Raw genomic sequence first — 57,671 nt, 5'->3', positions numbered from 1 at the left:
ATGGTAGAGCACACCCTGGACAATATGCGCAGTGGAGGAATCTATGACCACCTGGGATCGGGTTTTCATCGCTATTCCACAGACGGCATGTGGCTTCTGCCCCACTTTGAGAAAATGTTATACGACCAGGCTCTTACCGCAATCGCATACACTGAAGCCTATCAGGTCACCGGAAAAGACCTGTATAAAGAAACAGCAGAGGGGGTCCTTGACTACGTTTTAAGGGACCTGACATCCCCGGAAGGCGGTTTTTACTGCGGAGAGGATGCCGACGTTGAAGGGGAAGAAGGAAAGTACTACCTGTGGACCATAGAAGAGGTAAGGAGTATTCTTGGTCCTGAGGATTCCGAGCTGATTATTAAAATGTTCAATTTGAAAGCGGGGGGCAATTTTGAAGAAGAGATCAGGGGCAAGAAAACCGGAACAAATCTCTTCTATATGGTCTACTCTCCAGATTCCCTTGCAGCCGAGCTTAAGATCCCCATAGAAGAAGTTGAAGGCCGGATAAAACGTTCCCGGGAGAAACTCCTTGCGGCAAGGTACGAGCGCAAAAGGCCTTCAATGGATGACAAGATCCTGACCGACTGGAACGGGCTTATGATCGCAGCCTTTGCAAAAGGCTTCCAGGTTTTCAGGGAAGAAAAGTATCTGAAAGCCGCAGAAAAAACCGCGGATTTTCTCCTGGAAACCCTTTACAGCCCCGACAACAGGCTGCTTCACCGCTACAGGGACGGAGTTTCAGGAATTTCCGGAACTTCCGATGACTATGCTTTCCTGATACACGGGCTTCTGGAACTTTATGAGGCAAGTTTTGAGCTGCGCTACCTCAAAGCAGCCGTTTCCCTGAACAGGGAGCTGATTGAACACTTCTGGGATCCGGATAACGGAGGCCTCTATTTCACAGCCAACGATAGTGAGGCTCTGATCTTCAGAAAAAAGGAGTTTACGGATGCAGCAATCCCATCCGGGAACTCGTTTGAAATGTTGAATCTCCTGCGCCTCTCCAGGATAATTGCCGACCCTGGAATGGAGGAAACTGCGGACAGGCTCGAACGTGCATTCTCAAAGCTGATCAAAAAAGCACCTTCAGGATACACCCAGTTTCTGTCTGCCCTTGATTTCAGGCTGGGCCCTTCATACGAAGTAATTATTTCAGGAAAACGCGAGTCTCCGGATACGGTAAATATGCTCGAAGAGCTCTGGAGCTACTTCGTACCCAATAAGGTGCTGGTCTTCAGGCCCGAAGAAGAAAATCCAGAAATTGCAGACCTTGCAGAATATACAAAAGAACAGCTCCCTATTGAAGGAAAGACAACCGCATACGTTTGCCAGAACTATGAATGTCAGCTTCCTACTACCGAGACCGGTGAGATGTTAAAGCTGCTTAATGTCTGATACGGACCTCAGGATGAGATTGAAACTCGGACTGATAAGATTAAAACTCAAATCAGTATTGCAAAGTCAAAGAAAGGAGGAAATCGGAAATGAAAGAGTACACACTTGAAGAACTTTCAGAGTACAACGGGAAGAACGGCAAGATTTACATTGCCTATGACGGGCAGGTATACGACGTATCGGACAGTTACATGTGGGAAGACGGAACTCACCAGGGGCTCCATGATTCAGGGCAGGATCTCTCGGAAGCAATGGACAACGAAGCGCCCCACGGCCCTGAGGTTTTTAAGGATTACCCGGTTATCGGAACTTTGAAAAAATAAAAGGCGTTGTGACGAATGGTTAAAAGGTTTCAGGAAAATGCAGGATAACAGATAAGAGGGAGTTGTAAGTATGAAAGATGAGATTGCATCCGCTATTCCTCAGGATCTTGAGGAAAAGGAAGGGGAAACCCCTGTAGAGAAGACAGGGCTCGAAAAAAAAGAACTGCTTGAACAACTGAAAGAATTTTTTGAATCCCAGCCCCTTGCCGTCTTGGCAACTCAAAACGAAACAGCGCCTTACGTGAGTCTTATTGCGTTTGCCTCGGATGAAAAGCTCAGGTATATTCTTTTTTCTACCACGAAAGCAACCAGAAAATACTCAAATTTGTCAGCAAATCCTTCAATTTCCCTGTTGATTGACAATAGAAAGAACACAATAGAAGATTTCCGGGACGCTATGGCTGTAACAGTGCTCGGGAAGGTCGAACCCATCGAGGACTTCGAACGCAGCATAATGGAAAAAATCTATCTGATGAAGCATCCGCACCTAGTGGATTTTTTGCATTCGCCTACAACGGCTTTCCTGAAAATCCGGGTGGAAAAATACATTGTTGTGACCCGTTTCCAGCACGTTGTTGAAGTTTCGGTTTGAGTTTCGGTTTAGTTTCGGTTTAGTTTCGGTTTAATATACCAATCCGGCTTGAGATATTTACTCGGTTTGATATCTTTATAATCAGACATTTTTCGATTTAATCAAGCCTTATTTCTATTTGATCCGCCTGCTTCTATTCAGGCATGAAATATTTGATAGAGGGGGTTGATTACGGGAAAGTGGCTCATACATATCGAAGAGACCCGGGAAAATACCGGAAAAGTCTGCGGAGGAAAAGCTTCTGCCCTTGGTATCCTGCACAGGGAAGGCCTGACTGTCCCGGCAGGAGTCTGCATCTGCACCGGAGCTTACGAGGCATATGTTGACAGGACAGGGCTCAGGGGCAGAATTCTCCTTGAACTCAGCCGAAAACCATTTGAAGAAATGCGCTGGGAAGAACTCTGGGACATTTCGGAAAAAATCAAGCACATGTTCATCCGGACCCCCCTTCCGGAGGAAATGGAAAAGGAACTGGAAGAAAGGCTTATCGGTTACTTTGGAGAAAAAGCAGTTGCTGTCAGGTCTTCTGCCCCGGGAGAAGACAGTGCAAAGACTTCTTTTGCAGGGGTGCATGCCTCATATGTTAATATCCACGGAGTCCGGGATATCCTGCGGCATCTAAGCCTTGTCTGGGCTTCCCTCTGGTCGGATGCGGCGCTCCTTTATCGGAAAGAAATGGGGCTCGACATTCTCAGCAGTGCGATGGCTGTGCTTGTCCAGGAAATGATAGATGGCCGGGTATCGGGGGTTGCTTTCGGGAAAAATCCTGATTACGAGTCCGAAGCCGTTGTCGAAGCCGTATACGGACTTAACCGGGGGCTTGTTGACGGCACTGTGGAACCTGACCGCTGGACCCTTTCCAGGCAGACAGGGAAGATAAAAACTCATCTGCCGGCTGAGAGGGAAAAAGCGGTGTTTGCGGGAGAAGAAGGTTCTGAACTTAAAGCCCTGCCCGAAGCATTTCAAAAAAACCCGCCTCTTACCCCTGCCGAGGTTCTGGAAGTCTTTGAACTGGCCCGAAGAGCGGAAAACTTTTTCGGAACCCCCCAGGATATAGAATGGACTTTCAGAGACTCAACCCTTTATGTTCTCCAGGCAAGGCCGATAACCACTCTCCTGCAGGAAGACAGGGACGAAAAGAGGCGCTGGTACCTGAGCCTCAGGAGAAATTTCGAAAACCTCAAAGAACTCAGGAGAGCCATAGAGGACAAATATCTCCCGGCCATGCAGGCAGAAGCCCAAGAGCTGGAAAAAGAAAAAATTGGAAAATTGCCGGATTCTGCCCTCGCAGAGGAAATAGAAAGAAGGGCCGAAATCTACAGAAAGTGGTATGACATTTACTGGGAGGAGTTCATACCCTTTGCCCACGGAGCCCGCCTTTTTGGAAAAGTCTATAATGAAACCGTAAACCCCGAAGACCCCTATGAATTTACAGACCTCCTTTCCGGGACTGAAATGTTAAGCCTCGAAAGGAACCGGAAACTGGAGGAAATCTCCGAAAAACTCCGGAAAAGTCCGGAGCTTATGCAGGCAATAAAGGAACAAAACGAAGCTGAGGAAACTGCCCCGAAAAAAGCCATAACCGAGTTTAAAGAAGATCTTAACTCTTTCATCTCCGGATACGGAGGGAGCTATTCTGAAAGTCCCGGGGCAAAAAAAGGTCTTCGCCGGCTGCTCCTTGAGATGGCTTCCCATCCCCCGACTCCCATGACTGCGGAAGAAAAAGATAGTAACCGCATACAATACCTGAAAGAAAAATATCTCTCCGGTTTCGAAGACAAAAACAAGCAATGTGCAGCCGAGCTGCTTGACCTTGCCCGCGCGAGCTACCGCCTCAGGGATGACGACAATATATATCTCGGGAAAATAGAAGCCGAACTCACGAGGGCGTTGTTTGAAGGCAGAAAAAGGCTAATTGAAAGAGGTTTAGAGAAAGAAAGGCTTCCGGGAGATCAGGCTTTTTTCACCCCGAAATTTGAAGCAGAGCTGATAAAAACCCTTCGAGATCCTGATTACAGCCCTAAATGGAAAATACTGCCGCAAAAACAGAAAATCCCCCGGGAAAAGGTAAATCCAAGGCAGCTCCTTGGAAGCCCTTCCGGAAGAGGAGTCGCTGAGGGATTTGCAAGGGTTATCCTGAAAGAAGCAGACATTTTCAACCTGAAAGCAGGAGAAGTCCTTGTCTGTGATGCCGTAGATCCAAATATGACTTTTATCGTACCCCTGTGTTCCGCAATTGTGGAGCGCAGAGGAGGGATGCTGATTCATGGGGCCATCATTGCCCGAGAATATGGAATTCCCTGCATTACAGGAGTCACGGACGCAACAGAACTCATAAAAAGCGGAGATTACCTATCAGTGGACGGATACCTGGGGATCGTTACGGTGCTGAAGAGGCGGGAATGAAAAAATTCCGAATCCCTTGATCCTCCTTTCCACAGCTGAAAACCCGGCCTGGCTAAACCGGGATTAAGTATAACTGCGATAAAACCTTATCTCCCTCTCCATGCTCATAGGACTCACAGGTACGCCGGGTACGGGAAAGACCTCGGTAAGCAAGCTTCTCGAAAAAAGAAGGCAGTGGAAGGCAATTCATCTTAATGACCTGATCAAAGAAGAACACCTCTACACCGAGGTTGATGAAAAAAGGGATTCGGTAGTAGCGGATATGGAGCTTGTCCGAAGCCGCCTTCCTGAGCTCATTGATGAAATTGAAAAAGAATCGGCAAACAAAGTGGTAATTCTCGAAAGCCACCTTGCCCACTACATAACAGACATTGTAATCGTGCTCAGGGCTTACCCGCCCGAACTAAAAACAAGACTCGAAAAGCGCGGGTATTCCGAAGAAAAGGTTAACGAAAACGCAGAAGCCGAATCAATCGATTTGATCCTGACAGAAGCTTTTGAATGGTGCGACAAAGTTTACGAAGTAAATACGACCGGCAGGACTGAGGAAGAGACCGCAGAAGATGTGGAAAAAATCATAGATTCCCTCCTGAGCGGAAAAGAAGAGGAACTGCAGGAATACAGCCCGGGCTCCCTTGACTGGATAGATTCGGTACCCTGAAAGGAATTAATGAGAAGAAAAGTATTGCCCAGACCGAATCATAAAGAAAAGTTGCTATCGCTTGCAGCAACATTCCTGAGACGGGTTATTCCGTCAATATCTTTGATTGTTTCCACAACGGGCTTTGGAACAAGGTGCTCCCATTTTTCTCCGGCAATCATCCTTCTCCTGATTTCAGTCCCGGAGTACCTTTCCCTGACATAGAGCGGGGATTCTTTAACACAGAACCCGGCTTCCCGGAAAAGCTGGATGACGAGAGGATTGTTCGAGTACACCACGTCAAAGCGAGGGGTCCTGGATGCGACGTGGTGGACCCAGATAGAGTTGTACCTGACATCTTCGATGGGGAGGACGTAATGACGGATGGGGAGGTTCTCAAGCGCATTATAGAGCATCAGTACCCTTTCCCCTGCCGTGAACGGATCGGTGGCTTCATGGCTTTTCTGGGCACTTCCTATGCCTATGACCAGTTCATCCACTTCTTCGGCAATCCGTGTAATTACGGCATGGTGCCCGAAATGATACGGCTGAAAACGTCCGATATAAAAAGCTCGTATCATCCCGGATTCCACCTCGAATTTGTACTGGTTATCTTTTTGGATATATCTGGATATATCTTCTGATTTCAGATCGTTTCATTGCGGATTCCGGTCTCAAAGCTGAACTTTTCGCAGACTTCAAGGAAATGATCAACGTTGCCTTTGCGCTTCATATCGATAAGCTTTCCGACAAGTTCGAGGCCCGGCTTGGGATCTTCCATGATTTCCATATCGTCACGGACCATATCGAAGTACTTCTCTCCGATTTCGGTTCTTATGAAGACCGAGTTCCACCCGTCAGGCGCCCCGACCGAACCAACCGAGATATCGGCAAAGACCGAGGTATAATCACAGCAGTGGTGGCAGGGGTTTCTTGCAAACTTGGCCACATCCTTGATTGGCACGGAGTGAACCTCTCCGTCATCGGTGTAGACCCAGAACTTACCCTTGGTGAACTCCATCTTCCGGATATCCTCGATCTTTACCTTAAGGATTTCAGGAATGATCTTTTCAAGCATGACATCATGATGGAAACTTTCCATACAGAGCAGTCCGATAATGAGCACGATCTTTTCGTTTACATTTTCCCGGATCAAACGTGCAGCATGAGCCTGACAGGGAACTCCGACAACTGCAATCCGGTCGTACTTTTCGAAGGCTTCCCTGAGCGCTGCGAGCACGGGGTCTGAGGTATACTTTGTCCCTCTTGTCCGTTCCACGTCTTCCGCGCTTGTCAGCAGGACAACTTCAGGCTCCCATTTCTCATTTCTGGTAATCCCGACTGCACAGTCGATTTTGCCCTGTTTGAAGAGAGACTTGAGGATGCCGCTGGTTACTCCACCATCCTGGCTACCGACATTGTCCTTTGACTTTGCACCAAAGAACTTGCGCACATTTGCAAGCTCGTCCTGGATGAAACCGTCAACTACCGGACAGACTCGGCTACAGGTTAAGCAACCTTCACAAACCTGGTATCCGCCTCCTTTTTCATACAGGCCCAGATCGTTAGGATCTCGAATTCCTGCCGCCTTCTTTACGTTAACAGCCCCGATGGGACATACTGCCTCGCATGCCCCGCAGGCTGCGCATACGTCATAATCAATGACTTCTGCAATTTTTGGTGGCAATTATTTACCTCCAATGCCTTGATATGCTTGCCTTAATGGCAAGATGTTTTTAGAAATATAACGAAATAAATTAAAAATGATTATGCAAGATGTAATAAAAATTACATCTTTGCAATGATCTCTTTGCCTATAAGCTTTATTGCTTTTTCTTTGTCAGGACCGATCGGGGACCCGGCAACAATCTGAGTAACTCCGATTGCCTCAAGATCCTTAATCCTCTTCATGCAGTCCTCCGGGGTTCCGCAGATTGCAAAGGCTTCGATCATCTGGGGGGTAACAAGTCCACCCATGAGGGCTCCGAAGTCTCCCTTGGCAATAGCATCACCGATCTGCTTCTTGGCATCGACCGGAATGCCGTGCCTTTCAAGGACAAGGTCAGGGGAACCTGCAACGATGAAAGCGACCACTACTTTTGCAGCGTTGACCGCTTTTGCAGGGTCTTTGTCAATGGAGAAGCAGGCGTATGCAGTAACATCGACTTCGCTGGGGTCGCGACCGGCTTTTTCGGCACCCTTGCGGATCTGTTCCACAGCGACTTCAAAGTCTTTCGGGTGGGACGCGTTGATCAGAACACCGTCTGCAACTTCACCGGCAAGTTCGAGCATCTTGGGACCCTGGGCACCCATGTAAATTGGAACATTTCCAGCTTTAAAAGCAAGCTTTGCACCTGCGAACTTGACCATTTCGCCGTCCATGGAGACTTTCTTGCCTTCAATGAAGCTTCTGATTGCCTGAATTGCTTCTTTGGTGGTTGCAAGAGGCTTTTCCCAGGCAATGCCCATGGCATCGAAAGTTGCTTTGTCTCCGGGTCCGAGCCCTAGGACTGCCCTGCCGCCGGAAATTTCGGCAATGGAGGCAATACTGGATGCTGTAATTGCAGGGTTCCTGGTATAGGAGTTCGTAACACCGGAACCGATCTTGATGCTGTTGGTATTCAGAGCGAGAACGGTAAGAGTGGAATATACGTCACGGTTGTTATAGTGGTCAGTGATCCAGACGTAGTCGAATCCCTGCTGTTCTGAGAGCTTTGCGTAATATGCGATCTTTAAGGCAGGATCGCTCGGCACAAATTCGATTCCGAACTTCATCTTTGATTACTCCTTTAACTACTGCTTAGTGGCTAGATGGGTCTCTTTTTCGTCCCATATAAAAATATCCTTTAAATTATAATTAACATCCGTTACAATCGATGTTAATTACAACCCTAACTAGAATTCACATAACAGTATTTAAGAATCTATATATAATTAACTGTATTAAATGAATTGTATATAAAAAGACTGATAAAACGAATCCTCAAGTAGTCCTTTCGAGTGAAGACCTGTTAAATACCTGACCCATTCAAAAGAAATAATCAAACCTTATAAACCTTTTCCAGAATAGGGCAGTTCCATGTCGGATTTCAAGCGGTGAGGATAAGCTGCAGGAAAAAAACTGATTAGCCTATTTTAGAGGAAGTTTATTGCCAGGGAGCAGGAAAAGATTTATATTGTAAAAATGTGGGGTCTCGAAATTTGAGGACCTTTCCACGGTTAGAAAGGGAAAAAATTGAGGTTATTCGCAGTGAAAAGAGGAGAAGAAAGGCCCTGAAACTCCGGACGAAAATGTATGAAAAAAATAAGACAGATCAGGATAGAAGGGGAAAATTCATGTTACTTTTTAAAAAATCCTTACAATTATATACAAAGAATGGTTAACATGTATGAGTGTTGGTGAAACCCGGAGTAATTTCGTGGCTTAAGGGAAGGGGAAAGCCCGTTTAAAAGTTTTGAGGTATTAAAAGTAAGAAGCAAGGAGGTGAAGTAGCCATGGCTGTATCCAGAAAAGGAGAAAAGTATCGCTGCGAGATCTGCGGCAACGAGGTCGTTGTAACGGAAGTAGGAGGTGGAACACTTGTCTGCTGCGGGGAAGATATGACCCTTATAGAAGAATAATAACGAAATATTCAGAAATTCTCTCATGGATAGGTTTATGATATTTCAGACCTGAAAATGTTCGGATAAAATTCGGATAAAAACAGGATTTCCTGATTGGAGGGAAAAGTAATGAAATGTTACGAATGTGCCAGAGAAGGCAAAGATACGGATGCTGTGGGAATTTGTATCGTATGTGGAAGAGGGGTTTGCAAAGAACACCTTATCCACGAGGAAACGCCTGCGTGGGAAGGTGACTATCCTATCGAACTTAAGCCTGACAAGGAACACATCAAAAGAATTGTCTGTGTCCCCTGCCATGAGGCTCTGAAGGAGAACTGTCTGTTTAATGAAGTTTGCTGAGGTGGTCAAGTATGCTAAAATGTTACGATTGCCTTGAAGAGAGTAAGGACAGTGAAGCAGTGGGTGTTTGCATCGTCTGTGGAAAAGGGCTCTGCCTGGAACATATCCAGCAGGTAGAATTCCCCATGAAGGGGGGAGGGTATCCGCTGCCCCACAAAACGCTAAAGAAGGGGCTTCCAAGGATGATGTGCAAGGAATGCATCAGTTCTATTCTCGGAGACGGGTTCTGCGTTTGAAAAGATTGTTGCGTAGCCTGTACAAAGGATACGGACTTTAATAAAGGGCTTCAGGAAAGGTAGTAACAGGCCTGAACACAGATTTGAGAAATATTAATGAATAATCGATATAAATAATCAACGTAAATATCAATCAAGAACAACTGGTAGTTATCGGAGTAAGGAGACTGGTAAAATGACAGAGCACAAAGAAATACTGGAGAGTATGGGAGAAAAAATGGGGTTCACTCCTCAAATTCTGGAGACTCTGGGAGATCTTGATCCGGAATTCCTGCACAAATACAGAAGATGCGATCACAAAATACTGACAGACGGAGCCCTCCCAGCCAAGACAAAAATTCTTATGGCTCTTGCGGTTGTAGCATCAAAGCAGTGCGAGTCCTGTACCGTAGCCCAGATGAAAAGTGCGCTCAAAAACGGAGCTACCAAAGAAGAGATCATGGAGACGATGGAAGTCATCTTCATCACCTCAGGTGCTCCTGCCGTGGCTGCATGCAGGAATGCTCTTAAAATGCTGAAAGAAATGTGAAGCCAAATTTGAGAACGAATAAAAACTACATTTTTAAAATTACATTTTTAAAACAAAACAACGAAGGGAGAGAATGGCGGAAGAAAAAATAAACAAGCCTGCGGACCCTAACAACCTTACCGAAGGCGAAAAAAAGCACATTCCTAAAATCAACGTACCGGAAGCTATTGCTGCAGGAGAGCCTTTTGATGTGATCGTGGAAGTGGGGCTAATTCCTCATGTAATGGAGGAAAAGCATCACATCGAATGGATCGAACTCTACCTCAATGAGAAAAAAATAGGGAGGGCAAACCTCTCTTTAGAAAACAAAAAAGCTGAAGCCACATTCACGGTTGAGGCAGACAAATCCCTGGCAGGAAAAGAGAGTAAACTCCGGGCTCTTGAAAGCTGCAACATCCATGGGCTCTGGGAAGAGTTCACGACCATTAAGATGAGCTGAAAAACTGACAGGGAGAAGGGGATAGCTGGACTCTATCGCCCGAGGGGAAGTGGAACTATAACGTTTGAAGACTGAACTTGCAGGAGGTTACGGAGAAAAAAAATCCGTAACCATAAACCTGCGCCCCCGGGAGAACATCAACGTTCACGGTCTCTGGAAAACATTTCCGGTAAATCGGAATAATATCTGGGGAGAAAAGGCAAACGTGCACCTGGAAAGCCTGAAAACCTGAGGACAAAGTCTGGAGGGAACGTCAGTGAAAAGCACGGGACTTTTGATTACCATTTTTTTATTCGCAGGAATCCTAGCATCCTCTGCCATGGCAGATCCGAGCGAGCCCGGGGACTTTACCTCGAGCCAGTTTTCGAAGTCCGGCCTCTGCTCGAACTGCCATGGGAGCAGTTTCGGGGAATGGGACGGCTCGATGCATTCGAATGCAGACATCGACTTCTTTTACCAGGCAATGCTTCAGGAATACGGGGCAGCTGCGGAAGCACAGGAGCTTCCTCCGGAATTTTGTTCTCGCTGCCATACGCCCATAGGAATGGTTTCGGCTGAAATCCCTCCTCTCGACGGCTCCAACCTGAGCGAGGTTGCAAAAGAAGGGGTCCAGTGTGATTTCTGCCACTCGATTGCCGAAAGCGAAGGGATAGGAAACGCCCCTTATGTCCTTGAACCCGGGGGTGTAAAATGGGGAAGCAGGACGGATTCGGAATCCCCTTCCCATGAGACGGAAGCACATGAATTCTATAATGAGTCCGGATACTGCGGCATGTGCCATAACATCTACCACCCGGTAAATAACCTGACTCTTGCAGCCACCTATACCGAATGGGAAGAAAGCCCATACGCTGAAGAAGGAGTGAACTGCCAGGCCTGCCACATGACCCCGGGAATTGTCGGCTTCGAGGAAAACCCCGGAAAAGCTGCCTCGACAGGCCCGGAAAGGGCACATGTGTATACCCATTACTTTGTGGGTGCAAACGCTTTCGTAACAGGTATCATGGGCGAAGGAAGACACGAAAAAAGGGCTATTGAGTACCTTCAGCACGCCGCAGAAATCGAGGTAACGGCTCCCGATTCGGCAGAACCGGGTGAGAATGTGGAAGTGGAAGTAGAAATTACTAACACAGGGGCAGGACACAAAATTCCAACCGGGGTCACCGAAGACAGAGAGATGTGGCTTGAACTTATTGCACTGGACGCTGAAGGAAAGGAAATTTACCACTCAGGGGGTCTTGACAGTGAAGGCAACATTGACCCCGAAGCAACGATCTATCACACGGTTTTTGCCGACTCCGAAGGAAATCCCACGGTAAAAGTTTGGGAAGCAGAAAGTATACTTTCCGATAACAGGATAAAACCTAAATCCTCCGTAGTTGAAAAACATCCTTTTTCAATGCCTCAAAACGCTTCCAATCCAATCAGTGTTAAGGCAGTCCTTCACTATCGGTCAGCCTCCCAGGAACATATAAATGAGCTTTTCGGAGAAGGGGCCTATTCGGTGCCTGTGATTGATATGGCAACTTATCCGGAGGAAGAAAAATCCACCCCCGGCTTTGGGACCGCAGGAACGCTTATTGCCCTCTCTCTGGGAAGTTTCTGCAAAAGGCATAGAAAAAGACGAAAGGCATGAAAAAACGACAAAATGAAAAATGAGGGCATTCAGGCTACCAGAGCATAAAATTATGTGCCCAAAAGACATACCAGCATATATGTTCAGGTATATGATTAATTTTTTAAAAGGGATGCCGGAGATGGGACATGCAAGAAACTGAAACCAAACCGATAAAAATTCTGGGAATATCGGGAAGTCCCAGGAATATGGCGACTGATTTTCTGGTCCGGGAAGCTTTGAAGATCGCAAAGGAAAAGTACGGGGCAGAAACCGACTATTTCTCTGCCAAAGGGAAAAAGTTAAACTTCTGCATCCACTGCGATTTCTGCATAAGGAAAAAAGAAGGCTGTATCCACAAAGACGACATTTCGGCTGAACTGTACGACAAAATGATCTGGGCTGATGCCTGGATTATAGGGACTCCCGTCTATCAGGGAACTTTAAGTGCCCAGACAAAAACGATAATGGACCGCTGCAGGGCCGTGGTTGCAAAAGACCCGAAGATCTTTTTGAATAAAGTTGGGATGGGAATCGCGGACGGAGGAGACCGCATAGGAGGGCAGGAACCTGCTATCCAGACGATTCATAACTTTTATGTAATTAACGAGATGATCCCCGTCGGAGGAGGCTCTTTCGGAGCAAATATGGGAGGAACCTTCTGGTCGAAGGACAGGGGAGCGGAAGGAGTTTCGGAGGATTCGGAAGGCATGAGAAGCCTTAGAAGAACCCTGAAGAAACTTATCCAGACAACCCGGCTTATAAAGAAAGCCAGTTCCGGAGCGGAGCCCGAAGCTCAAAAACCGGAAATGCCTAAAGGAGAAAAATAAGCAGTGAGACAAATAGGCAGCGAAACAAATCAGCAGCGAAACAATAAGCAGCGAAATAAATAATAACAAACCATTAGGACTGGAAATAAAGGGTTAGAAGTTCGGAAATACGATTAAAAGTCATATAATCAGGATAATAAGTCATCATAGATTGGATTGAAACCTTAAGGAGGGTGTTATTTTGATAGAACCGCTAGGCAAGAAAGTTAAACGTATAGCATGGGGAATTACAGGTTCCGGAGACCAGATGATTGAGACATATAGTATTCTGGTAGACATTAAGAACCGAACAGGCGTTGAAACAATGGTTTTTCTGTCCAAAGAGGGCGAAACCGTAATGAAATGGTATCACCTCTGGGACAAAATCCAGAAAGATTTCCCTAACTTCAAGGTAGATGCAGGCCCCAATTCCCCATTCATTGCAGGCCCATTGCAGATGGGGTATTATGATTTCCTGCTCATAGCCCCGGCAACTGCCAATACGGTGGCAAAGATCGCGTACGGGATTGCAGATACCCTTGTTACGAATGCGGTTTCCCAGACCGCAAAAGGAAAAACGCCTATTTTCATCCTGCCGGTAGACCAGAAAAGGGGGACCGTAAAAACTGCTGCGCCCAGCGGTAAGGCATTTGAACTAAGTATGCGCGAAGTAGATGTTACAAATTCGGAAAAACTTGCGCAAATGGAAAACATAAACGTACTTGCCAGTCCCTATGACATTTATGATATATTCGGGCTTGAAAAGCCTTCTGAGGATATAACCTTAAAAGTGAAAGAAAAAAAGAAATCCAGAACAAAGAAGGAAACAGGAAATTAAACCTTTGAAAGGAAGGGGAAATCGGATAAAAATAGTCCCGGAGGGGTAAAAGATATGAAAAGCGCGTATCAGGACACAGTCGAGGAAGTAAAAAATCTGAAGGGAATCGAAGAAGCCATAGCTCTTGCAATTGAGAGAGAAAAAGAAGCAAGGGAATTCTATCTGCAGCAGGCTGCCTTAATGGAAAATCCAAAATTTAAGGAACTCTACGAAGAGCTGGCCGGTGAAGAGGCGAAACATCTTGGCTACCTCGAAAATTACCGTGACAAAAAAGAACTACCGGCAATCAGCACGGAAGTTCCCAGCGGGCAGTCCTTTAGCCCTGAATTCGATGTCAGCCGAACAAAAGTGGGCGAAATCACTCTCGGAGATGCAGGCATTCTTCTGGCAGCCATGAGACATGAAAGAAAGAGTGAAGACTTTTATTCGGAAATGGCAAAAAGGGTCGAAGACGAAACTCAGAAAAAATTCTTTGAAATGCTTTCAAGGTACGAAAGAGGTCACTACGAGACTATTGACAGCTATCTTGAATATATCACCCAGTTCCGGATGCAGACCTGAAAAACCGAGAGGGCTGTGAGGATATGGAAGTAGAAAAAACCGATGGAGCCGTCGAACTTGCGAAGGGAGTTTACTGGGTAGGAGCAATCGACTGGAACGGCAGGGACTTTCACGGGTTTACCACGCCGGGCGGGACAACCTACAACTCCTACCTTATTGTGGGAGAAAAAACTGCCCTTATCGATACCGTAAAGGCTCCCTTTGCGGGAGAAATGCTCAGGCGTATTACCCGGATAATCGACCCTTCAAAGCTCGACTACATTGTAGTAAACCATATGGAACTTGACCATGCAGGTTCACTGGCAGAGCTCAAGAAACAAACCGATGCAAAGATTTTCATTACAAAACGGGGCGTTGATATCCTCAATGGCTACTTCAGGGGCTCGGGCAGCGAGGACTGGGACCTTGAGATTGTGAAGACAGGCGACCTGCTGGACCTTGGAGGCAAGACCCTCATGTTCCTTGAAGCCACAATGCTTCACTGGCCTGACAGCATGGAAACCTTCCTGAAAGAAGACAGGATTCTCTTCTCAAATGATGGTTTCGGGCAGCATATAGCCACATCAAAGAGATACGACTTCGAAGTAGAGGATGTTATCCCGGATGCTGCCGAGTATTATGCAAACATACTGATGCCGTTTCACATGCCTCTGATTCGTTTTATGGGAGTAATGGACAAACTGGGAGTGGACCCTCTGCAGATCGCCCCTTCCCACGGGATCATCTGGAAACAGGACCTCAAAAAAATCCTTGAGGCATACAGGGCATGGGCTAATGGGGAAGTAAAGGAAAAAGTGCTTGTCATATACGATACTATGTGGGGAAGCACGGAAATAATGGCAACTGAGATTGCAGAGACCGTCCGGGCAGCAGGAGTTGAGGTCAAACTTCTTAACCTCCGGAAAAACACCCGGAACCATATAATGAAAGAGATGCTCGATGCAGCTGCCTTTGCGGTTGGCTCCCCAACTCTTAATAACGGGCTTTTCCCAACAATAGGAGACTTCCTGGTATACCTCAAAGGCCTGCGCCCCCAGAAGAAAAAAGCTGTGGCTTTCGGGTCATACGGCTGGGGGGGAGGAGCAGTAAAAACAGTAGAAAAAGAATTAAAAGATGCAGGAATAGAGGTGCTGGAACCCGGGCTGCAGGTTCGGTACAGACCATATGAAAAAGAACTGGAAAGATGCAGAAAACTCGGGGAGCAGCTTGCGGCTGTTGCAAAAGAGTAGTAAACCAGACTCCCCGCACCTTTTTTATTTTAAACTCTTTTTTGAAACACCCCGGTTCGTTCTCCTGAGATCTATCTAAACAATTTCAGCATTTAGTGAGATATTTTCAGGAATAGTAACCGTATGGATATTGAAACCTTCACCTCAGGGCCTTCATCGAATAATACTTTCACCCTGCTTGGCGGAGCTTAATAAATACTGAAGTAGTTTTTGGGAATAGAGGTGAATACAATGGAAGAGATATTCAAAGGACTGGTTGAACGTGCTCAGTACTATGAACAGTTTGAAAGCTTCAGAAACACTTATATTTCCGGACAATTCGGGGAGATACCGGGAATGGACCTGAAGATGAAAGTTTCAGTACCGAACGTGTAAAGACCGGTAGTGTAAAGACCGAAATTCAGTTAACAGTTGTATAGGGAATAGTGAACCAGAATAGTAAATGGGGAACAGCAAAGCAATATAACAAATTGGGAATAGTAAATTGGGAATAGTAAATTGGGAATAGAAAATCAGGATAGTAAAAGCTGCAAGACCTCTATGAACTGGCGGAATGTTGAGATGCGAGTCTCAACAAAAATTCAAGAGGAAAAGAGAAAAGAAACAAATAAAAAAATAAAAGAAAGTAATCCGAACTAACAGACCTGAAAAATTTACAAGATCTAAAGGAAAAAAGGAAGTAAAATTGAGAAGAAGTAAAGGGAGATGAAATAAAAAATTGAGTGGAAGTGAGGGGGAGAAATGAAGGTAAAATTAGTAAGAAGTAAGTTGAATAAAACAAAAATAAAAGGGGAAGGGGGGAATTTACCTTCCAGAAGTAAAGGAAAGCATTAAAAGTGAGAGTTAGAAATCACTTTTCAACCTTTTCCATATCAGCCTGGAGGTCCTGTCCCAGTTCCACGTTGTAGAAGTCTCCGCTGGTGGGAAGCTCCATGAAGAACGCGCTGGTAATGTCGAGGGAAACATCCCCGTTATCCATCTCAAGGTCCAGAACATGCCCGCCAGCGCTCCTATCCGCTGTAATGAAGTGAAGGTGATACCCCGGCACGTTCACACCTTTCACATATTCAGGGGCTCTGAACCCTACCAGTGTCCCGCTTATGTTTTCAAATTCGAAGACCGACTGGGTGGATACGGCATCCGCAAGTTTGGGATAGGGTTTCTCCTGTCTTGGCACGCTTCGTGCTTTTATGTAAGAGAAATTGCCGTCAACCCTGGCCGCATAAAAAAGGTTTTCCGAAGGCAGGTTCATGTCGAGGAAGGCTTCAAGCTCGCTAAGGTTTGCAGGCTCCTCAAGCCGGAAATTTTCATCGGCTTCAAAACAGGTGACAGTGGCAAAAGGAGTTGTCATTTCCCCGGAGACGGGATAAGCAATTCCATCGGTTTTTATCTGATAGTAATTGCCATCAAGGGCAAGCATTTCCCCTTCGAGTCCGTCAAAAGTTCCTATGCCAAAGTCCCCGTGGGTTTCAAGTTCCGCAACTGGCAGAACTCCATCATAAACTCCCTGAAGCAGGGCATCGATTGTTGAGACCTGATAGAGAACATCGATATCACCACTGCCAGTACCTGAACCTGAGTCCTCAACACTTTCAAAATTGGAATCTGCAGTGCCGGGTTTTTCGGGGGGATTACCGACAGAACTGCTGCAGCCGGAAACTAAAACAACCGATAAAAGAATAAGAACGATAAAAAAACTTTTTTTGTTCATACATGTTCCTCACAGGATTCTTGATGAAAATTCTTGGTATTTATGTTATAAATTTTTTTAGTATATCAAGAGATTAACTTGCAAATATTTATCAAATATGAGGTAGAAGTATTGTACGGGGAAAGGGAAAAATTATGGATGAATTTTTCAAATACCTTGTTGAGAGAGCCTATTATTATGCATTGTTCGAATCTTTTAGAAATGAATGCCAGCAAAGTTCAAGCGGGCAAAGTTCAGGCGGAATTGAACAGGAGTGGATAAACCTGGAAGTAGCAGAAAAAACAATTCAGAACTAAATGAGAAGAGACGTGAAAAAACGTGAAAAAATGTTTGATACCGATAAATGTGGAGAGAGCCTGTAAGGACAGAAACAGCGATCTCTCGAACTTCTTTTTCAACTTTTTTTAAATAGAGTCAATTCTACTGCTTTTCGTAATCTTTCGTAATTTCCCATAATTTTTTGTAATTATTCTTTGATCAGCAGGACTCTTGCCGGAGCACCCTCCGCATCTATAAGAAGGGGCAAGCCCAGGAACGTATACTCCCCTTCATGCACGCCCGCAAGGTTGAGGCCTTCAAACAGGGTCATGTTATTGAGGAGCAGTTCATGAACCTCGTCATCCTCTTCAAGCTTTTTGACTCGGAGGTAGTCGAACCCCAGGGTTTTGACTCCTGCACTGACAAGGTATTCGGCTGCATCCATTTTCAGGTGCACGTAATTCTCAAGGAATTTTACGTATCCAAGGGCAGAGTTTCTCGTCTTGAGAAGCACTATGTCCCCGGAATCGATTCGGAACCCTTCAAGGTCCTGCCTGTGGATCTCTTCTTCCACATGGACAAGGTCAAAAACCCTGCATTTCCCATAAAAGCTTTCAAGAGGAAGGGACGCAACTCCTTCTTTTCCTTCCCGGAGATGCAGCCTTGAATCAACATGCGTGCCCGTGTGACATCCCAGAGTAAGAATAGACTCATTTACCCCATCCTTCGGTACGGAGGCATATCTCTCGATCGAAGGTTCGGGATTTCCGGGATATACGACCATCTCTTCAGTAATAAGCTGTGAAACATCGAAAAACTCTGGCAGAATTAAACCCCCATTCATTCGTTAGCAACATATCAAAAGTCCACTGCGGTTATTTTTTTGCAACAGCAGAATTGTATGCTTTTAACAGCACAATATGTCTGTAATAAAAGGGATTTTAAAATATTAAAATCCCTTCAGTAAAGAAAAAGACAGAGAATATACGGAATACCCAGGTATTTACTACTGACGATTTTTTTTACAGATTTATTTTTTACAGATTTATTTTTTACAGGTTTATTTTTTACAGGTTTATTTTTTACAGATCTATTTTTTAGGCAGTGTACCGAAAGTTCTGTAAAATATGATTGACTCTGTATCCTTTTTCTTCACCACAAAAAAACAGGATGCAGAGTCAATGGTAGATTTATTCTCACTCATAAAAGATTATCTTTTCGATCAGGAAGATGGAATTCGCCAGTTAATTACCTGGTTTTTAAACCTTGTAATGGAGGAGGAAGCCCTCCTCCAGGCTGGTGCAAAACGTTATGAGAGAACTGATTCTCGCAAAGCCAGTAGAAACGGTTACAAACCCCGTACTCTCCTTACCAAGTATGGAGAGCTTGAATTATTAAAGCCTCAATTCCGTGAATTTCCCTTTGAAACAGAGGTTTTTGAGAAATATTCTCGAGTTGAACAGGCCATCTTATCCGCTGTAGCCGAATCTTACTTGCAAGGTGTTTCCACCCGAAGGGTGGATAAGGTTATGACTTCCTTAGGAATTAAGGGAATCTCAGCCTCTTCTGTTTCCAGAATTACAAAAGAGCTTGATGAAAAGGTTTCTGAATTCCTCTCAAAGCCAATAGAACAAGAAATTCCTTATCTGTTTATCGATGCAACCTATTTGAAAGTAAGAGACGGACTTCATTATGAAAATAAAGCTCTCTTTATAGTTGCTGGAATCAGGGATGACGGTTATCGTGAGATTCTTGGAACAAGATTGGCAGATAGTGAAGACTCCCTACTCTGGCAAGATCTATTCGAAGACCTGAAAGAAAGAGGTTTAAGAGGTGTCAAGTTAATTGTTTCTGATGGTCATAAAGGAATACAAAAAGCAGTTAGAGAATCCTTTATTGGATCAAGCTGGCAGATGTGCCATGTACATCTGACAAGACAAGCTCTAAAAAAGGTTCCAAAAAAAAAGCAAAAAGAAGTAGCAGAGAAGATAAAAGAAGCATTGGTAGACCGTCAGAAATACAGCGATTTGATAAGGGAACTGGATAAGATGGGATATAAAGGCGCAGCTGATACCCTTGAAAGGTTTCAGTATGATGTAATGAATTATATGCAGTTTCCAAAGAGTCATTGGAGAAGAATAAGGACAACAAATATCATGGAAAGAACTAACAAGGAGATAAAAAGAAGAAGCAAGGTGGTAGGGGCATTCCCTAACCAGGAATCAGTATTGAGACTGATTGTCTCAATACTGATCGATATTAATGAAGATTGGATCACAGGAAATAAGTATTTAATAATGGAACAGTAATCAAAAAAGAAGACTAAAAGGATATAGAGAGAATTTTACAGAAAAATTGGCACACTGCCATTTTTTACAGATCTATTTTTTACAGATCTATTTTTTACAGGTTTATTTTTTACAGATCTATTTTTTACAGATCTATTTTTTACAGATCTATTTTTTACAGATCTATTTTTTACAGATCTATTTTGCAGATTCCGTTTATAATCCCTGCCTACAAACATTTTGCTTTAAATACTCTATTTTAAAAATTCCCTTTTTAGAGATTCTGTATTACATAGTTTGCAACCGCATGCCCTACTTCCGCAGTGGTGCTGGAGCCCCCGAGGTCCGGAGTTATGAGTTTCTTTTCCAGTACATGGCTGATAGCTCTATCAATAACAGCTGCTTCTTTTCCCCTGCCATCCCATTCAAGCAGCATCTTCACGCAGAGAATTGCCGCAAGAGGATTTGCAATACCTTTTCCTGCGATGTCCGGGGCACTCCCGTGTACAGGCTCGAAAAAAGCGTATTTCTCCCCTATGTTGGCGCTCGGGACAAGCCCCAGGCTTCCCACAAGGGCTGCGCACATATCGCTCAGGATGTCTCCGAAAAGGTTTGTGGTAACCACAACGTCGTATTTTTCGGGGCGCATCATAAGGCTGTAAGCCATAGAATCGACCAGCGTGTCGCCGTATTCCACCCCATGTGAGCTGGCAACCTGCCGGCAAACGTCAAGGAAGAGCTTGTCTGACTTCAGGACATTGGATTTGTGGACAATAGTAAGTTTGTTCTTTCTCTGCTTTGCAAGCTTGCAGGCATATTCTGCAATCCTCTCAGAGCCTTTTCGGGTGACTACTCTCTTTGTCCAGGAAAGGTCAGGCCCTATTTCCTCAATCCCGGAGTATAGCCCTTCCGTATTTTCCCTTACAATAATAAAATCAAAATCATTTCTCCCGGTAACGCCCGTTATGCCGGGGAGGGGTTTGACGGGCCTCACATTGGCATAGAGGTCAAGTTCCTTTCGGATAGTGAGAAGCACACTTTTGTAACTCGGGTCAGGCACTGTGGTAACCGCCCCGAAAAGAACAGCGTCGCACCCTTTTATTGTGTCAATATCTTCTTCCGAGATCGCACTCCCTGTTCGTTCCCATCTTGCATATCCCAGTTCAAGGGGCACTTTCTCAAGCTCAAGCCCGAATGCGTTCAGGACCTCTACAGCTGCAGGAATTACCTCCCTTCCGATCCCATCACCTTCGATTACCGCGAGTTTCATGGTACTGCATCTACGCTTGGAGTATATGAATCTGGCGTAACTTTTTCAGACTCTCCGGAGATTTTTCAGATCCAGAGCAAATGTTCGGCAAGGATTTTTCCGCCGAGCCCGATCAGAATGAGCCCACCAAGAATTTCGACTTCGTGTTCAAAGAAATGCCCCAGCCGGTATCCCAGGATTGCCCCGCAAAAAGACATGACAAAAGTTACACAGCCTATGATAATTACGGGCTCAAGAATGGGTGTCCCCAGAAAAGCAAAACTTATGCCCACTGCAAGGGCGTCTATGCTCGTTGCAACAGCTAACAGGAAAAGTACGGAGTAGTTAAGGGAATTTATTTTTCCGTCCGGGTCTCCGTAAAGAGCCTCATAAATCATTTTGCCCCCGATAAGAGCCAGAAGCCCGAATGCAATCCAGGGGGCATAGTCCGAAACAAAACCGCTTACCGTACTTCCCCCAATCCAACCAAGTACAGGCATCAGGGCCTGAAAGCTCCCGAAAAAAACAGCCAGCTTAAGAGCATCACTGACCCGAAAAGGCCTTATTGTGGTGCTGCTTGACACAGAAACCGCAAAAGCGTCCATTGCCAGCCCGAGCCCTAAAAGGAAATTGGTTAAAAAAGACATCGAAAAGTTGCTCCACCTTCGTTTTACACATGGGTTTTCGGGATAATTAATCTCCTGACACTTAAAGGTTCCCCAATTTTAAAGGTTCCCCAATTTTAAAGGTATCCCAATTTTATGGTCTTCCAACTCGGATTTTCAAATACATCAATCAGTTTTCCTCAGCCTGTTTACAAGGTTTCGGACCGCTTCAGCAACCTGGTGTTCGGATGCCCCCCAGTGGACGACAGCTCCTTCAAAACCGAAAATATTTACAATCCCTGATTTTTCGGACCTGCAGCAGCGCGTAATAAAGGGTTTTGAGGGTACGACTACCTCGGACTTAAAAGGGCAGATATTTACGAAAGAATACTCAAGTTCCGGAAAACGCATCTCAAAAAGGGTTTTTGAGATTTCACACCCCACAAGCAGGTGCCCGTGTTCGGTAAGAAAATCCGAGTCAAGGCATTTGCCTTCAAGGCCTGAAGCACTGCAGGGAAAAACCGTGTTTTCTCCCTCGAACTGCCTGAGGTCAATTATCTTTTCAGTAAACCGGATCTGCAGGTCGCCAAAAATCCCGCTGGCTTCAAGCCTCCTCACAACCTGGGAAAGCCAGGCAGGCTCGGGAGGGGCAACGTCAAGAATTTCGATTTCGAGAATCTCGGAGGGATCAGGGTCGTGAACAATTGTAACGTGCCTGTCCACACCCGTAAAAATGACGGTGTTTACCCTGCCTGTGCAGAGCTTTGAGGCGGTCTCGATCAGGAGGGACCGGTCTTTTATATTTAATTCCCGGGCATACCTGACTACCTCATCGCCTGAGGCGATCAGCTCAAGGGCTTCAACCTTTCTGAGAAGCCCGTCCCCACTTTTTTTCACGCGGTAAACTGCATACTCAGGATTTCCGTTTTCGGGATTTTCTCTTTCTTCGATCAGGTACTCCGTAAGGAAATAAATTGGCTGCTCGGTGCCTGTTGGAAGGGCTTTTGTCACCCCCACATGCTTGTATTCATCAGGAAAAATCATATTGATCGGCTGTTTTAATCGGCTTTTTGATTGGTTACTGGATCCAACCTGCTCGAATTCTATCCGCTTCTTGTCAGTGACTCTTTCAATCAGATCGTTACTGTCTATCAAGCAATTGTCTTTCTTTCTGCTCTGTCTATTAAGCAGTTATTATTCTTTCTGCTCGCTCTGTGCTTTTTTTCTATGGGCAACAAGTCCACCGTCTGTGAGCATATCGAGCAGGAAGTCAGGCAGTTTGTTTCCGGTGAACACCCCTTTTCCCGGAACTCTGACCTCCCCTTTGAGCAGGTCGACTTCTATCTCGTCCCCTTCCTGGCACTCAATATCGGCCTCCATCAGGGGCAGCCCCACGTTAATCGCATTTCTGAAAAAGATTCTTGCAAAGGACTTTGCCACAACGCAGGCTATTCCTGCATGCTTTATAGCCAGAGGAGCCTGTTCCCTTGATGAACCGCATCCGAAATTTTCCCCTGCAACAATAATATCTCCGGGTTTTGCCTTTTTTGTGAACTCAGGGTCGACACCTTCCATCGCATGAGCTGCAAAAATCTGCATGTCCTTTGTCCGCAGGTACTTTCCCGGGATAATCACATCAGTGTCTATGTCGTCTCCGAATTTCCAGACTCGGCCTATGATAGGGTTTTTCATCACACATCACCTGTGAAGTAGGTTTTTTAATAGTATATCTAAGTGACGGATATTTAAGAAAATGATAGATAATTAAAGACGGATACTTAAGAAAATGATGATAACTAAAGACAGATATTTAAGAAAAAGTGCAGCAAAGAAAAAAGTAAAAATTGGAAGAAAAGCAGATGTGCAGAAGAACATAATGCACGTCTTACTGCTTTAGACTTTACTTCTAACTGCGGACCTTCCTTAGACTTTCACTTCCTCTCCATTTAACACGGCTTCCTCGCTGACCCTTACTTCCTTAGTCGTATCTCCGTAGCTTACGACATACGGACCTGTGGGCGCAGTATCGAACTGGGTTTCCCCGGAAATAGAGCCTTCGGTGGAATAGGGAACGGTAAATTCATACCTGCCTTCAGAGTCCGAAGTTGTAGACTGGGAATACTCAAAAGTACGGCCCTGACCGGTCAGAATTGTGGTACTTATTTTGACCGTTTCATTAGGGGAAGCAGTCCCGGTGATATTTGCACCCTTAACATACTCGAAGATTTTGACATAACCCGTATCGACTTCGGAGATGTTTCCTCCATAAAGGTAGTTGTAAACCTGTTTGTACGAAGCTTCCTGAGTCTGATATGCCCAGGTTTCGTGCACAAGACGATACTGTTTCAGGCCGTTTCCGTCAAGAATATGCAGCCTTGACTCCATTGATTTGAAGTAGCGCTCGGAAGGAAGGTACGTGTATCCGTTTCCTGTCCAGTAAGGCTGATAGTACCCTTCGGAATCAAGAGTCCAGGCAGTCATTGCGTAGAACTTGCCTGTTGCCATTTCGACGTCCGAGATAACATAACGAGCTCCGGCTTTATCCGGGTCAGGGTCAACGGCCTCAAGCACTTCAGTTGCTTCTTCTTCGGATTGGGCCGTAAAGAAAGTCGAAGCTCCGGGCTGGTTCTCGTCTTCAATACTTCCTCTTCGCCCTCCTATTCCAGCCTGGAAGGGATTGGCATCGGGCATCCGGTGTCCGATAGTTTCAATCCAGTGCCCGTAGTCCCACCAGGACATAACTCCGTAAGCGGCATCAGGGTAATCGAAAGTTTCTCCGTCTTCGGGTGCCTCATAGATCGCATTGTAGTCCATTCCCGGGTCAGGAGTATTGGATTTGAGCCACAGACAGGCTTCAATCCAGGTCCCATCAGGACCGCCTGTGCCTGTTGTCTGTTTCATTGTGAGACCGTATGCTGGGTAAATAAGGACAACTGCTATAACCAGAACCGCAATAACCTGTTCTATCTTAACGAATTTCAAAAATCCCGGGATATCGGCAGGAGATTTCACGCTGGATCTAAACTTCTCACTAAGCTGGCTCCACTTCACCTTTTCAAGCAGCAGGCCTCCTACATAGGCACTGAGAACTGCTACATTAATGGAATAGTAATATGCAAAACGATTCTGGCCGTAGATGGTAAGGAGAACCAAAAAACTCCAGACAAGAACCAGTACTTCTCCAGGCTTCGGTTTTCTGAAAAGATTTACAGCCAGTATTAACATCCCGAGAAGAGAAGCAAAGAAACCTGAGGCTGTAAAGTTCCCAAAGACTCTTGAAAGGGTAAAAGCCTCACTCTCATAAAATATTGATGATGCTTCAGCAATTGTAGCTGCTCCTCCGGTTTGCACTCCAAAAATCATACCAGGAGCACTTATGATCAGAGAATATATGGATGGAGCTCCGATTCTTAATGCTAGCAGGCTCAGAATGCCAATTCCGAATATTACCAGAGGATAATAGTAGGCTTTTATATTCCTGCTCTCGAACTCCCTTTCAATAAAACTCAAAACTATGAAACATGTCATTGCTCCAATAGCAGTGGCGAGATGGAACCAAGAGTAATAAAACATTGAGAAGCCCATATAAGAATGAATGAAAGGAAGTATAATGATTGCACTTGTCAGAGATGAGACTATGCCTGTAAATCCCAGATAGTCACTTGACTCCCCGCGGAAATAATCAAGGATATACTGAACCACAGCATAAACAAGAACAATCAATAAGAAAAGAGAAGCCCCTGGCCAGGAAAGCTGGTAAGCCGAATACATCACACCGGCCATAATAGAATATATAAGTGGCTCTTTCAGGACACCGAAATTTTTTGTAATTACATGCTCAAAACGCAAGCCCTTTTCCTTTGCAGAAATCAAAGCCAGCATGAAAAACATCATGAAGAAAGTACTGAATAAAGATTCAGCTACGTGGTGATCCGTAAAACCAATTATTGAACGGGAAAAAAATTGTCCTGGAGCAAAAGCTATCAAGATTGCAGCCAGAATGCCTGTTTTATGGCCTCCTATATGTTTTCCGATGTAATAAACAGGAATGACAGTAAGGGCTCCAAGCACTGTGGGGAAATAAGCACCTACGGTATTAATCAGCTCCTGACTGGGATTTCCCATTCCCAGAATCAGTGAGGTTATAGCCATCATCTGGTCAAACAGCGGCCCAAAATGGATATAACTCCCATTAGGGTAGTTGGTCATAGGGTTGAAAAACATCCTGATGGGATAGTTTTCGAGGAGAACATTTAAGGTCCGCATATGGTACCAAGGGTCGTTGCCCCCGAACCTTACAAACCCGTTGGATAGGAACACCGTATCTGATGGAAGGGTTCTGATCCAGAAAGCTACAAAACCAATTACTGCAACTGCCAGAGTATAAGGCAAGCTGGATTTTATTTTAGACTTATACGTTGATACAGGGGGATCCTGAGAACTCATAGTAATCTCCTTCAGGAGGTACATTTTTACAATAAAATATATAATTTACGTTAGAAGAAAATCAAATAGATTTCGTAAATTCAAATGCAAAGGTTTTTGATGCAAAGTTTTTTTGATTCATTTTTTTGATGATAGAACCTCAATGTCCTCGCCGTAAAATTGACTCCGACAGCTTTCAGGAAAGAAGCCACTGACGAATCCACCAATCCTGCAGGAACGATGTGTTCCTTCATAGGGATTTCACAGCGACCCCTAATTATTTCAAGCCATCTCCCTCAGAGATAATAACACGTTTTCAAAAAACGCGCAATATGCATAATACATTTGAGAAACCCTAAACTCGTAAAATAACTTTTTTAATAGTATATCTAAATAACGGATAGATAGGAGAAATAAATAGGCTCCAGATAAAATTTGGCAGCCGTCATCAATAAAAATCAAGCTCGATAATATAGAAAAATGGAAAAAAATAAATGAAGGATTTAAAAATTAAATCGAGCTCAAACCCATATGCTTGAAGTTTGTTCAAACCTTTACTTCTTCTCCATTTAACACGGCTTCCTCAGTGACCTTTACTTCCTTAGCCGTATTCCCGTAACTTACGAAATACGGGCCTGCGGGAACAGTATCGAACTGGGTTTCCCCGGAAATAGAGCCTTCGGTGGAATAGGGAACGGTGAATTCATACCTGCCTTCAGAGTCCGAAGTGGTCAACTGAGAATACTCAAAAGTCCTTCCCTGATTGGTCAAAATTGTTGTACTTATTTTGACCGTTTCATTGGGGGAGGCTGTCCCGGCTATATTTGCACCTTTTACATACTCGAAGATTTTGACATAACCCGTGTCGACTTCGGAGATGTTGCCTCCATACAGGGAATTGTAAACCTGTTTGTACCAGGCTTCATCAGTCTGATACATCCAGGTTTCGTGCACAAGACGGTACTGCTTCAGGCCGTTTCCGTCCAGAATATGTAACCTTGATTCCATTGAGTTAAAGTAACGTTCGGAAGGAAGATACTGGTATCCACTCCCTGTCCAGTAAGGCTGATAGTACCCTTCGGAATCAAGGGTCCAGGTAGCCATAGGCAAAAATTTTGCATTTACTTTCCCTGTAAATAAAGAAGCCATTTCTATGTCTGAGACAATATAACGGGCTCCGGCTTTATCCGGGGCAGGATCAACTGCTTCCAGCATTTTAGTCGCTTCTTCTTCGGATTGGGCTGTAAAGAAAGTCGAAGCTCCGGGCTGGTTCTCGTCTTCAATACTTCCTCCTCGCCCTCCAATTCCAGCCTGGAAAGGATTGGCATTGGGCATTCGGTGCCCGATAGTTTCAATCCAGTGCCCGTAGTCCCACCAGGACATAACTCCGTAAGCGGTTTCAGGGTAATCGAAAGTTTTTCCGTCCTCAGGGGCCTCGTAGGTAGCATTATAATCCATCCCGGGGTCTGGAGTGTTGGATCTAAGCCAGAGACAGGCTTCAATCCATGGCCCATTTGGACCTCCGGTGCCTATTGTCTGTCCCATTGCAGAGGAATACTCCGGGAAAACAAGCACCGCGAATATGGCAAGGACTGCAAAGACCTGTTCTATTTTTATAAATCTGAAGAAACCGGGCAGATCCTTAAGCGATTTTACCTTTGTCCCGAAGCTTTCTTCGAGCTCATCCCACTTTACAAGTTCAAGAAGCCTGCCTCCCAGATAAGCTCCCATAACCGCAATATTCACCGAATAATAATATGCAAAACGGTTCTGACCATAGATTGCCATGAACATGAAAAGGCCCCACACCAGAGCCAGCAATTGTTCAGGTTTTGGTTTTCTGGCGAAACTTGATGTAAGGAGAAGCATTCCTACGATCGAAGCGAAAAAAGCTGGGGCTGTAAAATAATCAAACACCCTTGAGAATGAAAATTCTCCATAGGGATAAAATATGGAAGTAGCTTCTGCAATTGTAGTGAGCCCTCCCGTCTGGATCCCGAAAATCGAATGTGGAGCACTTATTACCATCGAATAGAGGGAAGGAACCGCAATTTTTGCTGCAATAAGCCAAAAGATAAAAACTCCGACTATTATTAGGGGATAATAATAGGCCTTTAAGTTTCTTCTTTTGAACTCCTTCTCGAAAAAACTCAAAATTATAAAACATGTCATTGCTCCAATGACGGTGGCGAGATGGAACCAGGAGTAATAAAACATTGAGAAACCCATATCAAAATGGATGAAAGGAAGTATAAGTATGGTACTTACAAGAAATGTAGCTGTACCGGAAACTCCGAGGTAATCGCTGTTTTCGTTACGGAAATTGTTGATAACGTACTGGATCACGGCATAAACCAGAGTGATCAATAAGAAAAGAGAAGCACCCGGCCATGAAAGCTGGTAAGCCGAATACATTATTCCAGCCATCGCCGAGTATGCCAGAGGTTCTTTCAGGGTGTCCCATTCTTTGTTCTTTATATGCTCGAAACGCAGTCCCCTTTCCTTTGCAGAAATCAAAGCCAGCATGAAAAACATCATGAAGAAAGTGCTGAATAAAGTCTCAGCTACATGGTGGTCCGTGAAGCCTATGAGGGAACGGCCCAAAAATTGCCCTGGAGCAAGTGCGATCAGGATTGCGGCCAATATGCCTGTTTTATGGCCCCCGAGATATTTTCCGATATAGTAAACAGGAATGACCGTAAGGGCTCCGAGCACTGCAGGGAAATAGGCTCCGATGGTATTAACCAGTTCCTGACCGGGATTACCCATCCCCAGGAACAGCGAGGTTATAGCCATCATCTGGTCAAACAGCGGCCCGAAATGGATGTAACTTCCATTAGGGTAGTTAGTCATGGGATTGTAAAATACTCTGTTGGGATAATTTTCAAGGAGAAGATTTAAGGTCCGCATGTGGTACCAGGGGTCGTTGCCCCCGAACCTTACAAATCCATTGGACAGGAAAACTGAATCAGAGGGGCGTATTCTGATCCAGAAAGCCATAAAACCGATTATTGAAACTATCAGAGTATAAGGCAAGCTGGATTTAATTTTAGACTTAAACGTTGGTACGGAACGAGCCTGAGAACTCATAGTGATCCCCTTCAGGAAGTGCAACTAATTATAGAGCTACAGAAAAACACAAAATATCCTTTGAATAACAGGCACAAATAATGAAGGTACTTTTCAAATCACAGTACCTCCATGCCAAAAGAAAATTAAATAGATTGTATTAATTCGATGTAACGGTTTATAATTTTATCCCATTTTTGATCCGGAGATTCATAATACTCGCTCTTTCCTAGAAGGTTCAGGACAGCTTTCCGGATGGATTCCACATCTCCAGGGGGAACAAAAAAAGTACCTTCATATCCAGCCATAGACTCTTTCAGGCCGCCTACTTCAGAAACCACAACCGGCTTTCCAAAAGCCATGGCTATATGGGCAATTCCGCTCTGGGACGCCCTCAGGTATGGTAGGACTACCACATCTGCAGCGCTGAAGTAAAGGCTTACCTTTTCATCGGGGACATATTCGTCCACAAGTGTGATCCTTTCAGAGTAAGGGGAAGCCTCGATCTGGTCAAGCAGTTCTTTGCGGTCTTCCCAGATTTCTCCGACAATCAGCAGCCTGCTTTTCTCAAGGGTTTCTATTGGAAGCTGTTCGAAAGCCCTGATAAGATAAGGGGCCCCTTTGTATTTGCGGATCAAGCCGAAAAAAAGGATGATAAAATCTTCTTTTATCGAAAGAATTTCTTTTGCTTCATTTTCCTCCAGAAGTCCCCCATATTGATCAAAGAGTCCGAGAGGAATTACATGGATTTTATCCGGAGCTATCGCATACCTCTCAGCAATAAGTTGTTTGTCCGATTCTGAATGAGTGATGTAAGCATCGAGATTTTTGCGAAGTAATTTTCCCGCAATTCTGGAATATAGGCGTATTGGTAGTATGGATTCCTCAAAGGGATCTACAACCTCGTGGAACTCAATGATTATCTTCGGTTTGTTTAAAAGACCCGCAAAGAGTCTTAACAGGAGATGCAGGTGCGCTACCGAAGAGGTCCACCATTGTAAAATTATGACATCTGGCTTCTGTAATTTAATAAAACTATATGCCCTGATCCATGTCAGAGGGTTATTGTAATCCATTCCGTCAAAAACAGGTAGCTCAGGGGAAAAATTCAGGTTTGAAATATTTTTTCCTACATGAGATCTCCCTGGAAAAAGAAAGGTTGGAAGCAACTGCCGGAAACATATCACGGAGACCTTTTTCTCCACAGACATTGCGTTTGCCAGACTGATCGTATAATAACTGATACCACTTAAAAAACGTTTAGAAGGTCCGACTATGCAAATGCTTTTCTTGGCTACCATTTACCTTAACTATCACATTATCTTTATATTAAGCTAATGCATTAGACCTTAAGAGAGGTTTTCTGATTGAAGATTGCGCAGGTTTGCCCAAGATATTACCCGGATATTGGAGGAGTTGAAACCGATGTCAAAGAAATTAGTGAACGACTGGTTTCAAAAAGCCACAATGTCGAAGTAATAACTACGGACCCTAGCGGGAAATTGAAAAAAGAAGACATAATTAACGGGGTGAAAGTTACAAGATTCAAATCGTTTGCTCCCGGGAATGCGTATTATTTTGCTCCCCAAATATATGCTTATCTGAAAAATCATAACTACGATGTTATTCATGCGCATAGTTATCATGCTCTACCGGCTCTTTTTGCAGCTCTGGGTGAGCGTAAAAAAAAGTTTGTATTTTCCCCATATTACCATCGTGGAGGACACACCCCATTTAGAAATCTGCTCCATAAACCCTACAAATTTATTGGAAAGATGATCTTTTCTCGTGCAGATACTGTTATATGTATATCTGAATATGAAAAAAGGCTGGTGGATTCTGATTTTGACGTCGGGCAAAAAACTGTAAAGATTCCAAATGGCATTAATCTCTCGGAATTTGAAAATCCTGGACATCAAAAAAGTGACAGCAATCAAAAGATACTTCTTTATGTAGGGCGCCTGGAAGAATACAAGGGAGTACAATATATTATTCAAAGTTTGCCGGAACTCCAGGATTTTCGATTAAGAATTGTGGGAAAAGGACCTTATGAAAAGGACCTTCACAATGTGGCTGAGAGACTTGAAGTAGCAGAAAGAATAGAATGGCTGAAAGACATCTCAAGAAAAGAGCTTCTGGAATGTTATGCATCAGCAGATGTATTTTTGATGCTTTCCTCTCATGAAGCCTATGGAATAACAGTTGCTGAAGCACTGGCTTCCGGTACTCCTTGCGTGGTTGCAATGGGAAGTGCACTCGAGGAGTTTGTTGATGGAATCCAGTGTTTCGGGGTAGATGAACCAATCAAAGAAGAGAGGATAATTAATCTGATAAATCAGTTGAAAGATATAAAATCAACTGGTAAATTTATTACGAAGAATCTTACTGTTTTTGATTGGGATTACGTCATAGAAGAAATCGAAAATGTGTATTTCTAAGAAATCCGCATACGGAATTGAACCTGATCCCCTTGATCGGGACGTCGCTTAGATATCTGGAATTTAGCAAAGTCATGATTTTTAGCATAACTTCATTTTCACAGTATTATAACTTCATTTGCATAGTATTGTAATACTTATCGTAAAAATCTTTTTTTGGGTTTATACCTTAATCCGTCAATCATTGCAAACCAGTATCCTTTGGCTGAATCAAAATTTCTCTGTGCAATTGATTCTATTATTCGATAGCAAATTCCAGAAAGGATAATAAATGTGAGGTGTATATATTCGAGTTGATTGGTATTTTTATGTATTATAAACAATTTATTTCGATATCCATAATAAATTTGGAACGAATTCTTAAAATTTTCAGTTGTCGTTTTAGACCCAATATGCCAAATTTTAGCATAAGGAGTATATATCAGATCTAATCCGGATTTTTTCGCCCTTATACACCAATCAACGTCTTCATTATACATAAAAAAATCTTTATCTAAAAGACCTACTTTTTCAAGTGCCTTTCTATTAATCATCAGAGCACAGCCAGTTATCCACTCAACCTGTTTATAATCTTCGCTATTCTCCGAAGAATCTCTTACAAAATTGTAATGCTTTGTTATTTTTCCTCCGTCATACCAAACTTTAGATGGAGCGTCATAATAATAAATTTTGGGGCCGATTGCCGCTGAATTGGGATTATCTTCCGCAGCTTTAGCCATTTTCAAAATGAAATCTTCTTTAAATACTGTATCGTTATTAAGTAACAGGACCCATTCGCCCTTGGATACTTTTATCCCTACATTATTCCCTTCAGCAAAACCGAGATTTTCTTTGTTATTTATAAAACATAGATTGTATTTACTTGTAGTTTCTGCAAGTTTTATAACAGAATCGTCATTGGAACCATTATCAATAACAATTATCTCAAAATCGTCGTAATAATTTTTATTTTTGAGAAGGTATTCAATGCAATCAATCGTCATATCCGGTTGATTGTAATTAAGAAGGATAACAGATAACATAATTATCATTATTGTAGTTGAGAGTTTTTTCTGTTCTTCACAAACTTTAACTTTAAAAACGATCTGGCTACCATAACCAGTTTTCCAGTACATATCAAAGGATGCCAGGACCATGCCAGATCTCTGTCCTTTATGACGCCATAAAGGGCTAATCCGGTAGGCAATATAAGTGTATTTGAAATAATAAATGAAATAGCACCGGTACTTCCTCTACTGTTACTTCCTCTGCTATCACCCTCTTTTTCATTTAGGCTCACATTTATGTCCCTCTCGTATTTCTTCATATAACCTTTAAAAGTAGTTGCATGAAGATGATACACCCCGGAGTTTTCAACATAAAAGAACGTGTATCCGGCTTTTACCATCTTGTAGGTTAAATTGATATCCTCTTTAGCTTTTAAATCAAGAAAACCACCCGCGTCTAAAATCGCACTTTTTTTGAGAAGAGTATGCCCTGTCCCGATTTCAATGTAGTTTTCATCACTGATAAGTTTTGGAATTTTTTTTCGCCGGTATGGATGTTGCAATATAGAGTAGCGGGCTAAACTGGGATAATCTTTTTTATATGCACCAAGCACCCACGTTCCACCCAAGTTTTTATATTTTAGAAAGGGATCGACCATTTTTTTTGTCCAATAGGAATCTGGAAGCTCACAATCGGAGTCTATAAATGCACAGATTTCTCCTGTTGTAAGAGCAACCCCTGTCTGCCTTGATTTCCCAATGCCATATCCTACAAACTCATAGAGTTTTACATTTGAATCACTATACTCCTCAACGATTTCTTTTGTTCCATCGCTTGACCCTCCGTCAATAACGAGAGTCTCAAAGGAGGGATAATTTTGGGAAATAATTGATTCAATACAGCTTCGTATTGTTTTTTTATTGTTTAAAGTTAAAACAACAAAAGATACTGGAGGCAAATCATTCATTTGGATCCGTCCATAGCTTTCTCTATAATTTTGAGATATTCCTCAGATACTTTTGTAATATCATATTTTTTAATGATTTGATTCACCCTTCCATTTATTGTTTCAAGGATTTTCGGATCTTTTAGACTCCTCAATTTATTCAAAAAATCTTCCATTGAGCCGTTATAAATCAGCCCGCCGTCTGCAACTACTTCCGGCATTGAAGCCCTATTAGGGACTACAGCCGGTTTACCACTTGCAAAAGACTCTACAATCGGTACACAAAAACCTTCATGCAAACTTGCTGTAACAAATGCAGTTGAAGAAGCGTAATATTTTGGTAAGTCTTCATTTGATACTTTTCCAGCAAAAATTACTCTATCCGAGACATTTAATGAGGCCGCTAAACTTTCCAAATTTTCCCTTTCTGTCCCGCCTCCAACAAGAACCAACACAAAATCTTCACTAAGAAGAGGTATGGCTTTAATCAGAAAATCCACGCATTTGGACGGAACCAGGCGGCCAACATACAATAAAACAATTCGGTCATGCAAGCCATGCTTCTTTCTTATTTCCGTAGCATCTATATTTTTAAAGCGGTCAAGAGATATTCCTAATGGCGTTACTAATATTTTTTGGCTTTTCCTAGCGTTAACATATGGCTCAATCTCTTTCTTAATAAATTCACTTCGGACTAAAATAAGATCGCTGTATTTCATTGATTGTAAACTTGCAAAACGTCTGATAAAGGTCAATAACTTATCTTTTAAGTATACATAACGTATTGGTGTTATACCCTGAAAATCCCATATTAATTTCAAATCGGGGTTAGAATATTTGGCTATATAAGCACTGACTAATACAGGTACATCCGGGCCATATAAGATTAACAGATCATATTCTCCCAATTTCCGGGCTAGTTGATTTATTTTCGTTGTAGAAAGAAGAACAGCTTTAATGTTGTGCTCTTTTATTCTGGTATAGTTATATTGGTGAACTTCAGGTGGTATTTCTGTCTGGGTCACAAAAGTATAAAGATCAACACGGTGGTGATCTGAAAGTTTTTTAAGCATATCCACACTATAATTACTTATAGCGTCATATTCTATTAACCTCGTCGCAAGGAATGCTATTTTCATTGTTCTGTCACCGATAAAAGAAAACATAAGCATCAAAAGCTATTGTCAAAGAATTATAATTAATCTAAGAATTCTATTTTTTAGGTATGCACGTGAAACTGGTATGTATTTAATTTCCTGAATTTTTTATTATGTTCCAGTACTATATATCTATTTCCGGCAACCCACTTTTGTCGTATCCTGAAATGATTTCGCAGATTCAAAACTATTTGAAAGTTCAATCTCCAATACAGCAACAGAAGACTCTAAAAGTTAAACCTTGGGTAAATTCCAATTCCATTTTGATACAGTGGAATAATAATGTAAAATGGAGCAAATTCGAAGTTGAAGTAAAATAGTGGGTCCCATGTATACGATATGTAACTGCAATAGAAGAAATTAAAAAAGAGAAATAATTTTGGGATAATACACTAATCAGAAAATGAAAATTTGCGAAGTACTTATTTATTTATCGGAATCCTATATTCTCCATGAATAATTCCGTAGTTTTTCTAGATCTGTTTTTCAGTTCAGGCATTTGATCTGTTAAGTATTTTTTTACGTCATTATGGTTTTGTTCTAAATATACAAATTTATCCTTAATTTTATCTGATGTAATCTCTTTGACATCGATCATTAAGTTGTCAAGTCCTAAGTTTTGCATAAAACCTTTCATTTTATGCTCATAATATATGGATATAAATGGAACGTTACCCTTTGCAGCAAATATATTCGAATGATATCTCATGCCGATAACACAATATAATTTGGAAATAATGATTTGTTGGGCATAGGAATCCAGATTCTCGGGAAGAATGGAGATATTCTTTTCATCTATTTTTTTAAAAGTGTTAAGTAAATTTATGTCATTTTGCTCTCCAAAAAGTTGGGGTATCAAAAGTACAAAATATCCTTTGTTTATTAGATATTCAATTGTTTCGAAAATAGATTTTTTTATCTGTTCATGAAATTCTTTATTATCTTTGTATAGCGGATGCCACTTCAAATCTGTTATTGTGAGACCTATAACATTTTTATTTTTTATGATTTGCATTACTTCAAGAATCTCTCGAGTATTTTGTAAGTGATCTTCAGAGATATTATTTTGAAGTGCAGAGTCGATTGTTACGTACGAATCTAAACCTAATTGTTTTTTTAAATATTTTGCTGAAATTTCTTCTCTTACAGTTATAAGTTTAGCTTTTTTCAGAATGTATTTTCGTACTTTATTCCGGTATCTATTCGTAAATGGACCCATTGACGGAGCATAAAAATATGTTGGTTTTCCCTTCAGGGTTGCTATAAGTAGGCGATATAAGTATTCATAGTCAGCAACTTTCCCTCCATACATGTCTCCAATAGCCGGCCCTCCCGGAGCGTGAATTACTATATCTGCTTCATTTACAGACTTGTGGAATCTTCTCCCGTTTTCTGTAAATGATATAGTTCCCAATGTGAACAATGAGATGAGTGAATCTAAGTAATCGATTCTATCCAAAGGATATGGTTTGATTAGAGGAATATTTTTGTATGGAAATTGGGTCACGTTACGTGATAGGATCATAATTTCTATTTTATTTAGAAGTATTTTTGATTCGATTGAATCTATCATTGCTCTAATTGCTGCTTCATCACCCCTGTTATTCCAGTGAGCATTTAAAATTAAAAGGTTTGGTTTTTTATCTTTCAAATTCATACTTATCGAGATCTCTTTCTATTATTTTAAAATACATCATATAATAAAATTTTATATATGTCTGGATCACTTTTTCCGGGGCACATTTTAAGAAATATCTTGATTCCTTTCTGCTGCCTATGTAGCGGTTTATGTAGGGAAATATTGCAGCTACTTTATTTAATCTGCAGTATTTTGGCTTTAGTAATTGTTCTTTTTTACTATAATAATTTCTAAGGCGGTAATGTATATTAATTTTTTTAAAATGTAAAAAAAACTTTTGTGATCTTATTATATCATCATATTTAATGTGAAAAATTTCAATAATTCTATTGGAGTTCGCTTCTTCAATTAATTTCTGGCTTTCTTCATTTCTTGTGATTATGATTGATTTTCCTATACTTTCAGTATCCATGATTTCTCTTAACCAGGGATCACCAAAAGAAATATCCGCAAATTCGGATAGAAGATCTTTGCACGTAAGGCAACTTTTGGGAGTAAAGAAAAAACCATTTGAAATACTATTCCAAACCTCACTTTGGTTTGGTATGAATTTTTCACTAGAATCTTTGAGTTTTATTAATATTCCGCCAGGCCACCCTCTGCAACGGTATCTTATTTCTTTTATATGTTCTTCTTTCAGATTAAGCTTTTGAATCAAAAAATCGGTAGCATGGTAATTATTTGTATGTGAACAAAAAAGTCCAAAATGATATATTACTTTTTTCTTTAATTTTGGATTAATTGATTCAGCTTTTCTGAAACCCATTATATGGCATGGAAGTCCCACAACTGCGAATTTTCCATCTAATTTCAAAATTTCTTTTATGAGCATGTTCGTAGGAACGGGACAATATTTTGATTGCGAAGCTTCGATTATCTCTTCTTTTGTTTTTGCAATAAAGGGCTCTGATTTTAATGGATTATTTTTGCTCATTCTTGTTACTAACGCACCGTCAATAATTTTTTTCTCTAAAGCAAAAATTAAAAGTGAGGTTATTAAACCTCCTGAGGACGAATTAAATCTTATTTGTTCGTCTGTAGAATTGGACAAATAACAGCTGTTGTAATCTCCTATGAATTGGCTTTCTTTTTTACCATGTAGCATTTCTACATTAAAATTTAAAGTTTCAGCTGGGTCTCGAGAACATACTTTTAAACAAAGTCCACATTTATTACACTTATTATCATCTATTTTTGGGATATAGTTACCTTTAATGTCATCAAGCAACATTTCTATCGCAGAATTAGGACATATTCCTGCACACGTCCCGCATCCGATGCAGACATCCATCCTGATTATTCTATCGATTGATGCTAGTTTTTTCATCTATACCCCTACTGCATAAGAATTTGGATTTTTTGCCTCATTGAACTAAAATTATAACAGAATAGTTTTAAAAATGAATTTGATGGTAATTCTATCTATTTTATTGAGTATTCACAAACTCAAAATTTGCTTTTTTGAATCTATATGGAATAACCAATTGAGATCTATCTGGAATAACCAATTGAGAGCGATTATGGAGATAATTCTGAAAAATCCAGGTGGTTAAGAATATGGATGGGATAAACTCATTAACTAACTCCAGAAATTATTTCATGGAATATTTTTTTATCTTCTGTGTCAAAACCTTTACCTAGATATAACACTGAAAAGTATATTATACTGGAGATAGTTATCACCACAAATAAGTTATATGGTTTTATTAGACAAATAAAAAGTCCCATTACTATAGATGCTATTAAGGGTTTCAGTGCAATCTTTAACAAAGGCAATGGATAGAAATATTTTGATACAAAATGTCGATACAATGTAAATAATACTAGTTGAGAAATTACGGTTGCGATGCCAGCTCCGACCATGTCATATTTTGGAATTAATATTAAATTTAACATAATGTTAATTCCGATTGAGATTGCTGCACTCAGTGTGCGTAACGGCTCTCTATTTATTGAAGCCAGAGTCCATCCTGTTGCATGACTTATGAATCTAAATGGTAAGTATAATCCAAGAATTTGAAGGACTTTTGAGGCTTCGATGAAACCATCTCCGTATATCAGTCTTATAATCTCATTTGATAACAATATTATCCCAAATGCAGCTGGAAATCCTAGTATGCATAAATATTTTGAGGATTTTTCTAACAATAATTCTAACGAGTTTTTTGAAGATAAAAATAACTCTGAAGCTGCTGGGAATATTGCATATATAAATACTTCCGCGAAAGAAACGATCACAAGTATTATTTTACATGCGGAGTCGTAGAGACCTGTGATTTCGTTACCCTTTATTGCTGATAACATAACTATATCAGTATGGAAAAATAAGACCGATATCATGATAGTTGCACTGAAGGGTAATGCCTCTGGTGCAATTTTTTTTAAAAATTTGATATCTACACTCAAAGTTGGCTTTATAAACTTTCTAAAACAATAAAATGAACTGTATCCTAATACAACAAAACTGACTACTGAATAAAGAAGAGCAAATTCTACAACATCACTTTTGTTATATATTAAAATCATTCCGCCGATGAACATGAATAAATTATTTAATATCTGGCCGATTGAGATGTATTTCATTTCTTGAAACGCTTGAAATATTGATTGGAAAAGAGAGTTATAACTAGTCAATATAGTATAAATCAATATCAGATATATTACTAGTTTAGTCTCCTGGGGAATATTCATCAAATTTAGTGCATTGAATACTAATCCAAAAACTATAATAGACACTATAAATTTCACCGGAAGTATGTTACCCAGGTATCTATTACCTAAACTTCTATCCCTCGATACTTCCCTTGCTGTTAGAATTCCAAATCCAAGATCCAATATAATACTTGAAATTGCAGTAAAAGAAAGAGCAAATGATAACACTCCATATCTATCCGCTCCTAGATATCTTGCAACATACATCACATAGGATAAACCTAAAATCATTCCAACTACTTTAGCAAGAATTAAAAAAAATGTGTTTTTTGCAATGGTTTTTGGAGTAGTCAATCTAATCACTCAGTCTTCATTTTTAAAATTTTTTATCACTTGTCTTGCTTTTAAAAAAACTTTTAAATTCTTCATCATCACTCCAGAATCTATTATACTTCATATCTTCTTTTTACCTAGTAATTGAGCTAATCCCCAAACTCAAAATAGTGTCTTTAATTCATTTTGCTGTTTTTCAATTTTGGCAGGAACTTATTCTTTTCTGAAAGTTTTGAGTCTTTTGTAAAACCTTTTGGAACATAAATTGCTTTTTGCTTCCACGATAGTTCTCCACGATAGTTCTATACCTGCTAATTCTCTTAAGTTAGTAAACCCCTTCTCGGATCTACAGCAACATCGTATAACTTGTCTTCTTGGACTCTAATAAGTTTTGCTTGAATGTAAAGGGCTAACTGGTAATGTAGTTCGTGGCTTACTCCATAGGAGAATTTGGCCTCGTTGTTCTGGATGTCGTCTCATAAGTTTCTCGCAGTCATGTTCTTATTTTATTCAAGTCGGCTTTTTAAATTGATAATTATATATAAAATATCTGTGAACAATTAGTCTTTAGAGTATATTTGTTAGGGGACCTTTCTACGGGATGATAGTGTTCCATTTAATTAAAAAACTAAATGTATAACCTACATTTCGCAGATGTGTACATATTTAAACCACTTGCCGACTTGCCCCCCATTCATTAATCTGAGAAGTTTTTGTGTATACTTTGCTTCACAAGCATTCCGGCTCTTAATAAACTCTCAAAAGTTCCTGCATCACTCCAGAAACCCACAAGAATTCCATATTTCATGTCCCCTTTACTTATGTAATAATTATTTACATCCGTGATCTCAAGTTCACCCCTTCCGGAAGGCTTGAGTGTTTTAATTACGCTAAAAACGTCAGAGTCATAAATATAAAGTCCTGTAACTGCAAGATTGGATTTTGGCTCTTTTGGTTTTTCCTCAATTCCTATTACTTTCTCACCTTTCAGTTCTGCCACTCCAAACCTGTGAGCATCAGGCACTTCTTTCAGAAAAATCCTGGCACCTTTCTTGAAATTTGTGACCTCCTTTTTGATGTTGTCCTGGAAAATATTATCCCCAAGAATAACAGTTACATTGTCCCCATCAGCAAAATCTTCGGCCAGGCTAAGTGCCTGAGCAATGCCTCCAGCTTTTTCCTGAATTTCATAAGTAAAATGCACTCCAAAATCGACCCCGGAACCTAAAAGTTCAAGGAAATGTCCGGCATGACCTCTTCCAGACACAATCATAATTTCTTTTATTCCGGCGTTTATCAGGGTCTCCATCGGGTAGTAGATCATTGGCTTATCATATACCGGTAAAAGGTGCTTGTTAGTAACTTTAGTTAGGGGATACAGTCTGCTGCCCGTACCGCCTGCAAGTATTACTCCTTTCATATATTTCTCTCCTGCAAATAGTCCTTAAGTGCTTCTTTCCAGTGTCTCATGGGTTCGGTTTTAGTATTCACAAGAACTGAATATTTTGGCCTTTTTGCTTTTCTTGGGAATTCTTCACTGGTACAGGGAATTAAATTATCGATAATAGAAGAAGCAAATTCATACCAGGAACAGATCCCATCATTTGTAATATGATAAATTCCTGGGTCGAGTTTTATTATTTCTTTTACTTTGTTGGCAAGGTCGATTGTGTAGGTGGGCTTGCCGAACTGGTCATTTACCACCTTTACGTTATCCATTTCCTTGGATAACTTTAGCATGGTTTCAACGAAATTTTTTCCATTTATTCCAAAAAGCCAGGAAATTCTCACAATTCTGTAATCATCCATATTCTCGATGATTTTCTTTTCACCTAGAAGTTTTGAATGACCGTATACATTAATCGGATTAGGTATTTCAGACTCTACATATTCTTTTTTGGAACCGTCAAAAACATAATCAGTACTGAAATGAACAAGTGTTGCATCTACTTTGGCGCAGGCCTCTGCAATGTGCCCAGGTCCGGATCCATTTACCTGAAATGCAAGTTCCTTGTTGTCTTCACAGCCGTCCACATTCGTGTAGGCTGCTGCGTTGATTACGACATCAGGTTTCATTTTTTGAATGGATTCGATAACCTGTTTTCGGTCTGTGATATCAAGCTCCTTATGTGTCCGTTTCACAGCATCTGGAAATACTTTGCAGAGGTCTGCACCTAGCATCCCGTTTGCACCGAGGATCAGCATTTTAATGGTTCCCACCACCATCGGTTTTCAACATACCATTTGACCGTCTGTTCGAGAGCGGTATCAAAATCATATTTGGGTTTCCAGCCCATTTTTTCCAGTTTACTGCCGTCAAGGGAATAACGGAAATCGTGACCTTTTCGATCCTCCACGTATTCGATTGAGGATTCATCTTTGCCAAGCATTTTCAGAAGGCGGCGAGTAATTTCAAGGTTGGTTAGTTCGTTTCCGCCGTCTATGTTGTAGACTTCTCCGCTGCTTCCGTTATGAAGGACAAAATCTACTGCAGAGCAGTGGTCTTCAACATAGATCCAGTCCCGGATGTTCAGGCCTGTACCGTAAACCGGAACTTTTTTTCCTTCCATTAACCTGCTGATAAAAAAAGGAATTAATTTTTCAGGATACTGGTAAGGTCCGAAGTTATTTGTACACCTGGTAATGCAAACAGGAAGCCCGTAAGTTGTGTAATAGGACATTGCAAGAAGATCCGAACCTGCTTTGCTTGAAGAATAAGGGCTTGAAGGATTCAGTTTGTCTTTTTCAGTAAAAGATCCCTCTTTAATACTTCCGTATACCTCATCGGTGGAAATGTGTACAAACTTATTGATATTGTTTGCAAGCGCACTCTGGAGAAGGGTGTTTGTACCGAGCACGTTTGTCCTTACAAAAACCGAACCATCTTCAATTGAGCGGTCAACATGGCTTTCGGCAGCGAAATGAACAACCTGATCCACTTTTTTTATCGCTTCGTTCACAACGATAGGGTCGCAAATATCTCCTTTGACAAAAGAATAATTCGGATTGTTCTCAATATCTTTAAGGTTGGAGGGGTTCCCGGCATATGTCAATCTGTCAAGGTTTATAATCCGATAATGCGGATACTTTCCCAGCATATAACGGATGAAATTGCTGCCTATAAATCCGCAGCCACCTGTTACCAGCAGTTTCGTTCAGGTCACCTCTGCAAATAATACATAATAACGATAAACAAACTGTTTCAAAAGATAAAAATTTCTGCATTAAAAGTTCATTTCAGCTTTTTCAAATCCGGGTAGTAGACCATCTTTTGGAGAAACCTTTATGTCTTCTTCCCTTACTTTCCAATCAATGTTCAATGAAGGATCATTGTAGACAATTCCCGCCTCGGTTTCGGGATGATAGTATTCATCGCACTTGTATGCAAAAACTGCGGTTTCGCTCAGCACTGAAAATCCGTGGGCAAAACCCTTTGGAATTAGAAACTGCCTTTTATTTTCGCCAGAGAGTTTAACACCTGCCCACTCCCCGAAGGTTGGCGAAGTTTTACGCAAATCAACTGCAACATCGTATACACATCCTTGCAGAACTCTTACAAGTTTTGCCTGACTGTAAGGAGCTAACTGGTAATGGAGTCCTCGAACCACACCATAAGAAGATTTTGATTCGTTGTCCTGGACAAAGATATATTTTTTTCCTATCAAATCGTCCAGAGTTTTTTTGTTGTAGCTCTCAAAAAAATATCCCCGATCATCCGCAAAAACTCTGGGTTCCAGTATAAAAAGACCTTCAATTTTTGTTTCCATACACTTCATTGAATCTTGTCGCTCCTTCTGTTTTCAATAGTATTTTGCCAGATGCGGGATGTTATCAGGTTCGAATAATGATTGGGATCGAGCATACTCATACGTTTCTTTTTCATCTTCCATTCCAAATAATATAACAGAATATTACCGAATAACATAACAGAATATTACTCATACAAGTTTTTCAGATAAGATAAAAACAAAAAGTTCAGGAGATTTTTTAAAACAATTCTTAAACAAAACACTTCTTAAAATACACTGAAATTACACCGAAACTACACTAATCCGTCTAAAATCCTTTGATATTCATAAGCAATTTTAATCCAATCAAACCTATCCTGTACCCTTGTTCTTGCAGCCTTTCCAAACTCTTCACATAAAGCCCCATCCCCTAATAGTAGTATTTTATCAGCCAACTGATCAGGGCTTCGCGAGTCCACTAAAAAGCCACACTCTCCATCTTTAATTGTGTCCAGCATACCTCCAACCTTTGTCCCCACCACCGGCTTACCACATGCCATTGCCTCAAGAACCGCAATTCCATAAGGTTCTATAATACTGGGCTGCACATAGATATCACACTCGGAATACAACTCAGGCATTTTGTAATTTGGAATAGACTCTGAAATGAACGTTACATTCCTTTCCAGCTCTAAAGTTTCTTTCAGTTTTTTGAGGTTTTGTTCTTCCGAACCCTTCCCGAGGATATACAAATGAGCCTCAGGAATTTGGTGGGCAACCTTTTGCATAGCTTCTATTAAGTACTCCAACCCCTTATATTCATGCAAACGAGCAACGGTAAGTATCTTGAGATCACCCGTTTTCAGGTATCTGTTAGCAGATAATAAAGGCTTGAAGACTTCCGAATCCACTCCTACATTTACAACTCTTATTTCCCTTTTCACGCCTAATTCGGCAGACATAAAATTTTTTGCAGCTGTACAGTGCGCAGTTAAGACCTCCACACCATTCCGGAGGAGCTTATTGACGGTGATGTCAAGAGTTTTTAAGGCATACAACTTCACAGGATTTTCAGGGTAATAAGTTCTTTCAGAGGATAAAACCATAGGAATTCCATGTTTTTTAGCTGCCCTGTACACCTTATGGCAGATGTAAGGATAATCCTCCTGAAGCATCAAAACATCATAATCTTTGACGGAACGGACTCCTCCCGTAACAATGGGATTATCACCAAAATCCACTAAAGTAGGGAGGTAATTAACAGAAAAACTTAGATCCGAATTCGCATTTGAATTATTGGGATCAACTATTTTTTTTTCACGAGGGGCTTTAGCAGTGGACGTAATAACTGTAACCTTGTGACCCAGGGAAGAAAGACTTTTAGCCAGCCCATATTCGTTTCCATTAATATAAGGTGTGAAATAAGGTACAACTATCCCTATCTTCATCAGAGAACCTCACCAGACCATTTTACACTTCTTTCTTATCTTGAGAATTGTAGCCGAAACAAACTACTGTAATCATTATCTGAAATAATCTACTGTTTGCCTCAACCCTTCTCTCAAATAAACTTTTGGTTCCCATCCAAGCAATGCCCTTGCCTTGCTGATATCCGGTCTTCTCACCTTTGGATCATCCACCGGCAGGGCCTCATAAACAATCTTTGATTTGCTCCCCGTAATTTCGATAATCAATTTCGCAAACTCCAAAACGCTCATCTCTGTCGGGTTTCCAATATTCACAGGTTCGGTGCAACCAGACATCATTAACCTGTAAATCCCTTCTATCAAATCCGAGACGTAACAGAAAGAACGGGTCTGTGAGCCATCTCCGTAAACAGTAATATCTTCTCCGCCAAGCGCCTGGGAAATAAAATTTGGAACTACACGACCATCATTTGCGCGCATTCTGGGCCCGTATGTATTGAAAATGCGTACAATTCGAGTGTCAACTCCATGATAGCGGTGGTAAGCCATCGTGATCGCTTCGGCATACCGCTTCGCTTCATCATAAACGCCTCTCGGACCGATGGGATTGACATTGCCCCAGTAAGTCTCTGATTGGGGATTTACCAGCGGATCGCCATAAACCTCTGAAGTAGAAGCAAGAAGGAAACGAGCTTTCTGCTCTTTGGCAAGTCCCAGCATATTGTAAGTCCCAAGAGCCCCTACTTTCAGGGTCTGGATGGGCAATTCAAGATAATCAATCGGAGAGGCCGGGCTTGCAAGGTGGAAGATGTAATCAATTTTATCCCCAAAATAAATAGGCTTCGTAACATCATGCTTGATATAGGTAAATTTCTCAGACTTGATATGTTCAAGATTTCTTGGATTACCTGTTAGCAGGTTATCTATACAAACTACCTTATGGTCCTTTTCAAGTAAAAGGTCACAGAGATGCGAACCTAAAAATCCTGCTCCTCCAGTTACGATTGATCTCATCAGAAGAACTTCCTTAAAATTCAATAGACGAATAGTCTCCGATATTCAGGGAATTATGCTTTCCGATAAGGTTTGCGTCGTCACCTATAATCGAAGACTCCAGGTTCAAGTTTGAGATATGAGTCCTTGAACCAATTACACCATTTGAAATAATTGAATTTTCTATCACCGTATCTTCGGCAATTGAAGTATAGGGACCAATTACAGAATTAATAATTTTAACATTCTCCCCGATCTCCACAGGTTGGATAATTACCGAATCACATACATCGGCAGGAACATTCCCTGTGAGCTTTTCTTCAAGTAAAACGCGATTGGTTTCGAGCAAAGACCTTGCATGTCCGCAGTCATACCAGCTGGACACCTCAAAGGTCTTAAACTTACTCCCTCTTCGGATCATCTCCTGCAGGGCGTCTGTCAGCTGGTATTCACCTCTATTTTGAATACTATTCTGGAGCATCCAGTCAAGAACTTCAAAAAGAAGAGTTGTATCTTTAACAAAATAGACACCTGCAATCCCGAGGTTTGAACCGGGATTTTCAGGCTTTTCTTCAAGCCTTTGAATACATGGAGAGGAAGGTTCCAGTTCGACAATGCCATACTTCCGGGGTTCTTCTACTTCCCTAACTCCGATTGAACCGGAACATTTCCCGTTTTCAACATGAAATTTATAAAAATCAAGATAACCGGACTTAAAAATCATGTCGCCAAGCGCGATCATGATTTCAGAACCCATTGCGTGTTCCTTTGTAACATATACCGAATGCCCAAGTCCAAGCCTTTCTTCCTGGTCTATGTAGCGGATTTTAAACTTATCTTTATAATGCCTGTCAACATACGAGATTATCTGTTCTTTGTGGTATCCTACCACAAGGATAATTTCTTCAGGCTCAAGCTCAATCATTCTATCAAGAATGTGCCCTATGATAGGCTTACCGGCAATGTAAACCATTGGCTTCGGTTTGGTATGCGTATGTGGGAATAAGCGCTTTCCAGCTCCCGCTGCAGGTATGATTACTTTCATGCATCCACCAGACAATCTATAAAATTGATCCACATAATATACATTCCTTAGCAAGAATAATCGGATTCGGGTTTAATGTCTCCCATACACATCATCAAACCTGACGATATCCTCTTCGTCCACGAGCTCCCCTAACTGTACCTCAATAATCTCCAGAGGAACTTTTCCGGGATTAGATAGCCTGTGCCTTTGCCCGGCCCGGATAAATGTACTTTCCCCAGGTCTCAGGAAAAATTGTTCTCCGTCCACTTCTACGCAGGCCATACCTTTTACAACCACCCAGTGTTCACTCCTGTGATAGTGCAGTTGAAGGCTTAACCTGTGGTCGGAAAGCACGGTAATATTCTTGATCTTATGACCGGGAGAAGCGTCAAGTAGCGTATATGAACCCCATGGCCGGTAGACTGTTTGCCCGATAAATGCCCTTTCATCGTTCCTGCCCTTCAGGTCGGAGACTATTTCCTTTACTTTCTGACTGCTTGATTTAGGACATATTAAGAGGGCATCGCTCGTGTCAACAATAACCATGTCCTTAATATCAATCAGAGAAACGATTTTGCCACATTTCGAATAAACAAGATTACCGTCGGAGTTGAGAAGCAGAGAGTCACATTCGTGGATCACGTTTCCTACGGAATCTTTTTCCAGTTCGTCATAAATTGCCGCAAAGTTTCCAAGGTCGCTCCATTTCTGGTCCAGCTTTACAACGGCAACTCTATCGGACTTTTCCATTATGCCATAATCAATGGAAACCTTATCCACACACGCATAAATCTCATCAATACTGCCCCCGTTCTCAAAGCAGGCAAAAATCGAAGGCGCATATTTTTTGACTTCTTCAAAAAAGAGCCGTGTCTCAAAAAGGAACATGCCGCTATTCCAGAGGCACCCTTCTTCAATGTATTTTTGTGCGGTTTCGAGATCAGGCTTTTCTCTAAATTCCGAAACCCTGTAACCTGGTTCGCAGGACTCGGAGGTTTTAATGTAGCCGTATCCTGTATGAGGGAAGGACGGAACAACCCCGAAAGTAACCAGATAATCCGAAGCCAGTTTTTCGGCTGAAGAAATCGTTGCCATTGCAGCTCTGTCAAGTACATGGTCCGAAGAAAATACCCCTACGACTGAATTTCCGAATTTTTGCTCGATCTCTTTCATTCCAAAGAAGATGGCAGGAAGTGTATTCTTGCCTTCGGGCTCGATCAGGACATTCTCTGGGGGAATTGAATATCCTATTTCTTTGATCTGTCCAATCACGAAAAACTTCTGGATTTCATTCGTTACAACAAAAATCTCAGAAATATCTGAAACCTCAAGACATCGAAGCACGGTCTCCTGAAAGAGTGAGGTGTCACCAAATTTTAAAAATTGTTTGGGATACATTTCCCGACTAAGAGGCCAGAGTCTCGTCCCTGAGCCACCTGCAAGAATTATTGACTTAATGCCTGTCATCTCCATGGGAATTGATTTAAAAATATTAAATCGAAGTATAAACACTGTCAAAACACTGTCAATACTGTCTTGAGAGAAAGGGATTATAAATATACTGTGGAAGAAGGTTATTTTCAGGGCATGATTATTTTTTGGATATATATCTTCGAAGAAACTGCTCTTTTAATAGATTAATTTTGGAATATATTACTTTTTGATTCAATGAATTTTTGAATCAATGAATTTGGAATTATATTACTTCTGGCAGCAATTACTTTCTGAATAAATTGGTTTTAAAATTGGATTATTTTAGGAGTTTGATTATTTTTTAGTAGTATATGATAAGGAGCAAATATATAACCTTTGGCTCTGAACACGCCGAAAAAATAAATGCATCAAACTATCAAACCGAAAAAAAGAGGGACCAACAGTCCATGAATAATAGAAATGTGGACCCGATAAAACTTAAACTGACCGGTCAAAAGTAATAATGGACTTCTCCGAATTTATTTTATATCATCATCTTCCGTAGGCTCGCCCCCGGTCCAACTAATCACCTTTTTTACTATGAATATTGAGAGAGCGAATACAAGTAAAGCAAATCCTAAAAGAGAAACGGTGATGGAACGTTCATTGCCTTGAAAAGCAGGAGGGCGACGTATGAGAGGCATATAATCGATATTCCCTTCCCCCAGGTCATAGGAAACGTCGCAGAATCCGTCTTCATCCAGATCCCCAGTTACGCAAAGGGCCGTACTTTCAGGACCGGCCCAGCAGTTCCCGCCAAGATAAGGCCCCCCCACAATATTTATTCCTCTCTTCCGGGACAGATTCCAGGTATTCTCGGAGTTAATACCTTCATAGCCTACGTTTGCAGTGTTTTGAAAGAAATTATTATAAATGATGTTTCTACTGCTGTTTGAGAGCATAAAGCCATACTCAATATTGTAATGAAGGATATTTCCAATAACACGGTTATCGTCTGAGGTTTCAAGCAAAATGCCATCCAGACTGTTCATTTTCACCTTATTGTTGATAACCCAGTTATCTTTCGAGGTTTTCAGGAAAATTCCCACTTCATTCCCTGAAATATTATTTAGATTCAGCATATTTGTGGTAGAAGAGTCAAGGTAAATTCCCAGGTTGTTGTCAGAAAGTCTATTATTGCTGATCAGGATCCCATGGGTGTTTTCCAGATAAATCCCTGCTTTTAGGGGGTCACTGGCACCATTTATGTAAAAGCCACTGATAGTTATATTGTTTGCATTTACGTGAAAAACATGGTCATGAGGGTTTTTTGCCGTTACAATACTCCGATCAGGCATCCCGGAGATAGAACGAACCGAAATTTCTTTGTCAAGATATACATTTTCCGTGTAAAGTCCGTTGTAGACATAAACCGTATCTCCGGGCCTGGCAGCATCTACAGCCTCCTGAATTGAAGAAAAATCCTTATGTTCATCACTCCCCACAGTGATCCTCCTGGCAGCTGCAGTACCTGAGCTGAGCAACAAAAATACAAAACCTATTGCAAAACAGATTTTTACGCTTCTTATGGTTTTCAGCAGTATCACCTCAAAGAGACCCCCGGCCCCTGTACCCCACGTTCAGAAGAGTCTCTGCATTCGGAAAACCAGATCTGGAGTCCCGGACCTGGAATCCCAGATCATTAAAAAATAAAAATTGAATAGTAATATAAATAGATTGAGGGATATACTTATTGAAGCATAGTTTCGGAGTAATCCTGCTGATAAAATTCTTTCCATTCAACTCCCCTCGTTAAAAGGGAATAAGCCCTAAATCTGGAAAAGAAGAAAAGAAGCCGAAAAATCCCACTTCTCAGACTTACCTCACTTCTCAGATTTACCTCACTTCTCAGATTTACCTCACTTCTCAGATTTACCTCACTTCTCAGATTTACCTCACTTCTCAGATTTACCTCACTTCTCAGATTTACCTCACTTCTCAGATTTACCTCACTTCTCACACATGAACCCATAAATTATTCTCATACCCAGGCTTTTAATTTCAGGCTTTCGACTGGAAGCCCTCCGTATTGCCTTTTACTGATGTCCGAATCTTCAGCCAGGATTTTAACCGAAAAACCTGCCTTTTTTAGAAGTCTCAGATACTCCTCTTTTAACAAAGCCCCGGCAACGCAGCCCGCAAGCAGGGCGCGGTCTTTTTTAAGGTCTTCAGACAAATCAGCCAGGAGGACCATATCCGAAACATACATCCTGCCTTCGGGCTTCAGGACCCGGAAAGCTTCCCTGAAAACTTTTTCTTTATCCGGCGCGAGGTTAATCACGCAGTTGCTGATAATAACATCTACCGAACGATCTTCAATCGGAAGGGCTTCGATGTCCCCCTGACGGAACTCGACATTTGAATAGCCGTACTTTCGAGCGTTAGCCTGAGCTTTTTCAACCATTTCAGGAGTCATATCGACCCCAATAACCTTTCCCGAGCTTCCGATTCTCTGTGCAGCAAGAAAAGAATCAAAACCCGCACCAGAGCCCAGATCCAGGACAATATCCCCGGGCTCCAGTTCTGCAAAAGCGGTAGGGTTGCCACAGCCAAGCCCCAGGTTTGCGTCCGGCACAGCCTGAACATCCGCTTCCGAATAGCCGAGAGATTTGGAAAGGTCTGCTGCGCTTAAATCCCCGCAGCACCCGCTGCCAGAACAGCAGGAACCTCCTAAAGTTGCAATTTCCTGATACTTCTTTTTGATAACTTCTTTTTTTTCAGTGGAATCCATTCTTTTACCTCGTTCCTTATTGTTCAGATTCTCCTTTTTTATCTTGAAGTTTATTTTCAATTTCCGCACAACAAACCCCGGAAACTTGCTGCCTGTCACAACAGGGCTTTACATCCCTGATTCCGAGAGATAAAAGCAAATCCTCGATCTCCCCATTTTTGACGCTGTAGATGATGTTTCTTCCCTGCCGTTCATACTTTAAAATTCCAGCTTCAACAAGAATCTTCAGGTGTTTTGAAACCGTTGTCTGGTCCTTTTTTGTAAGGGATGAAAAATCACAGGCACAGTAACTATGCTCCAGCAGGTAAGAGAGGATAGTAAGCCGGGTCTCATCCCCGAGAGCTTTAAAGAACTTTACTTTACGATCAAGCATGGTTATATGGACATATGCGCATATAGCCATATAATATTTGTGATAAAGCTCACCTAACGAGAAATAGTAAATCTGAAGCTAAAAGAAGATCTGAAACAAAAAGACGTTTAGGAAAAGAGTAGTCAGAAGAAAAAGTGAAAATCAAATTGCGTGCGGCCATCTCACCCTAAAGAGGCTGTCTGACAATTATTGATAGTAATAAAAAAGTACTAAAAAGAAAGCAAATAAGACCTTTAAATCTAAAAAGAAGGAAATCTTTTATTACCGAAGGTAATTGTCGGACAGCCTCTAAAGGATGGGGTATGCTTCGGGCCGCCCGCCCGGTTATTTGGGAATAATTTACAGTGTCCTTTAACGAAGTTTCCTTGATCTAAGTTATTGAAACTTTGCTATCGAGTCCCTGTCCGATTTCCAATCACTTTACAAAGAAACGACGATTTAGAGATTTAAATCGAAAACAAAAAGAGGCGAGGGTTCATTCATCCCCGACTTGAAGGGCTGGGCATTCGTGACCCTACGCGCTCCCCTTGTGGTAAAAACCTGCTTTGCTTACTTGCACGTGTCAAGCAGGCCTTTCTTTTTGCCTCCTCTCTGTTCAGAAGGGTGTATAGGCTCAACTTTAGCTTCTTCGGGTTCAACTTTAGCTTCTTCTGTTTCTTGCTGTTCTCCCTCAAGAAGCTCCTTTCTTTCTTCCTCATCGTATTTTTCGCAGCTCACCAGAGGTTTTCTCCTGCCTCCTCGCATCTTCTCCATGGGATCGATAGGCTCAACAGTAGCTTTCTCTGTCATAATTAACCTTCCTTGTATGTGCAGCGTAATTCATACCAGTTTACATGTAATTCATTTCTTTTCAGAAAATTTGTTTCAGCTCTGAAAAGAAAAAATAAAAGTAAAAATAAAGGCCTGCTTACTTGCAGGTGTCGAGAAGACTTTTCTTCTTACCTCCCCTCTGTTCGGAGGGGTGTATCGGTTCAACTTTAGCTTCTTCTGTTTCTTGCTGTTCTTCCTTCTTCTCTTGTTCTGGCATAGATAAAACTCCCCTAATCAGTTTACGCCTTTGAAAATAATGTTTTTACCTTGTTTCAATCCAATGTCCCAGGACCCTGCTAACCTTTGAAGGATTCCCAGTATTCAAGCCTCATCGGATTGCATTTTCAACAACCCTCAATCTATGGGATATTAAGACAGATTATCAGATCCCGTCGCAGCGAGCAAACAGTCTCCGGATTAATATTTCTTTATTTGCCTTTGAACCGGATGGTTCTATTTTAAACCCCTGACATCTTTTTCTCTTTCATTCCTCCTTTCTACTCTTCCCGGATAAAATTGATTTGGGAAATTAACCCCTAATTTTATTACACCCACCAGATTTATTAAATTTTTGCAAAAAGGACAAAAGAACCTGAAAAAATGTTGTTCATTTTCAAACAGGAAGTCAAAAAACAGGTTTTTATAAGTTCACTAAAAAGATAGGGCAAAACAGTTGGTATAATTAAAATTATTTGGGAGAATATATATCCCATTAATCATTATAAGGAGAACGTCCATGCCGAAAGGCAAATGGACAGGACCCTGCATAAAACTCAGTTACACTTAAATTTATCTTATCATTTGTTCAGCAAATATGCTTTTACTCAGGAAAATGTGATCTCATGGCATATAGAATACTGGAAAAGGAAGAAATTGCTCCATCGGTGCACAGGATGATAATAGAGGCCCCTGATGTGGCAAAGGCTGCAAAAGCCGGACAGTTCATAATCCTCAGGATTGATGAGAGGGGGGAAAGAGTTCCTCTTACAATTGCGGATTTTGAAAAAGAGAAGGGTACGGTTACTGTAATATTTCAGGAAATGGGCAAGACCACAAAACAGCTTGCAAAGCTTTCTTCAGGTGATTCCCTTGAAGATTTTGTCGGGCCTCTCGGAACCCCTGCCGATATTAGAAAGCTTGGCACTGTAATTCTTGTGGGAGGAGGGGTAGGTGTTGCACCGATATACCCCCAGGCAAAAGCTTATATGAGTGCAGGAAATCGGGTAATTTCAATTATCGGTGCCCGAAACAAAGACCTCCTGATCCTTGAAGACGAAATGGAGAAAGCCAGTTCCGAACTGTATATCGCAACCGATGACGGGTCGAAAGGGCACCACGGGTTTGTGACCGATATCATGAAAAGGATCCTGGACAGCGACGAAAAGGTTGCAAGGGTTGTAATTATCGGACCTCCGATTATGATGAAAGTAGGGGCAGGGGTTGCTTTCCCCTATGATGTGGAAATTCTTGTCAGCCTGAACTCCATCATGGTAGACGGAACCGGGATGTGTGGAGGCTGCAGGGTTACGGTCGGCGGAGAAACGAAGTTTACATGCGTTGACGGCCCTGAATTTGACGCCCGGAAGGTTGACTTTGTCCAGCTTATGAACAGGCTTGCAATGTACCGCGGCGAAGAGGCACAGGCTGTGGAAAAGTACGAAGAGGAATGCAGGTGCGGACTGCACTGAGAAGGAGGGAATGAAAAATGCAAGAAGTACAGGGAGAAAAGACGGGAAAAGCAAAGAAAGAAAGAACCCCGATGCCAGAGCAGCCTGCAGAAGAGCGCAGGAAGAACTTTGATGAAGTGACCCTCGGCTACACAAAAGAAGATGCCCTTGCCGAAGCTTCCCGCTGCCTTTCCTGCAAGGACCCGAAGTGTGTTGAGGGCTGCCCTGTGAATGTAGACATTCCAGGCTTTATTCAACTGATCTGCGAGGAAAACTTTGAAGGGGCAATCGAGAGAATCAAAGCCACAAACGCCCTTCCTGCTATCTGCGGCCGCGTCTGTCCCCAGGAAACCCAGTGTGAAGCCCGCTGTGTACTCGGGAAGAAGAGCCAGCCTGTTGCAATAGGAAGGCTTGAGCGCTTCTGCGCAGACTATGAGCGTGAAAAAGGCGTGAAGTCTCCCGAAGCCATGCCTCCTACCGGCAAGAAGGTAGCAGTTGTGGGTTCAGGCCCTGCAGGGCTTACTGCCGCAGCAGACCTTGCAAAGCTAGGGCACAAAGTAACAATCTTTGAATCCCTGCACAAAGCCGGAGGAGTCCTGAGTTACGGCATCCCGGAGTTCAGGCTGCCAAAAGAAATTGTGCGGCAGGAAGTAGAGTACATCAAAAAGCTCGGAGTAGAGTTCAAGCCTAATTATATCATCGGCAGGATCAAGACCCTGGACGAACTCTGTGATGATTTCGATGCCGTTTTCCTGGGTACGGGCGCAGGGCTCCCGAACTTCATGAGGATAGAAGGCGAAAACCTAAACGGCGTCTATTCCGCAAACGAATTCCTGACCCGTGTAAACCTCATGAAAGCCTATGATCCCGAATACGACACAACAGTCAGGCACGGAAAACATGTGGTTGTCGTAGGGGGCGGAAACGTGGCAATGGACGCAGCCCGCTCTGCCCTCCGTCTGGGCGCCGATGAGGTAAGCATAGTCTACCGCCGCGGAGAAGACGAGATGCCCGCCCGCCGGGAAGAAGTCGAGCATGCCAGAGAAGAAGGTATAACCTTCAGGCTCCTTACAAACCCTGTCCGCATCCTCGGAGACGAGAAGTTCAACGTTACAGGCGTCGAATGTATAAAAATGGAACTTGGAGAGCCTGACAAGTCCGGCAGGAGAAGCCCTGTCCCTGTGGAAGGCTCGGAGTTCCTGATCCTTGCTGATGTTGTGGTTATCGCCATAGGTACCTCCCCTAACCCGATCATTTTTAAAGGCTCGGAAGGCCTTGAACAGAACAGGCGGGGCACTGTTGTTGCCGACGAAGAAACCGGTGCAACCTCCAAGTGCGGAGTCTTTGCCGGTGGAGACGTGGTTACAGGCGCAGCTACTGTCATCAGTGCAATGGGCGCAGGTAAAAAAGCTGCAAAGGCAATTGATGCGTTTTTGAAAGAAAAGTGAAAAAATAGCGAGATAAATATGAAGTTGTAATGAGACAAAAGAAAAACTGGTGGATCGATTCCAGATTACAGCCATAAACCTGAACTTCAAAATCTATCTCATGGCCAACAAATCCTTCTCCAAATAGCGGATTTATCTGGGAATCGAAGCACTAGAATTTCTTCTCTTGCTAATTTTTATTTATTATATCTAAACCTTCTTTTGCTAAGGTTTCTATTATTTGCTCATTCATTTGCTCATTCGTAATGGTTAGAAACCTTATTGAATTCCTCATCCGCCTGAGCATAATGGCTTGTTTCCATATATCTGCAGCCGGCTTCAAGGTGTGGCAAGTCTTCTTTGAGTTGTGCCAAAAATCCGCATATTTGGATAACTCCCACAGAAACTTCTGAATACTCCGAATCTTTTAGCTTCTCCAGAATCTGTTGGGATTCGGAAAATTTCTCGGAAGCTTTTCCGAATTCATCGGCGGCTTCACCCCACCGTTCGGCCTTAAAATCTTCAAGCCCCTTCGAAAAAAAGTTGAACCCTTCCATATAAGGATACATTCCCCCCATTAAAACCCTGAGTTCCGCATACATAATTTCACTGGTTTCCAGATCATCCCTTAACAGGACAATGGAACTCTTCTCCTCTACAGGTACTGAATCAAGATCGAGCATAAACATTTTTTCTTTTGCTGAACTTAATAAAACAGCAGAATCATTTAAAGCTTCGTTCATTTTGTCTATTTCTTCTTTACTCGAGTCAAATTCTTCTGAATACATGTATGCGAAAGATTTATCGAAATGTTCCATAGCTATGATAAAACTCTGTAGAGAATGAACTCTATCCAAACCAGCTTCAGCTAAAATTTTATATCTCTCAATATCCTGTCTTTCTTCTTCGTAATCCGAAGAGGCACTATTAAGAATCTTTAAGGCTTCCTCGAAATCTGTTTCGGAAGCGTCCAGACTCATTTTCGCAGTGGTATAGGTACCTGAGCCCACATCTTCTTTTACGGATATACTTCTGTTTTCAGCTTTATTGATAAGTAAAGAAGAAGTATTGATTTCCTCTGCAGCGGAAATTTTATTCCCTACTTCTGCAGCAGAAACTTCGTTTTCAATACATCCGGAAAAAAATATTGTCAGAAAGAGCCCCATAAGAACAAGACCACTTCTTCCCAGAAGTGCTTGCTTTCTTGTGTCCATATTTCAACCCCCCAAAGTACTAAAGGAAAATTAAACTCGCAGAGATTCGTGTTTCCCGCAATGAAACGACAACTTATAGAAATTCGGACATTTATATAAGGAAACATTCTCCAGAAAACAATAACTAGTTTGGAGTTTGAGAAGATAAAGGTTTCTACAAAAATGGAGAGTATGAATAAAAATAGTCAGATCGAATGATATAAAAGGAAACTAAATAAAATAAAAAAATATGCAAATAGAAATTAAAAGTTTTCAAGAACCACTTTTAAAAGTACAACTAAAGCAACGATCAAAAATAGGGTCCATAAAAGCGGCAAAAGCATCCGGAGCAGGAAATACAGTATTATCGCTATCAGAATCAACTGAACTAAAGAAAGTTTCCTTCTTCCTACACGCAGGAAGCGACGATTAAATCCGTGAGCCATGCTGTAAACCTTCCAGATTTCTCTTTTATTTCTCTTTTTTATTTCTCTTTTATATTTCTCTTTTATATTTCTCTTTTGTATATGTTAACTTCTACTCTCTTATTATATTTTTTGCCCGTAGATAAGAATTACCCTCAAAAAATTTCAGGATATTAACCCGAAATGGAGTTGAAATCGCTAATTAGAGAGCAAAATAGGTAAGACAGAAGGCAGAGTAGAAATTGAAGCCTGCAAGCTTTTCAAAAAATTCCGGTGTAAATTCTTAGAAGTTCAGCAGGAAAATTCAGTAACAGGTCTGCTGGGAATCGAACCCAGGTTCGGAGCTCCGGAGGCTCCAGTGATATCCTCTACACCACAGACCTTCATTGTGAAAAAGTTATGCCCGATTAACTGACTTACAGGGGTGTGATCAGTTAACTGGCTGTTTATAGTGCCAAATAGCTTATAAATTTAATCCTCAATCAAATTATAAATATTCTTAAAGAAAGTTGATCAAAATGAACTTGCTGTAGACTAACTTAAAGATTTCAGGTTCCATATTGAATTCAGGATGTTTTAGTATTTAGCTCAGGACCTTATTCCTCCCACTTCTCCCCATACCTTTCTTCAAACACAAGTTCCGAAAGGGCTTTACGTGTAGAAGTGCGTTTTCCGGGAGCAGGTTCCCCGATGGCAAGCACTGCCATAAGTTCGAGCTTTGGCGGGCAGTACAGGATTGAATTAACCTTTTCATGCTGGTTCAGGATCTCCCCTAGCCAGACTGCGCCCAGGCCGAGTTCACAGCAGGCGAGGAGCATGTTCTGGATGGAAGCTCCTATTGCCTGGATATCTTTAGTCCTGTTGTACGAATGTTCGGTATCCAGAAAAGCCGCGATAAGCAGGGGGGTTCCTGCCACGATGCTTGAATAATGAGTACATTCCGAGAGCTTCTGGATGGTTTCAGGGTTCCTGACAACTGCAAAGCGCCAGGGCTGGTTGTTCAAACCGGAAGGAGCCCAGCGGCCTGCGTTGAGGATCGTGTTAATTTCTTCCTTGCTGATGGGT

Annotated in this window: 55 protein-coding genes, 1 tRNA gene and 1 pseudogene (2 of these 57 only partly in view); 22 read left to right on the top strand and 35 right to left on the bottom strand. The window is 42.0% G+C overall.

Annotated elements, in window-relative coordinates:
* The 5 genes from ACSAZL_RS03015 to ACSAZL_RS02995 all read left to right on the top strand — a co-directional run.
* On the top strand, positions 1-1,395 hold the 3' portion of the coding sequence (locus tag ACSAZL_RS03015; RefSeq protein WP_440948768.1) for a thioredoxin domain-containing protein. The gene continues 699 nt to the left of window position 1, outside the view; only the last 1,395 of its 2,094 coding nucleotides appear in the window; its start codon lies beyond the left edge, outside the window; it ends in the stop codon at positions 1,393-1,395.
* An 89-nt stretch (positions 1,396-1,484) separates the two neighbouring features.
* Entirely contained in the window at positions 1,485-1,718 is a 234-nt protein-coding gene (locus ACSAZL_RS03010; RefSeq protein WP_440947268.1) for a cytochrome b5 domain-containing protein, read from the top strand.
* Positions 1,719-1,788: 70 nt separating this feature from the next.
* Positions 1,789-2,310 (top strand): pyridoxamine 5'-phosphate oxidase family protein, encoded by a 522-nt coding sequence (locus ACSAZL_RS03005; protein WP_440947267.1) that lies wholly within the window; start codon positions 1,789-1,791, stop codon positions 2,308-2,310.
* 165 nt (positions 2,311-2,475) lie between these two features.
* On the top strand, positions 2,476-4,716 hold the full coding sequence (locus ACSAZL_RS03000) for a PEP/pyruvate-binding domain-containing protein (protein WP_440947266.1): 2,241 nt from the start codon (positions 2,476-2,478) through the stop codon (positions 4,714-4,716).
* Between the two features lie 100 nt (positions 4,717-4,816).
* Positions 4,817-5,377 (top strand): adenylate kinase family protein, encoded by a 561-nt coding sequence (locus ACSAZL_RS02995; RefSeq protein WP_440947265.1) that lies wholly within the window; start codon positions 4,817-4,819, stop codon positions 5,375-5,377.
* A gap of 38 nt (positions 5,378-5,415) precedes the next feature.
* On the opposite strand, the gene ACSAZL_RS02990 is transcribed toward ACSAZL_RS02995, so the two are convergent.
* From ACSAZL_RS02990 to mer, 3 genes are all read right to left on the bottom strand, one after another.
* Positions 5,416-5,937 carry a nicotinamide-nucleotide adenylyltransferase gene (locus ACSAZL_RS02990; RefSeq protein ID WP_440947264.1) on the bottom strand — a complete coding sequence of 174 codons (522 nt, stop codon included), beginning with the start codon at positions 5,935-5,937 and terminating at the stop codon, positions 5,416-5,418.
* 65 nt (positions 5,938-6,002) lie between these two features.
* Positions 6,003-7,043: a F420H2 dehydrogenase subunit FpoF gene (gene fpoF, locus ACSAZL_RS02985; RefSeq protein ID WP_440947263.1), complete on the bottom strand. Its 1,041-nt coding sequence runs from the start codon at positions 7,041-7,043 to the stop codon at positions 6,003-6,005.
* A 101-nt stretch (positions 7,044-7,144) separates the two neighbouring features.
* Complete coding sequence (gene mer / locus ACSAZL_RS02980) at positions 7,145-8,131, bottom strand: 5,10-methylenetetrahydromethanopterin reductase (protein WP_440947262.1); 987 nt, start codon at positions 8,129-8,131, stop codon at positions 7,145-7,147.
* 720 nt (positions 8,132-8,851) lie between these two features.
* Here mer and ACSAZL_RS02975 point away from each other — a divergent pair.
* The 12 genes from ACSAZL_RS02975 (at position 8,852) to ACSAZL_RS02920 (ending at position 15,950) form a co-directional block, all read left to right on the top strand.
* A complete protein-coding gene (locus tag ACSAZL_RS02975) occupies positions 8,852-8,977 on the top strand; it encodes a desulfoferrodoxin FeS4 iron-binding domain-containing protein (RefSeq protein WP_011023638.1) in 126 nt (41 codons plus the stop codon).
* A 111-nt stretch (positions 8,978-9,088) separates the two neighbouring features.
* Positions 9,089-9,319 carry a DUF2180 family protein gene (locus ACSAZL_RS02970; RefSeq protein WP_011023639.1) on the top strand — a complete coding sequence of 77 codons (231 nt, stop codon included), beginning with the start codon at positions 9,089-9,091 and terminating at the stop codon, positions 9,317-9,319.
* Positions 9,320-9,330: 11 nt separating this feature from the next.
* Complete coding sequence (locus tag ACSAZL_RS02965) at positions 9,331-9,555, top strand: DUF2180 family protein (RefSeq protein ID WP_440947261.1); 225 nt, start codon at positions 9,331-9,333, stop codon at positions 9,553-9,555.
* Between the two features lie 175 nt (positions 9,556-9,730).
* On the top strand, positions 9,731-10,084 hold the full coding sequence (locus ACSAZL_RS02960; RefSeq protein ID WP_440947260.1) for a carboxymuconolactone decarboxylase family protein: 354 nt from the start codon (positions 9,731-9,733) through the stop codon (positions 10,082-10,084).
* A gap of 73 nt (positions 10,085-10,157) precedes the next feature.
* Positions 10,158-10,523 carry a class II SORL domain-containing protein gene (locus ACSAZL_RS02955; RefSeq protein WP_440947259.1) on the top strand — a complete coding sequence of 122 codons (366 nt, stop codon included), beginning with the start codon at positions 10,158-10,160 and terminating at the stop codon, positions 10,521-10,523.
* Positions 10,524-10,587: 64 nt separating this feature from the next.
* Positions 10,588-10,755: a hypothetical protein gene (locus tag ACSAZL_RS02950; RefSeq protein ID WP_440947258.1), complete on the top strand. Its 168-nt coding sequence runs from the start codon at positions 10,588-10,590 to the stop codon at positions 10,753-10,755.
* 24 nt (positions 10,756-10,779) lie between these two features.
* A complete protein-coding gene (locus ACSAZL_RS02945; RefSeq protein ID WP_440947257.1) occupies positions 10,780-12,159 on the top strand; it encodes a multiheme c-type cytochrome in 1,380 nt (459 codons plus the stop codon).
* Between the two features lie 128 nt (positions 12,160-12,287).
* A complete protein-coding gene (locus tag ACSAZL_RS02940; RefSeq protein WP_440947256.1) occupies positions 12,288-12,968 on the top strand; it encodes a flavodoxin family protein in 681 nt (226 codons plus the stop codon).
* 181 nt (positions 12,969-13,149) lie between these two features.
* The gene (gene afpA / locus ACSAZL_RS02935) at positions 13,150-13,785 is read left to right on the top strand and encodes an archaeoflavoprotein AfpA (RefSeq protein ID WP_440947255.1); all 636 of its coding nucleotides are present in this window, start codon (positions 13,150-13,152) and stop codon (positions 13,783-13,785) included.
* Positions 13,786-13,839: 54 nt separating this feature from the next.
* Complete coding sequence (locus ACSAZL_RS02930) at positions 13,840-14,346, top strand: ferritin-like domain-containing protein (RefSeq protein ID WP_440947254.1); 507 nt, start codon at positions 13,840-13,842, stop codon at positions 14,344-14,346.
* 23 nt (positions 14,347-14,369) lie between these two features.
* Positions 14,370-15,575, top strand: coding sequence for an FprA family A-type flavoprotein (locus ACSAZL_RS02925; protein ID WP_440947253.1), 1,206 nt, complete (start codon positions 14,370-14,372; stop codon positions 15,573-15,575).
* 231 nt (positions 15,576-15,806) lie between these two features.
* Complete coding sequence (locus tag ACSAZL_RS02920) at positions 15,807-15,950, top strand: hypothetical protein (protein ID WP_440947252.1); 144 nt, start codon at positions 15,807-15,809, stop codon at positions 15,948-15,950.
* Between the two features lie 475 nt (positions 15,951-16,425).
* Here the strand turns inward: ACSAZL_RS02920 and budA are convergent, their stop codons facing one another.
* A complete protein-coding gene (budA, locus tag ACSAZL_RS02915) occupies positions 16,426-17,286 on the bottom strand; it encodes an acetolactate decarboxylase (RefSeq protein WP_440947251.1) in 861 nt (286 codons plus the stop codon).
* Positions 17,287-17,420: 134 nt separating this feature from the next.
* On the opposite strand from budA, the gene ACSAZL_RS02910 reads away from it, so the two are divergent.
* Complete coding sequence (locus tag ACSAZL_RS02910; RefSeq protein WP_440947250.1) at positions 17,421-17,582, top strand: hypothetical protein; 162 nt, start codon at positions 17,421-17,423, stop codon at positions 17,580-17,582.
* A gap of 170 nt (positions 17,583-17,752) precedes the next feature.
* Here the strand turns inward: ACSAZL_RS02910 and ACSAZL_RS02905 are convergent, their stop codons facing one another.
* Positions 17,753-18,388 (bottom strand): cyclase family protein, encoded by a 636-nt coding sequence (locus ACSAZL_RS02905; protein ID WP_440947249.1) that lies wholly within the window; start codon positions 18,386-18,388, stop codon positions 17,753-17,755.
* A gap of 287 nt (positions 18,389-18,675) precedes the next feature.
* On the opposite strand from ACSAZL_RS02905, the pseudogene ACSAZL_RS02900 reads away from it, so the two are divergent.
* Positions 18,676-19,853 (top strand): annotated as a pseudogene (locus ACSAZL_RS02900) (IS256 family transposase).
* A gap of 253 nt (positions 19,854-20,106) precedes the next feature.
* Here the strand turns inward: ACSAZL_RS02900 and ACSAZL_RS02895 are convergent.
* From ACSAZL_RS02895 to ACSAZL_RS02865, 7 genes are all read right to left on the bottom strand, one after another.
* Complete coding sequence (locus ACSAZL_RS02895; RefSeq protein ID WP_440947248.1) at positions 20,107-21,102, bottom strand: isocitrate/isopropylmalate dehydrogenase family protein; 996 nt, start codon at positions 21,100-21,102, stop codon at positions 20,107-20,109.
* A 65-nt stretch (positions 21,103-21,167) separates the two neighbouring features.
* Positions 21,168-21,728, bottom strand: coding sequence for a manganese efflux pump MntP (locus ACSAZL_RS02890; RefSeq protein WP_440947247.1), 561 nt, complete (start codon positions 21,726-21,728; stop codon positions 21,168-21,170).
* Between the two features lie 144 nt (positions 21,729-21,872).
* Positions 21,873-22,730 carry a DUF7714 family protein gene (locus tag ACSAZL_RS02885; protein ID WP_440947246.1) on the bottom strand — a complete coding sequence of 286 codons (858 nt, stop codon included), beginning with the start codon at positions 22,728-22,730 and terminating at the stop codon, positions 21,873-21,875.
* A gap of 150 nt (positions 22,731-22,880) precedes the next feature.
* Complete coding sequence (gene hacB, locus ACSAZL_RS02880) at positions 22,881-23,378, bottom strand: homoaconitase small subunit (protein WP_440947245.1); 498 nt, start codon at positions 23,376-23,378, stop codon at positions 22,881-22,883.
* Positions 23,379-23,609: 231 nt separating this feature from the next.
* On the bottom strand, positions 23,610-26,132 hold the full coding sequence (locus tag ACSAZL_RS02875) for an oligosaccharyl transferase, archaeosortase A system-associated (protein ID WP_440947244.1): 2,523 nt from the start codon (positions 26,130-26,132) through the stop codon (positions 23,610-23,612).
* A 525-nt stretch (positions 26,133-26,657) separates the two neighbouring features.
* Entirely contained in the window at positions 26,658-29,201 is a 2,544-nt protein-coding gene (locus tag ACSAZL_RS02870; RefSeq protein WP_440947243.1) for an oligosaccharyl transferase, archaeosortase A system-associated, read from the bottom strand.
* Between the two features lie 125 nt (positions 29,202-29,326).
* Positions 29,327-30,481, bottom strand: coding sequence for a glycosyltransferase (locus tag ACSAZL_RS02865; protein WP_440947242.1), 1,155 nt, complete (start codon positions 30,479-30,481; stop codon positions 29,327-29,329).
* Between the two features lie 66 nt (positions 30,482-30,547).
* Here ACSAZL_RS02865 and ACSAZL_RS02860 point away from each other — a divergent pair, with 66 nt between their 5' ends.
* Positions 30,548-31,618, top strand: coding sequence for a glycosyltransferase family 4 protein (locus ACSAZL_RS02860; protein ID WP_440947241.1), 1,071 nt, complete (start codon positions 30,548-30,550; stop codon positions 31,616-31,618).
* A gap of 137 nt (positions 31,619-31,755) precedes the next feature.
* Here ACSAZL_RS02860 and ACSAZL_RS02855 read toward each other — a convergent pair whose 3' ends face one another.
* From ACSAZL_RS02855 to ACSAZL_RS02760, 20 genes are all read right to left on the bottom strand, one after another.
* Positions 31,756-32,754: a glycosyltransferase family 2 protein gene (locus ACSAZL_RS02855; RefSeq protein ID WP_440947240.1), complete on the bottom strand. Its 999-nt coding sequence runs from the start codon at positions 32,752-32,754 to the stop codon at positions 31,756-31,758.
* Positions 32,649-33,572 carry a glycosyltransferase gene (locus ACSAZL_RS02850; protein WP_440947239.1) on the bottom strand — a complete coding sequence of 308 codons (924 nt, stop codon included), beginning with the start codon at positions 33,570-33,572 and terminating at the stop codon, positions 32,649-32,651. The genes ACSAZL_RS02855 and ACSAZL_RS02850 overlap by 106 nt, the downstream gene beginning before the upstream one ends.
* Positions 33,569-34,690, bottom strand: coding sequence for a glycosyltransferase family 4 protein (locus ACSAZL_RS02845; RefSeq protein ID WP_440947238.1), 1,122 nt, complete (start codon positions 34,688-34,690; stop codon positions 33,569-33,571). Before ACSAZL_RS02845 ends, ACSAZL_RS02850 begins: the two co-directional genes overlap by 4 nt.
* A 448-nt stretch (positions 34,691-35,138) precedes the next feature.
* Positions 35,139-36,359, bottom strand: coding sequence for a polysaccharide pyruvyl transferase family protein (locus ACSAZL_RS02840; protein ID WP_440947237.1), 1,221 nt, complete (start codon positions 36,357-36,359; stop codon positions 35,139-35,141).
* The gene (locus tag ACSAZL_RS02835) at positions 36,349-37,674 is read right to left on the bottom strand and encodes a Coenzyme F420 hydrogenase/dehydrogenase, beta subunit C-terminal domain (RefSeq protein WP_440947236.1); all 1,326 of its coding nucleotides are present in this window, start codon (positions 37,672-37,674) and stop codon (positions 36,349-36,351) included. Before ACSAZL_RS02835 ends, ACSAZL_RS02840 begins: the two co-directional genes overlap by 11 nt.
* Before the next feature lie 248 nt (positions 37,675-37,922).
* Positions 37,923-39,353 (bottom strand): flippase, encoded by a 1,431-nt coding sequence (locus tag ACSAZL_RS02830; protein WP_440947235.1) that lies wholly within the window; start codon positions 39,351-39,353, stop codon positions 37,923-37,925.
* A gap of 299 nt (positions 39,354-39,652) precedes the next feature.
* On the bottom strand, positions 39,653-39,802 hold the full coding sequence (locus ACSAZL_RS02825) for a dTDP-4-dehydrorhamnose 3,5-epimerase family protein (protein WP_440948767.1): 150 nt from the start codon (positions 39,800-39,802) through the stop codon (positions 39,653-39,655).
* Between the two features lie 227 nt (positions 39,803-40,029).
* On the bottom strand, positions 40,030-40,752 hold the full coding sequence (locus tag ACSAZL_RS02820) for a sugar phosphate nucleotidyltransferase (protein WP_440947234.1): 723 nt from the start codon (positions 40,750-40,752) through the stop codon (positions 40,030-40,032).
* Positions 40,749-41,558, bottom strand: a complete 810-nt coding sequence (rfbD, locus tag ACSAZL_RS02815) for a dTDP-4-dehydrorhamnose reductase (RefSeq protein ID WP_440947233.1) — start codon at positions 41,556-41,558, stop codon at positions 40,749-40,751. The genes ACSAZL_RS02820 and rfbD overlap by 4 nt, the downstream gene beginning before the upstream one ends.
* The gene (gene rfbB, locus ACSAZL_RS02810) at positions 41,531-42,430 is read right to left on the bottom strand and encodes a dTDP-glucose 4,6-dehydratase (RefSeq protein WP_440947232.1); all 900 of its coding nucleotides are present in this window, start codon (positions 42,428-42,430) and stop codon (positions 41,531-41,533) included. Before rfbB ends, rfbD begins: the two co-directional genes overlap by 28 nt.
* Positions 42,431-42,556: 126 nt before the next feature.
* Positions 42,557-43,099 (bottom strand): dTDP-4-dehydrorhamnose 3,5-epimerase, encoded by a 543-nt coding sequence (gene rfbC / locus ACSAZL_RS02805; RefSeq protein WP_440947231.1) that lies wholly within the window; start codon positions 43,097-43,099, stop codon positions 42,557-42,559.
* A gap of 275 nt (positions 43,100-43,374) precedes the next feature.
* Positions 43,375-44,508 (bottom strand): glycosyltransferase family 4 protein, encoded by a 1,134-nt coding sequence (locus ACSAZL_RS02800; RefSeq protein ID WP_440947230.1) that lies wholly within the window; start codon positions 44,506-44,508, stop codon positions 43,375-43,377.
* 75 nt (positions 44,509-44,583) lie between these two features.
* Positions 44,584-45,501, bottom strand: a complete 918-nt coding sequence (locus ACSAZL_RS02795; RefSeq protein ID WP_440947229.1) for a UDP-glucuronic acid decarboxylase family protein — start codon at positions 45,499-45,501, stop codon at positions 44,584-44,586.
* 13 nt (positions 45,502-45,514) lie between these two features.
* The gene (locus ACSAZL_RS02790; protein WP_440947228.1) at positions 45,515-46,525 is read right to left on the bottom strand and encodes a sugar phosphate nucleotidyltransferase; all 1,011 of its coding nucleotides are present in this window, start codon (positions 46,523-46,525) and stop codon (positions 45,515-45,517) included.
* Between the two features lie 72 nt (positions 46,526-46,597).
* Complete coding sequence (locus ACSAZL_RS02785) at positions 46,598-47,980, bottom strand: mannose-1-phosphate guanylyltransferase/mannose-6-phosphate isomerase (RefSeq protein WP_440947227.1); 1,383 nt, start codon at positions 47,978-47,980, stop codon at positions 46,598-46,600.
* Between the two features lie 479 nt (positions 47,981-48,459).
* Positions 48,460-49,527, bottom strand: a complete 1,068-nt coding sequence (locus tag ACSAZL_RS02780; protein WP_440947226.1) for a right-handed parallel beta-helix repeat-containing protein — start codon at positions 49,525-49,527, stop codon at positions 48,460-48,462.
* 143 nt (positions 49,528-49,670) lie between these two features.
* Complete coding sequence (locus ACSAZL_RS02775; RefSeq protein WP_440947225.1) at positions 49,671-49,940, bottom strand: hypothetical protein; 270 nt, start codon at positions 49,938-49,940, stop codon at positions 49,671-49,673.
* A gap of 21 nt (positions 49,941-49,961) precedes the next feature.
* A complete protein-coding gene (locus ACSAZL_RS02770) occupies positions 49,962-50,711 on the bottom strand; it encodes an arsenite methyltransferase (protein ID WP_440947224.1) in 750 nt (249 codons plus the stop codon).
* A gap of 16 nt (positions 50,712-50,727) precedes the next feature.
* The gene (locus ACSAZL_RS02765) at positions 50,728-51,084 is read right to left on the bottom strand and encodes an ArsR/SmtB family transcription factor (protein ID WP_440947223.1); all 357 of its coding nucleotides are present in this window, start codon (positions 51,082-51,084) and stop codon (positions 50,728-50,730) included.
* 549 nt (positions 51,085-51,633) lie between these two features.
* A complete protein-coding gene (locus ACSAZL_RS02760) occupies positions 51,634-51,873 on the bottom strand; it encodes a hypothetical protein (RefSeq protein WP_440947222.1) in 240 nt (79 codons plus the stop codon).
* 863 nt (positions 51,874-52,736) lie between these two features.
* Here ACSAZL_RS02760 and ACSAZL_RS02755 point away from each other — a divergent pair.
* Both ACSAZL_RS02755 and gltA read left to right on the top strand, forming a co-directional pair.
* Positions 52,737-53,582, top strand: a complete 846-nt coding sequence (locus tag ACSAZL_RS02755; RefSeq protein WP_440947221.1) for a sulfide/dihydroorotate dehydrogenase-like FAD/NAD-binding protein — start codon at positions 52,737-52,739, stop codon at positions 53,580-53,582.
* A 17-nt stretch (positions 53,583-53,599) separates the two neighbouring features.
* On the top strand, positions 53,600-55,009 hold the full coding sequence (gene gltA, locus ACSAZL_RS02750; protein ID WP_440947220.1) for an NADPH-dependent glutamate synthase: 1,410 nt from the start codon (positions 53,600-53,602) through the stop codon (positions 55,007-55,009).
* 236 nt (positions 55,010-55,245) lie between these two features.
* Here gltA and ACSAZL_RS02745 read toward each other — a convergent pair whose 3' ends face one another.
* The 3 genes from ACSAZL_RS02745 to ACSAZL_RS02735 all read right to left on the bottom strand — a co-directional run.
* Entirely contained in the window at positions 55,246-56,202 is a 957-nt protein-coding gene (locus tag ACSAZL_RS02745; protein WP_440947219.1) for a hypothetical protein, read from the bottom strand.
* Positions 56,203-56,917: 715 nt separating this feature from the next.
* A tRNA-Arg gene (locus ACSAZL_RS02740) sits at positions 56,918-56,989 on the bottom strand.
* Between the two features lie 213 nt (positions 56,990-57,202).
* Positions 57,203-57,671 carry the 3' portion of a nitroreductase family protein gene (locus ACSAZL_RS02735; RefSeq protein ID WP_440947218.1) on the bottom strand. Its footprint extends 74 nt past the window's final position, so the window shows 469 of its 543 coding nt (coding positions 75-543); its start codon lies off the right edge, out of view — the gene reads right to left on this strand; the stop codon is at positions 57,203-57,205.

This window comes from Methanosarcina mangrovi (assembly GCF_052057765.1).
GTDB lineage: Archaea > Halobacteriota > Methanosarcinia > Methanosarcinales > Methanosarcinaceae > Methanosarcina.
Note: the sequence above shows the minus strand (reverse complement) of the source record. Positions and strands in the feature narration are given on the sequence as shown.

What these genes read in the sequence shown, in the direction of transcription:
- ACSAZL_RS03010 (WP_440947268.1), top strand. Translation starts at nt 1,485, where the DNA reads ATGAAAGAGTACACACTTGAAGAACTTTCAGAGTACAACGGGAAGAAC.
- ACSAZL_RS03005 (WP_440947267.1), top strand. Translation starts at nt 1,789, where the DNA reads ATGAAAGATGAGATTGCATCCGCTATTCCTCAGGATCTTGAGGAAAAG.
- ACSAZL_RS02995 (WP_440947265.1), top strand. Translation starts at nt 4,817, where the DNA reads ATGCTCATAGGACTCACAGGTACGCCGGGTACGGGAAAGACCTCGGTA.
- ACSAZL_RS02990 (WP_440947264.1), bottom strand. Translation starts at nt 5,937, where the DNA reads ATGATACGAGCTTTTTATATCGGACGTTTTCAGCCGTATCATTTCGGG.
- mer (WP_440947262.1), bottom strand. Translation starts at nt 8,131, where the DNA reads ATGAAGTTCGGAATCGAATTTGTGCCGAGCGATCCTGCCTTAAAGATC.
- ACSAZL_RS02975 (WP_011023638.1), top strand. Translation starts at nt 8,852, where the DNA reads ATGGCTGTATCCAGAAAAGGAGAAAAGTATCGCTGCGAGATCTGCGGC.
- ACSAZL_RS02970 (WP_011023639.1), top strand. Translation starts at nt 9,089, where the DNA reads ATGAAATGTTACGAATGTGCCAGAGAAGGCAAAGATACGGATGCTGTG.
- ACSAZL_RS02965 (WP_440947261.1), top strand. Translation starts at nt 9,331, where the DNA reads ATGCTAAAATGTTACGATTGCCTTGAAGAGAGTAAGGACAGTGAAGCA.
- ACSAZL_RS02960 (WP_440947260.1), top strand. Translation starts at nt 9,731, where the DNA reads ATGACAGAGCACAAAGAAATACTGGAGAGTATGGGAGAAAAAATGGGG.
- ACSAZL_RS02955 (WP_440947259.1), top strand. Translation starts at nt 10,158, where the DNA reads ATGGCGGAAGAAAAAATAAACAAGCCTGCGGACCCTAACAACCTTACC.
- ACSAZL_RS02940 (WP_440947256.1), top strand. Translation starts at nt 12,288, where the DNA reads ATGCAAGAAACTGAAACCAAACCGATAAAAATTCTGGGAATATCGGGA.
- ACSAZL_RS02930 (WP_440947254.1), top strand. Translation starts at nt 13,840, where the DNA reads ATGAAAAGCGCGTATCAGGACACAGTCGAGGAAGTAAAAAATCTGAAG.
- ACSAZL_RS02925 (WP_440947253.1), top strand. Translation starts at nt 14,370, where the DNA reads ATGGAAGTAGAAAAAACCGATGGAGCCGTCGAACTTGCGAAGGGAGTT.
- ACSAZL_RS02920 (WP_440947252.1), top strand. Translation starts at nt 15,807, where the DNA reads ATGGAAGAGATATTCAAAGGACTGGTTGAACGTGCTCAGTACTATGAA.
- budA (WP_440947251.1), bottom strand. Translation starts at nt 17,286, where the DNA reads ATGAACAAAAAAAGTTTTTTTATCGTTCTTATTCTTTTATCGGTTGTT.
- ACSAZL_RS02910 (WP_440947250.1), top strand. Translation starts at nt 17,421, where the DNA reads ATGGATGAATTTTTCAAATACCTTGTTGAGAGAGCCTATTATTATGCA.
- ACSAZL_RS02905 (WP_440947249.1), bottom strand. Translation starts at nt 18,388, where the DNA reads ATGAATGGGGGTTTAATTCTGCCAGAGTTTTTCGATGTTTCACAGCTT.
- ACSAZL_RS02895 (WP_440947248.1), bottom strand. Translation starts at nt 21,102, where the DNA reads ATGAAACTCGCGGTAATCGAAGGTGATGGGATCGGAAGGGAGGTAATT.
- ACSAZL_RS02890 (WP_440947247.1), bottom strand. Translation starts at nt 21,728, where the DNA reads ATGTCTTTTTTAACCAATTTCCTTTTAGGGCTCGGGCTGGCAATGGAC.
- ACSAZL_RS02885 (WP_440947246.1), bottom strand. Translation starts at nt 22,730, where the DNA reads ATGATTTTTCCTGATGAATACAAGCATGTGGGGGTGACAAAAGCCCTT.
- hacB (WP_440947245.1), bottom strand. Translation starts at nt 23,378, where the DNA reads ATGAAAAACCCTATCATAGGCCGAGTCTGGAAATTCGGAGACGACATA.
- ACSAZL_RS02875 (WP_440947244.1), bottom strand. Translation starts at nt 26,132, where the DNA reads ATGAGTTCTCAGGATCCCCCTGTATCAACGTATAAGTCTAAAATAAAA.
- ACSAZL_RS02870 (WP_440947243.1), bottom strand. Translation starts at nt 29,201, where the DNA reads ATGAGTTCTCAGGCTCGTTCCGTACCAACGTTTAAGTCTAAAATTAAA.
- ACSAZL_RS02865 (WP_440947242.1), bottom strand. Translation starts at nt 30,481, where the DNA reads ATGGTAGCCAAGAAAAGCATTTGCATAGTCGGACCTTCTAAACGTTTT.
- ACSAZL_RS02855 (WP_440947240.1), bottom strand. Translation starts at nt 32,754, where the DNA reads ATGGTCCTGGCATCCTTTGATATGTACTGGAAAACTGGTTATGGTAGC.
- ACSAZL_RS02850 (WP_440947239.1), bottom strand. Translation starts at nt 33,572, where the DNA reads ATGAATGATTTGCCTCCAGTATCTTTTGTTGTTTTAACTTTAAACAAT.
- ACSAZL_RS02845 (WP_440947238.1), bottom strand. Translation starts at nt 34,690, where the DNA reads ATGAAAATAGCATTCCTTGCGACGAGGTTAATAGAATATGACGCTATA.
- ACSAZL_RS02835 (WP_440947236.1), bottom strand. Translation starts at nt 37,674, where the DNA reads ATGAAAAAACTAGCATCAATCGATAGAATAATCAGGATGGATGTCTGC.
- ACSAZL_RS02820 (WP_440947234.1), bottom strand. Translation starts at nt 40,752, where the DNA reads ATGAAAGGAGTAATACTTGCAGGCGGTACGGGCAGCAGACTGTATCCC.
- rfbD (WP_440947233.1), bottom strand. Translation starts at nt 41,558, where the DNA reads ATGGTGGTGGGAACCATTAAAATGCTGATCCTCGGTGCAAACGGGATG.
- rfbB (WP_440947232.1), bottom strand. Translation starts at nt 42,430, where the DNA reads ATGCTGGGAAAGTATCCGCATTATCGGATTATAAACCTTGACAGATTG.
- rfbC (WP_440947231.1), bottom strand. Translation starts at nt 43,099, where the DNA reads ATGGAAACAAAAATTGAAGGTCTTTTTATACTGGAACCCAGAGTTTTT.
- ACSAZL_RS02800 (WP_440947230.1), bottom strand. Translation starts at nt 44,508, where the DNA reads ATGAAGATAGGGATAGTTGTACCTTATTTCACACCTTATATTAATGGA.
- ACSAZL_RS02795 (WP_440947229.1), bottom strand. Translation starts at nt 45,501, where the DNA reads ATGAGATCAATCGTAACTGGAGGAGCAGGATTTTTAGGTTCGCATCTC.
- ACSAZL_RS02790 (WP_440947228.1), bottom strand. Translation starts at nt 46,525, where the DNA reads ATGAAAGTAATCATACCTGCAGCGGGAGCTGGAAAGCGCTTATTCCCA.
- ACSAZL_RS02785 (WP_440947227.1), bottom strand. Translation starts at nt 47,980, where the DNA reads ATGGAGATGACAGGCATTAAGTCAATAATTCTTGCAGGTGGCTCAGGG.
- ACSAZL_RS02770 (WP_440947224.1), bottom strand. Translation starts at nt 50,711, where the DNA reads ATGGATTCCACTGAAAAAAAAGAAGTTATCAAAAAGAAGTATCAGGAA.
- ACSAZL_RS02765 (WP_440947223.1), bottom strand. Translation starts at nt 51,084, where the DNA reads ATGCTTGATCGTAAAGTAAAGTTCTTTAAAGCTCTCGGGGATGAGACC.
- ACSAZL_RS02760 (WP_440947222.1), bottom strand. Translation starts at nt 51,873, where the DNA reads ATGACAGAGAAAGCTACTGTTGAGCCTATCGATCCCATGGAGAAGATG.
- ACSAZL_RS02755 (WP_440947221.1), top strand. Translation starts at nt 52,737, where the DNA reads ATGGCATATAGAATACTGGAAAAGGAAGAAATTGCTCCATCGGTGCAC.
- gltA (WP_440947220.1), top strand. Translation starts at nt 53,600, where the DNA reads ATGCAAGAAGTACAGGGAGAAAAGACGGGAAAAGCAAAGAAAGAAAGA.
- ACSAZL_RS02745 (WP_440947219.1), bottom strand. Translation starts at nt 56,202, where the DNA reads ATGGACACAAGAAAGCAAGCACTTCTGGGAAGAAGTGGTCTTGTTCTT.